This window comes from Kitasatospora sp. MBT66 (genome assembly GCF_000710405.2).
GTDB classification, from domain to species: Bacteria; Actinomycetota; Actinomycetes; order Streptomycetales; family Streptomycetaceae; genus Kitasatospora; species Kitasatospora purpeofusca.
Map to the genome: position 1 here is coordinate 136507 of NZ_JAIY01000016.1, position 41200 is coordinate 177706.

Annotated in this window: 34 protein-coding genes; 14 read left to right on the plus strand and 20 right to left on the minus strand. The window is 74.0% G+C overall.

Going from position 1 to position 41200, the window contains the following annotated elements:
* A partial coding sequence (locus tag BI06_RS52655; RefSeq protein ID WP_043475567.1) for an AAA family ATPase occupies nucleotides 1–945 on the minus strand: 945 nt, incomplete at its 3' end.
* A 142-nt stretch (nucleotides 946–1087) separates the two neighbouring features.
* Here BI06_RS52655 and BI06_RS36570 point away from each other — a divergent pair.
* Together BI06_RS36570 and BI06_RS36575 are read left to right on the plus strand one after the other, a co-directional pair.
* Nucleotides 1088–1570, plus strand: a complete 483-nt coding sequence (locus BI06_RS36570; protein ID WP_030394649.1) for a GNAT family N-acetyltransferase — start codon at nucleotides 1088–1090, stop codon at nucleotides 1568–1570.
* A 4-nt stretch (nucleotides 1571–1574) separates the two neighbouring features.
* Nucleotides 1575–2171, plus strand: coding sequence for a dihydrofolate reductase family protein (locus BI06_RS36575; RefSeq protein WP_043475570.1), 597 nt, complete (start codon nucleotides 1575–1577; stop codon nucleotides 2169–2171).
* Nucleotides 2172–2303: 132 nt separating this feature from the next.
* Here BI06_RS36575 and BI06_RS36580 read toward each other — a convergent pair whose 3' ends face one another.
* Together BI06_RS36580 and BI06_RS36585 are read right to left on the minus strand one after the other, a co-directional pair.
* Nucleotides 2304–3539: a hypothetical protein gene (locus BI06_RS36580; RefSeq protein WP_043475571.1), complete on the minus strand. Its 1236-nt coding sequence runs from the start codon at nucleotides 3537–3539 to the stop codon at nucleotides 2304–2306.
* 35 nt (nucleotides 3540–3574) lie between these two features.
* The gene (locus BI06_RS36585; protein WP_051742688.1) at nucleotides 3575–4831 is read right to left on the minus strand and encodes a hypothetical protein; all 1257 of its coding nucleotides are present in this window, start codon (nucleotides 4829–4831) and stop codon (nucleotides 3575–3577) included.
* A 363-nt stretch (nucleotides 4832–5194) separates the two neighbouring features.
* On the opposite strand from BI06_RS36585, the gene BI06_RS36590 reads away from it, so the two are divergent.
* A complete protein-coding gene (locus BI06_RS36590; protein ID WP_043475574.1) occupies nucleotides 5195–6076 on the plus strand; it encodes a hypothetical protein in 882 nt (293 codons plus the stop codon).
* Nucleotides 6076–7431, plus strand: coding sequence for a hypothetical protein (locus tag BI06_RS36595; protein ID WP_043476232.1), 1356 nt, complete (start codon nucleotides 6076–6078; stop codon nucleotides 7429–7431). Before BI06_RS36590 ends, BI06_RS36595 begins: the two co-directional genes overlap by 1 nt.
* A gap of 66 nt (nucleotides 7432–7497) precedes the next feature.
* Here the strand turns inward: BI06_RS36595 and BI06_RS36600 are convergent, their stop codons facing one another.
* Nucleotides 7498–8466 (minus strand): hypothetical protein, encoded by a 969-nt coding sequence (locus BI06_RS36600; protein ID WP_051742691.1) that lies wholly within the window; start codon nucleotides 8464–8466, stop codon nucleotides 7498–7500.
* Nucleotides 8463–9458 (minus strand): hypothetical protein, encoded by a 996-nt coding sequence (locus BI06_RS36605; protein WP_149030598.1) that lies wholly within the window; start codon nucleotides 9456–9458, stop codon nucleotides 8463–8465. The genes BI06_RS36600 and BI06_RS36605 overlap by 4 nt, the downstream gene beginning before the upstream one ends.
* Before the next feature lie 221 nt (nucleotides 9459–9679).
* Between BI06_RS36605 and BI06_RS36610 the strand changes: the two genes are divergently transcribed.
* Nucleotides 9680–10621 (plus strand): LysR family transcriptional regulator, encoded by a 942-nt coding sequence (locus BI06_RS36610; protein ID WP_051742693.1) that lies wholly within the window; start codon nucleotides 9680–9682, stop codon nucleotides 10619–10621.
* 46 nt (nucleotides 10622–10667) lie between these two features.
* On the opposite strand, the gene BI06_RS36615 is transcribed toward BI06_RS36610, so the two are convergent.
* The 4 genes from BI06_RS36615 to BI06_RS36630 all read right to left on the minus strand — a co-directional run bounded on the left by BI06_RS36615 (nucleotide 10668) and on the right by BI06_RS36630 (nucleotide 18293).
* On the minus strand, nucleotides 10668–13235 hold the full coding sequence (locus tag BI06_RS36615; protein ID WP_199523414.1) for an FtsX-like permease family protein: 2568 nt from the start codon (nucleotides 13233–13235) through the stop codon (nucleotides 10668–10670).
* Entirely contained in the window at nucleotides 13235–14041 is an 807-nt protein-coding gene (locus BI06_RS36620) for an ABC transporter ATP-binding protein (RefSeq protein WP_082558946.1), read from the minus strand. Before BI06_RS36620 ends, BI06_RS36615 begins: the two co-directional genes overlap by 1 nt.
* Nucleotides 14042–14114: 73 nt before the next feature.
* The gene (locus BI06_RS36625) at nucleotides 14115–17234 is read right to left on the minus strand and encodes a BTAD domain-containing putative transcriptional regulator (protein ID WP_063795103.1); all 3120 of its coding nucleotides are present in this window, start codon (nucleotides 17232–17234) and stop codon (nucleotides 14115–14117) included.
* A 96-nt stretch (nucleotides 17235–17330) separates the two neighbouring features.
* Nucleotides 17331–18293 (minus strand): alpha/beta fold hydrolase, encoded by a 963-nt coding sequence (locus BI06_RS36630; RefSeq protein ID WP_043475582.1) that lies wholly within the window; start codon nucleotides 18291–18293, stop codon nucleotides 17331–17333.
* Between the two features lie 158 nt (nucleotides 18294–18451).
* On the opposite strand from BI06_RS36630, the gene BI06_RS36635 reads away from it, so the two are divergent.
* Entirely contained in the window at nucleotides 18452–19399 is a 948-nt protein-coding gene (locus BI06_RS36635; protein WP_030394658.1) for a DUF5996 family protein, read from the plus strand.
* A 51-nt stretch (nucleotides 19400–19450) separates the two neighbouring features.
* On the opposite strand, the gene BI06_RS36640 is transcribed toward BI06_RS36635, so the two are convergent.
* Nucleotides 19451–19813, minus strand: a complete 363-nt coding sequence (locus BI06_RS36640; protein ID WP_030394659.1) for a UBP-type zinc finger domain-containing protein — start codon at nucleotides 19811–19813, stop codon at nucleotides 19451–19453.
* 174 nt (nucleotides 19814–19987) lie between these two features.
* On the opposite strand from BI06_RS36640, the gene BI06_RS36645 reads away from it, so the two are divergent.
* Together BI06_RS36645 and BI06_RS36650 are read left to right on the plus strand one after the other, a co-directional pair.
* Nucleotides 19988–20848: an NAD(+)/NADH kinase gene (locus BI06_RS36645; RefSeq protein WP_107113482.1), complete on the plus strand. Its 861-nt coding sequence runs from the start codon at nucleotides 19988–19990 to the stop codon at nucleotides 20846–20848.
* Between the two features lie 74 nt (nucleotides 20849–20922).
* Nucleotides 20923–21450, plus strand: coding sequence for an adenylate kinase (locus BI06_RS36650; protein WP_037780312.1), 528 nt, complete (start codon nucleotides 20923–20925; stop codon nucleotides 21448–21450).
* 38 nt (nucleotides 21451–21488) lie between these two features.
* Here BI06_RS36650 and BI06_RS36655 read toward each other — a convergent pair whose 3' ends face one another.
* The 4 genes from BI06_RS36655 to BI06_RS36670 form a co-directional block, all read right to left on the minus strand.
* Complete coding sequence (locus BI06_RS36655; protein WP_051742695.1) at nucleotides 21489–22070, minus strand: polysaccharide deacetylase family protein; 582 nt, start codon at nucleotides 22068–22070, stop codon at nucleotides 21489–21491.
* 519 nt (nucleotides 22071–22589) lie between these two features.
* Nucleotides 22590–24395, minus strand: coding sequence for a CocE/NonD family hydrolase (locus BI06_RS36665; protein ID WP_043475585.1), 1806 nt, complete (start codon nucleotides 24393–24395; stop codon nucleotides 22590–22592).
* Nucleotides 24396–24525: 130 nt separating this feature from the next.
* Nucleotides 24526–24690, minus strand: coding sequence for a hypothetical protein (locus tag BI06_RS51730; RefSeq protein ID WP_157855277.1), 165 nt, complete (start codon nucleotides 24688–24690; stop codon nucleotides 24526–24528).
* Nucleotides 24691–24702: 12 nt separating this feature from the next.
* Nucleotides 24703–25368 (minus strand): GntR family transcriptional regulator, encoded by a 666-nt coding sequence (locus tag BI06_RS36670; protein WP_157855278.1) that lies wholly within the window; start codon nucleotides 25366–25368, stop codon nucleotides 24703–24705.
* A 289-nt stretch (nucleotides 25369–25657) separates the two neighbouring features.
* Between BI06_RS36670 and BI06_RS51735 the strand changes: the two genes are divergently transcribed.
* Nucleotides 25658–25813, plus strand: a complete 156-nt coding sequence (locus tag BI06_RS51735; protein WP_158516506.1) for a hypothetical protein — start codon at nucleotides 25658–25660, stop codon at nucleotides 25811–25813.
* Nucleotides 25814–25933: 120 nt separating this feature from the next.
* Here the strand turns inward: BI06_RS51735 and BI06_RS36675 are convergent, their stop codons facing one another.
* From BI06_RS36675 to BI06_RS36695, 4 genes are all read right to left on the minus strand, one after another.
* Nucleotides 25934–26203 (minus strand): hypothetical protein, encoded by a 270-nt coding sequence (locus tag BI06_RS36675; RefSeq protein ID WP_051742701.1) that lies wholly within the window; start codon nucleotides 26201–26203, stop codon nucleotides 25934–25936.
* Nucleotides 26204–27034: 831 nt separating this feature from the next.
* Nucleotides 27035–29041 carry a carbohydrate binding domain-containing protein gene (locus tag BI06_RS36685; protein WP_158516507.1) on the minus strand — a complete coding sequence of 669 codons (2007 nt, stop codon included), beginning with the start codon at nucleotides 29039–29041 and terminating at the stop codon, nucleotides 27035–27037.
* Between the two features lie 212 nt (nucleotides 29042–29253).
* Entirely contained in the window at nucleotides 29254–30321 is a 1068-nt protein-coding gene (locus BI06_RS36690) for a substrate-binding domain-containing protein (protein WP_043475593.1), read from the minus strand.
* Nucleotides 30322–30487: 166 nt separating this feature from the next.
* On the minus strand, nucleotides 30488–32278 hold the full coding sequence (locus tag BI06_RS36695; RefSeq protein ID WP_043475595.1) for a beta-galactosidase family protein: 1791 nt from the start codon (nucleotides 32276–32278) through the stop codon (nucleotides 30488–30490).
* A 262-nt stretch (nucleotides 32279–32540) separates the two neighbouring features.
* On the opposite strand from BI06_RS36695, the gene BI06_RS36700 reads away from it, so the two are divergent.
* Nucleotides 32541–33620, plus strand: a complete 1080-nt coding sequence (locus tag BI06_RS36700) for a substrate-binding domain-containing protein (RefSeq protein ID WP_369826335.1) — start codon at nucleotides 32541–32543, stop codon at nucleotides 33618–33620.
* Nucleotides 33621–33756: 136 nt separating this feature from the next.
* On the opposite strand, the gene BI06_RS36705 is transcribed toward BI06_RS36700, so the two are convergent.
* Nucleotides 33757–34539 (minus strand): sugar phosphate isomerase/epimerase, encoded by a 783-nt coding sequence (locus BI06_RS36705; RefSeq protein WP_030394670.1) that lies wholly within the window; start codon nucleotides 34537–34539, stop codon nucleotides 33757–33759.
* A gap of 7 nt (nucleotides 34540–34546) precedes the next feature.
* On the minus strand, nucleotides 34547–36574 hold the full coding sequence (locus BI06_RS36710) for a DUF2264 domain-containing protein (protein ID WP_051742703.1): 2028 nt from the start codon (nucleotides 36572–36574) through the stop codon (nucleotides 34547–34549).
* Nucleotides 36575–36916: 342 nt separating this feature from the next.
* Between BI06_RS36710 and BI06_RS36715 the strand changes: the two genes are divergently transcribed.
* The 4 genes from BI06_RS36715 to BI06_RS36730 all read left to right on the plus strand — a co-directional run.
* On the plus strand, nucleotides 36917–38269 hold the full coding sequence (locus BI06_RS36715; RefSeq protein ID WP_030394672.1) for an ABC transporter substrate-binding protein: 1353 nt from the start codon (nucleotides 36917–36919) through the stop codon (nucleotides 38267–38269).
* Nucleotides 38270–38397: 128 nt separating this feature from the next.
* Entirely contained in the window at nucleotides 38398–39261 is an 864-nt protein-coding gene (locus BI06_RS36720) for a carbohydrate ABC transporter permease (protein WP_043476254.1), read from the plus strand.
* Nucleotides 39258–40106, plus strand: a complete 849-nt coding sequence (locus BI06_RS36725; RefSeq protein ID WP_030394674.1) for a carbohydrate ABC transporter permease — start codon at nucleotides 39258–39260, stop codon at nucleotides 40104–40106. The genes BI06_RS36720 and BI06_RS36725 overlap by 4 nt, the downstream gene beginning before the upstream one ends.
* A gap of 112 nt (nucleotides 40107–40218) precedes the next feature.
* A partial coding sequence (locus BI06_RS36730) for a hydroxyacid dehydrogenase (protein WP_082558951.1) occupies nucleotides 40219–41200 on the plus strand: 982 nt, incomplete at its 3' end.

Genomic DNA, 41200 nt, shown 5'->3' on the forward strand with positions numbered 1-41200 from the left:
TTCGAGCGCGTCCGCCGAGACCCCGGCGGCGGTCAGCAGCCCACCCAGGTCGCCCATGTCGTCGGCGGCGGCGACCAGCAGCGCCGCCCTGGTGGGCTCCGGCAGCTGGCCGAGGCGGGCGCCGAACGCGGCCGTCACCCGGCTGGCCGGCGTCGGGTCCGCCGGGGCGGTGGGCAGCGGGCCGAGCAGCCCGGCCCGCTGCTCCTCGCTGAGGGCCCGGGGCAGTTCGATCAGGGCCAGCGGGTTGCCGCGGGCCTCGGCCGCGACCCGTTCCCGTACGTGCGGGGGGAGGTCCGCGCCCGCGTGTTCGGCCAGCAGCGCGGCGACCGCCTCCCGGTCCAGGGCGTCGAGCCGCAGTTCCGGCAGGCCGAGCGGGACCGGCTCGCGCACCGCGAAGACCATCACCACCCCCTCGGAGTCCAGCCGCCGGGCCGCGAAGGCCAGGGCGTCCAGGGAGGCCCGGTCCACCCACTGGGCGTCGTCGACGAGGCAGAGCAGCGGGCTCTCGCCCGCGTACTCGGAGAGCAGCGTCAGCACGCCGAGGCCGGTCAGGAAGCGGTCCTGGCCGGTGGGCGCGGCCAGTCCGAACGCCGCCCGCAGCGCGTCGGCCTGGGGTTCCGGCAGCAGGCCGAGCCGGTCGAGGGCGGGGCGGAGCAGTTGGTGCAGGGCGGCGAAGGGGAGTTCGGTCTCGGCCTCGATGCCCGTCGTCCGCAGCACCCGGGCCGTGGCCGGACCGGGCGCGCCCGCCGGACCCGCCGCACCGCCGGCGGCGCCGCCCCCGGCCGCTGCGGCCGCTCCCGTCGCCTCGGCGGCGAGGTGCTCCAGCAGCGCCGTCTTGCCGATACCGGCCTCGCCGTGGACGACCAGGGCACCGCTGGCACCCTCCGCCGCCGCCCGGAGCAGACTTCTGAGCTGGCCTTCTTCCGCGGCCCGACCGTAGAGCATCCGGGGATTCTAACCGGACGGGTGTACGACCCAGGACCTCGCGTTGGGTCATGGTGACCGATTCACCGGTAGGGGCGGCGCGCCTACCGTCGTACCTGTTCGACCGGTCCCACGGGGGCAAGCACCGGAACACGGAGAAAAGATGACGTTCAGTATCGAGACGGCGCGGCTGCGGCTGCGCCCGTACACCGCCGAGGAAGCCGAGCGGGTGGCCGCCGGCGAACGGCCGGGGAGCGGCTGGAGCCCCGGCTTCCCCCGGGAGGACGACCGGGCGGTGGCGCGGATGTTCCTCGGGGCGCCGCGCACCGAGCCGCTGTTCGAGCCGCAGCTGATCGAGCTGCTGAGCAATGACCAGGTGATCGGCGGGATCGGCTTCTTCGGCCCGCCGGACGCGGACGGCACGGTCGGGCTGGGCTACGGCGTCGCTCCCGAGGTCGAGGGCCGGGGCTACGCCACCGAGGCGCTGCTGGCCCTGCTGCACCGGGGGTTCGCCGAGGGCGGCGTCCGGCGGGCGCTGGCCGACACCACCCATGAGAACACCGCCTCGCAGCGGGTGCTGGAGAAGGCCGGGCTGCGGCGGACCTCCTCCGACGACGAGCTCCACTACTACACTCTTGAGGGCTGATCACTTGCGCAAGCTGACGTATTTCGTGGCCACGACCCTGGACGGGTTCATCGCCGGTCCCGACGGGGGCGACCCGACCGGGCCCGACGGGTTCTTCACCGTCACTCCCGACTATCTGGAGCACCTGGTCACCCACTACCCGGAGACGCTGCCGGGTCCGGCCCGCGAGGCCCTGGGCATCACGGCGACGGGCACCCGCTTCGACACCGTGCTGGAGGGGCGCCGCTCCTACCAGGTGGGCCTGGACGCCGGAATCGCGGACGCCTATCCGCACCTGCGGCACCTGGTCTTCTCCCGCACCCTCACCGAGGCGCCGGCCCCGGCCGTCGAGCTGGTGTCCACCGACCCGGTGGCCCGGGTCCGGGAGCTCAAGGCGGAGGCGGGCGGCGGGATCTGGCTGGTGGGCGGCGCGGAGCTGGCCGGCGCCCTCTACCCGGAGATCGACGAGCTGGTCCTCAAGGTCAACCCGGTCACCGTCGGGGCGGGCATACCGGTGTTCGCGGGCAAGGACGGGGTGAGCCCGCGCGTCTTCACCCTCACCGAGCACACGGTGCTGGCCGGCGGCACCGTCTTCCTCACCTACGCGAGGGCGGCGGCCTGACCGGCCGGCCCGCGGGGCGGCGGACCTCTCGGAGGGTCCACCGCCCCGCGGGCCGGGGCTCCGTCGGCGAGGCCGGACTCGGCAGCGACGGACGATCTCAGCCGGTGAGGCCGAAGTCACGGCCGAAGAGCCTCAGTTGGCGAGACTGAAGTCGCCGCCGACGGGCGCGGCGATCTTGTCGACACCGGTCAGCGCGGTGAGCGAGGTGACCGGGGTGCTGCTGTCGGTGGTGGTGCCGTTGGCGAGCTGGCCGGAGCCGTTGTTGCCCCAGGAGCGCACGGTGTTGTCGCCGAGCAGGGCGACGGTGTGCTCGCGGCCGCCGCTCACCAGCTGCACACCCTTGATGTCCGGGACGGGCACGGGGGTGATCCGGTAGTCCGTGGTGCCGTCGCCGATCTGGCCGGAGGTGTTCTGGCCCCAGGCCTTGAGGCGGTTGTCGCTGTCGGTCACGGCGAGGCTGTGGTTGCAGCCGGCCGCGATCTGGGAGACGCCGCCGAGCCAGATGCCCTGGGTGTCGACCGGGGTGTAGCGGCTGATGGTGCTGTTGTCGCCGAGCTGGCCGGTGGCGTTGTAGCCCCAGGCCTTCACGGAGTTGCCGCTGGTGGGCTTGGTGCCGCCGCTCGGCGGGCCGACCAGGGCGATGTTGTGGTTGCAGCCGGCGGCGATCCGGGTGACACCGGTCAGATTGGTCACCTGGGAGGGCACGTTGCGGCTCGCCGACGTCCCGTCGCCCAGTTGCCCGTTGATGTTGTAGCCCCAGGCCCAGACGGTGCCGTCCTCGCGCAGGGCGATGCTGTGGTTGAGGCCGCCCGCGATCGCGATCACCTTGTTCAGGCCCTCGACCCGGACCGGGACGCTGCTGTCCGCGTTGGTGCCGTTACCCAGCTGGCCGTAGTTGTTCTTGCCCCAGGCCACCACGGTCTGGTCGGCGAGCAGGGCGAGGCTGTGGGCGCCGCCGGCGGCGATGTCGGTGGCGTTGGAGAGGTTGACCACCTGGCCGGGGGCGTTGTGGCTGAACACCGAGCCGTCGCCGAGCTGGCCGGAGCCGTTGGAGCCCCAGGACTGCACCGTCCGGTCCGTCAGCAGGGCCAGCCCGTGGCCGTTGGTGGGACCCGCCCCGCCGGCGGCGATCTTGACCACCTCGGCACTGGTCAGCCCGAGCACGGTGGTGGCGGTGGTGCGGAAGTCGGTCCAGGTGCCGTCACCGAGCTGGCCGGACCGGTTGTTGCCCCAGGACTTGAGGCGCTTCTCCTGGGCGTGGGCGCTGCCCACCGGCACTGCGGCCAGTCCGAGCGCGGTCAGCGCGGCCACCGACGCGGCGAGGGCCGGGCGCAGCCGTCCTCGCCGCGCGGTAAGGGAGTTCGTCATGTGCTGCCTTCCTGTTGACGGACGGTACGGACGGGTCAGCGCGCCAGACTGAAGCTGCCGTTGGACGGCGCCGCGACCATGGAGACGCTGCCGGACTTGGCCAGCACCTGCACCGGAGTGTTGCGCTGGGTGGTGGTGCCGTCGCCGAGCTGGCCCTTGTCGTTCAGGCCCCAGGCCTGGACGGTGCCGTCGGAGAGCACCGCGAGGTTGTGCGCGGCGCCGGCGGCGATGCCGACCACTCCGGTGACGCCGGGGATCGGCACGCTGGTGTTGCGCTGGGTGGTGGCGCCGTCGCCGACCTGGCCCTTGTCGTTCAGACCCCAGCCGCGCAGGGTGCGGTCCTGGAGCAGGGCGAGGCTGTGCGAGGCGCCGCCGACCAGCTCGGTGACGTTCTTGAGCTCCAGGACGGGGACCGGGTAGGGCTTGTCGACGATCGTGTCGTCGCCCAACTGCCCCTTGTCGTTGAGGCCCCAGGACATCACGGTGCCGTCCGCGAGCAGCGCGAGCGCGTGCGAGGCGCCGGCGGTGATGCCCTTGACGGTGGTCAGCTCGGGCACCACGACGGCCGTGGTGCGGGTCGCGGGCACGGGCTTGGGTACGGGGTCGGTCGCCTTGGCCGCCTTCGGGGTGATGCCGAGCTGGCCCTTGTCGTTGTTGCCCCAGGTCTTGACGGTGCCGTCCTTCAGCAGGGCCATGCTGAAGGTGTCGCCGGCCGCGATCGCCTTGACGTCCTCGAGTCCGGCCACCGTCACCGGGAGGTTGGCGTTGGTGGTGGTGCCGTCACCCAGCTGGCTCTTGTCGTTGAGGCCCCAGGCCTTGACGGTGCCGTCCTTCAGCAGGGCCAGGGCGTGCGCGCCGCCCGCGGCGACCGCCTGCACCCCGCCCAGTCCTGCCACCAGGCTCGGCACCGCCCACTCGTCGGTCGCGCTGGTGGCGCCGTTGCCGAGCTGGCCCTTGTCGTTCTTGCCCCAGGACTCCACGGTGCCGTTGGCGAGCAGGGCCAGACCGAAGCCGGAGCCGGCGGAGCCACCGGTGCCGCCGGCGGCCACGGAGGTCAGTTCGGCACCTGCCAGCCCGACGACGGAGGTCGGGGTGAGCCGCTGGGTCTTGGTGCCGTCACCCAGCTGGCCGCTGGTGTTCAGCCCCCAGGAGCGCAGCCGCAGATCGTACGCGGAGGCGGCGGAGGTGGGCAGGGCGACGGAGCCCAGCAGGGTCAGGCTCGCGACCACCGCGGGCACGGCGGTCACGGCGGTCACGGGCAGGCGGCGGGGCTTGCGGTGCAGCGGGTGCATCTCTTCCTCACGTTCGGGGCGGGGGTCGGGGCGCAACGGTCCCGGAGGCACGGACAGCACGAGTCGGGCCGCGCGGAATCCTGGCCGCGCGGCCGGAGGGTCGATGATCGGATCAGCAGAATGCCTGCCCAATGATCAGAACGGTCGTGCGGTTCCGAACCGCTTTCCACCTTGTTGGCCCAGCCCGATCGTTCGACCTCCCCCTAACGGATCGTCAGCGGTTGCGGTGCGTGATCGACTGCCGAAGCATGGGCGGCCGGGGCTCGATGATCAACAAGGATCGTCGATTGCAACTGCCCGATGATTCCGCCGATTTCAGTGGGAGAGACCGTGCCGCGGAGACAACGAGCCAGACTCCTGATCGTGACCCTCAGTGCCGCGATGGCGCTGGCGGCCCCGACGCCGGCGGGCGCGGAGGACACCGAGCCGGCGGTGGTGGTGAACGGGACCTTCTCCTCGCCCACGGTGCCCGCCGACAAGACCTTCAGCGGTGGCGTCGAGGGCTGGACCAGCGTCGGCGGTGTCGCCTCGACCACCCGCGCCGGACATCCGCAGGGCTTCCAGGCGGCCACGCTCGGCTGGAACGGCGGGGGGATCTCGATCAGCACCCGGCTCCGCGGCATCCGCAAGGGCGCCACCGTCACCCTCACCTGGGACGACAACCCGGACATCTGCGTGACTTCCGGCAACGCCCGACGGGCCTACACGACGACTGTCGCGGGCGACACCAACACCCCCGGCAGCTTCACCAGCAACACGCCCACCGGAAAGCCGAACTGGTTCCTCGGCCGGACGTACTCCTTCACCGCCGCCGAGGACGCTCCGCAGATCACCTTCACCTCCACCGACACCGACAAGCCGAGCTGCGGAGCACTGATCACCAACGTCGCCGCCAAGCAGACCGCCCCGCCACTCGCGCCGCCGCAGGGCGGGGCGTCCAGCGACCCCTGCTCCGGCGACGCCAAGGACAACGCGCAGTGCAAGGACCTCACCGCCGCCAAGGACAAGATCGAGAAGTGCCCGCCCACCGACCGGAGCTGCCTCGCGGGCGTGGCCGGTGACGGCAAGGCGGAGAAGGACGGCATCGCCAAGCAGAACCAGGCCGTCGAGGACTTCGGCAAGGTCCCCCGTGACCAGGACCCGAACAAGGCGGCCGGGGACCTCTGCGCCCTCCCCAACGCGCTGACCGCCGGCCTCCGGCCGGGCGACGCGGTCGTCCCGCCGAGCGACTGGTGGTACTGCTGATGGCGCGCCGGCACCGGGCCCTGGCCGCGACGGCGGCGGGCCTGGCCCTGGTCGCCGCCCCGGCCGCCGCGCCGTCCGCGCGCGCCGCCGACACCGTGGACGTCCAGGTGCCCAACGGCACCTTCGCCCAGCCCGTCGCCCCCGACAACGGAACCGCCGCCGGACACACCGACTGGTCCCCCGACAACACCGGCGTGGTCTTCGGCAAGACCCTCGCCCAGCACCCGCGCGGCTACCAGGCCGCCGCACTGAACTGGAACGGCGCCGCGCTGACGATGCGCACCCGGCTGTGGGGAGTGAGGGCCGGGTCGAGCGTCACCCTGACCTGGGACGACAGCCCGGGCGTCGACCGCCGCTGCACACCCGAGCAGGTCAAGGACGGCCAGACCTACAACGTCTCGCTGATCACCACCGGCCCCGCCCCCGACCCGGTGGTCACCACCAAGGGCAGCGACACCGTCGGCACCGCCAACTGGACCAGCGGCCGGGTCTTCGAGTTCACCGCCACCGAGGACAACCCGATGGTGTCCTTCGACTCCGCCGAGCAGCGGGACTCGCTCTCGTGCGGCCCGCTCATCACCAATGTCACCGCCAGGCAGACCCCCGCGCCGGTCGACCAGAAGGTCCGCAAGGAACAACTGCCCGGCCCCAAGGCCTACCGGGGCAACGACCCGCTGGAGCCGGGCGTCGCGGTGGACGACTGCGAGGGCTCGGCCACCAACTGCGTGTTCACCGTGGACAAACGGTCCTCCTACCAGTACTACGGGCAGACCAGGATCATCGGCGAGGTCTACATCAACTGCACCCGCAATGCCGTGGTGGACGACCGGCGGATGGAGAACACCGAGCCCTCGTACGACAGCCTCACCCAGTACTACGCGCTCAAAGGCGCCCCCCTCGTCCCCAGCCGCTCCGACATCTCGCAGAGCCGCCCCAACCTGGCCGCCCAGGCCGCCGCCGGGTTCAGCACCGCGGGCGGCAACTCCGCGGCGGTGAACACCAGCAACCCGCTCACCTGGTCGCGGACCACCACCAAGCAGCTCAACCCCACCATCCAGCCGGGCGAGATGAGCTGGATCGAGGTGCAGCCCGCCCGCGAACGCGTGGCCGGCAGCTTCATCAACGCCCGCAACAAGTACCGCCTGGACGCCGTCTTCGACGTGCCCTCGGCGTCCCTCCCCGACCGCTACTACCAGCGTTCCGGGCCGCTCACCGAGACCGAGCTGCAGCGTTGCGGCTCCGCCCGGCCGACCGCCGGCACCCCGGACAACGGGGCCGGGACGGACAAGCGCCTGCTCACCGTGGACGCCCCGCCTCCCGGGCCGCCCACCCGGTCGGCGCTGCTCTCTCCCTGACAGTGGCTCATACGTCGGCCGCCCTCCCCCGGGGACCGGGGAGGGCGGCCGACGTGGTGGCGGCGCTCAGTCCAGCGGGACCCAGGACCCCCCGGCCGTGAGCCGGTAACGCCCGGAGGGCGGCGCGCCGTCCGTACGCGGCGGCGCCTCCACCAGGCCGTCGCCGACCGGACCGTCCAACGAACGCCCCGGCGGCCGCAGCGACAGGCAGGTGTCCCTGGCGCTGAAGGTCTGCGCCACGACCGTGCTCACGTTCACCGAGGACGGGCTGTCGACGACGATGTTCTTGATCAGCTTGCCGATGCCGCCGACGGTCAGCTCGCCGACCGTGCGCGTCATCGCGTTCACCATGCCGAACTGGAGCTCGTCACCGGCCTTCACGGTGAACTTGACCTGGGTGGTCTCCGTGCTGGTCCGCTTCCACTCGTGCGAGTAGGTCGCCTTGAACGCCAGCTCGAACGACGCCTTGGCGCTGAGCTTCAGCTGCGCGGCGGCCGTCGCGGTGCCGGAGACCGCCACCGTGGGACCGTTGGAGATCTCCGCGTTGGGTCCCTTGTCGCTGGGTGCGGTGATGTCCGTGTGGGTGATCTGGGTCTTGTTGCTGCCGCTGACGCTGCCGGCGACACCGGTCGTGTTGTCGATCGTGCCCTCCAGCGCCGCCCGGCCGGAGATCTCGCCCGCGATGTTGTCCGTGGTGCTCGACTGCAGCACGACGGTCCGGTAGATGTCGATCGGCCGGTTGGTGCAGTTGATCGCGGTGTTGCCGACCGAGGCGATCGCGGAGGTGAACTCGCGGCCGAGCCCGGGAAGAATCCGGAACGAGCAGTCGTAGTCCTGCCCGCACCGGTGGGCGATCGCGGGCGCGTCCTCCTCGCCGTCCGGTGCCGGACCGCCCCCAGCCGGACCGCCCGCAGCCGGACCACCTGCTGACGTACCGTCCGCGACGACCGGGCCGGTGCCCAGCGCCAGCACGGCCAGCACGGCCGGCAGCACCGCGGTGGCCCGGGTCGCGGGTCCGCCCCGCCGGCGCGTCACCGCTGCCTCCAGGTGCCCTCGGTGGTCCGCTCGTACACCGCGTCCGGCACCCTTCGAGCACTCTCGGCCCGCTCCGGGGGCAGTTCGACCAGTCCCGCCGCCGAGGCCCGGCCGGGCGGCCGCAGCGACAGGCACTTGTCCGGCACCGAGAAGGTCTGGGCGACCACCGAGCTGACATTGACGCTGGACGGGCTGTCCACCGTGATGTCCTTGATCAGCTTCCCGGTGTTGTTCACCTTCAGCTCACCGGACGCCCGGGACATCGCGTTCACCACCCCGAACTGGATCTCGTCACCGTTGCCGACGGTGAACACCACCCTGGTCGTCTCGGTGGTCACCGCCTGCCACTGCCGCGAGAAAGCGGCCTGGAACGCCGACTCGAAGGTCGCCTTGGCCCCGAGGTGCAGCGCGTTCGAGCCGGACACCGTCCCGGTCACCTCGGTGGTGTTCTTCACGTCGTCCTTGGTGGTGGGGCCCTTGTCCTTGTTCGGGCCGTTCATGGTGGTGCCGGTGGCGAACCCCGGCGTGACCGTGCCCGACCCGGACACGGTGACGGTGGTGTCCACCCCGCCCTCCAGCGCGGCCGTCCCGGAGATCTGGCCGCCGATGTTGTCCGTGCTGCTGGTGACGAAGCTGACGGTGCGGTCGATCTGCATCACGTCGTCGGTGCAGTTGATCGCCGCGTTCCCCACCGACAGCACCCCGCTCACGAACTCGCGCGGCGCCCGGTCGTACATCCGGAAGCTGCACCCGGCTCCCCCGTCGCACAGCCCCGCGACCTCCTCGGCCGAGGGCAGCGGCACCTCTCCGTCCAGGGCCCGGGCCACCGGGAACGGCGGCGGACCGGCCGGTGCGGCGGCGGCCGGCGCACCCAAGGGCACCAGCACCGCTATCGCGGCCGCCCCGGGGAGCAGAACGGCGAACCGGCCGGCGGGCCACCGCGCGGCCGTGCGGGCGGGCGGATGTGCGGGCGGGCATGCGGAAGCAACCACGGGCACTCTCCTCATCCGTGAAACGTCATCCGTGAACGGGGGCCACCGGGGGCGCGCACCGGCCCGTCCGGTCCTCCCATCCTCGGCGAGGCTCACGTCGTGGGCGAACCGTCACCCCCCGCTCCTGCGCCGTTCGGCGGGTCCCGGGGTCGGCGGGACCCTGGGGCGAAGGTGGGGCATGATCATCTCCATCGGTACGACGATCCGGGGGGAGTCCGACGATGGAACGCGCCGAGATGGAGACCTTCCTGACACTCTGCGAGGAGCTGCACTTCGGCCGGACCGCCGAACGGCTGCACGTCACCACGGGGCTGGTCAGCAGGACGGTGAAGCGGATCGAGCGGCGGATCGGCGCCCCGCTGTTCGAACGCAGCTCCCGCCGGGTGGCGCTGACCACCGTCGGGGAGGGCCTGCGGGAGGATCTGCAGCCCCTGTGGGACGGCATCGGACGGGCGCTGCGGCGCGCCGAGCGGGCCGGCAGCGGCGTCACCGGCACCCTCACCGTGGGGTTCATGGGCGCGCAGAACGGACGGGTGGTGCACGCCGCCCGCGCGGTCTTCGAGCACCGCAACCCGCACGGCGCGGTCCGGGTGGTCGAGACCCAGCTGCAGCAGCACGCCGAGCAGTTGCGGGAGGGCAGCGCCGACCTGCTGCTGACCACACTGCCGGTGAACGAGCCGGACCTGACGGTCGGCGCGGTGGTCACCCGCGGCCCCCGCTTCCTGGTCCTGCCCGCCGCGCACCGGCTCGCCGACCGGGGCACGGTGACGCTGGAGGACCTCGGCGGCGAGACCTTCGTCGACCTGCCGGGCTGCGTCCCGGACTACTTCGTCGACTTCCACATGCCCCGGCGGACCCCCGGCGGGCGGGCCGTCGGCCGCCACCCCGAGCCCTGCGGCACCTACGCCGAGGCGCTGGCCCTGGTCGCGGCCGGGCGGGCGATGGTGCCCGGCGACGGGCAGCTGCCCCTGCTCTACCGGCGCCCGGACCTCCGGTTCGTCCGGGTCCGCGACGCTCCGCCGGTCGAGCAGGGGCTGGTGTGGCGCTGCCGGGACGACACCGACCCTCGGGTGCGGGCGTTCGCCGACGCCGTCCACGAGGTCGCGCCGGCCCTCGCCCCGCCCGGCGTGGCCCCGGTAACGCCCGTCGCCCCGGCCCGGTAGGCGTCGCCCCCCGCCACCCCGGTCACCGTCGTCCCGGCCGCGGCCGCTACTCGCGGGCGCCGATGACGTCGGCGGGCCGCCCGGCGAGTGCCCGCCGGCCCGGGATCAGCGTGGCCGCCAGGGCCAGGGCCGCCGCGACGCCCAGCACCCCGAGGAACGCCACCGGATCGACGCTGGGCGCGGCGGACCCGGTCGTCCCGATGCTGTAGGCGGTGAGGACCGCGAGCGCGATGCCACTGCCGAGCACCGCCGAGACCAGCACCACCAGCAGGGCCTCGATCCGGAGCACGGCCAGCACCTGACGCCGGGTGGTGCCCACCAGCCGCAGCAGCGCGAACTCCCGGCGCCGCTCGGAGACCGACATCGCCAGGGTGTTCACCACGGCGATCGCGGTGAAGGCGACGACCAGGCCCATCGCGACGTAGTTGACCTCGGCGCCGGACCGCTGCGCCTCGGCCCGCACGGCCTCGGCCCGCTCCCGGTCCAGCACGACGACCCCGGGCAGGTCCGCCACGGCCCGGCCCAGCGCGTCACGGCCGGGGCCGCCCGCGCCGGAGGTGCGGACGAGCAGGGTGGCGGGGAGCGGCTTGTCGAGGTGTCCCGCCACCACCTCCCCGCTCAGGGTGACGTCCCCGAAGCCCAGACCCCGCCGGTGCACGGCCACCACGTCCAGGACCACCGGCGTACCGTCGCCGAGGGTCAGCTCCAGCCGGTCGCCCGGCCGGCGGCCCAGGTCGGCCGCGGCGGTGTCGCTCAGTGCCACGCTGCGCGGTCCGAAGCCGTCGAGGGTGCCACCGGTGACGCCGGGGTCCCAGGTCCGGGTGAGGCCCTCGGTGGAGACGGCCTGGGCCGGGTACTTCGTCAGACCGACCCGGACCGAGGTCCGGACGACCCCGGTCACCGCGGTGACCCCCGGCAGCCGGCGCAGCCGCTCGGCCGCCACCTCGGGCACGCCCGGTGCGGTCGAGCCGACCACCCAGTCCGCGGTGGTCCCGGCCCTGGCCTGCGCGGTGGCGGCCGCGTCCGTCGTGGTCCCGACGAACAGCACGGTGCAGACCATGGCGATCAGCAGCGCGAGCGGGGTGACCGCGGCGGCCGTCCGCCGGCTGCCGGTCCTGGCGTTGGCGGCCGCCAGGTGACCGGCCACCCGGAAGGCCCGCAGCGGCAGCGACAGCGCGGCGACCCCGGCCCTGACCAGCGGCGGACCGAGCACTGAGACGGCCGTGGCGAGGACGACGACGGTCAGGAAGGTCACCGGCGTCGAGGCGGGTTCGGAGTGCAGCGTCGAGAGGACGGCGAGCAGGACGGCGCCGCCGAGCAGCAGCCCGACCCCGGCGAGGGAGCGGCCCCGGCCCAGACCGGACCGTTCCACGGCCGCCTCGGCGAGGGCCTCGGCCGGCCGGATGCGGGAGACCCGGCGCGCCGAGATCCTCGCCGCCGCCCAGGCCCCCGCGGCCGTCGCGGCGAACCCGGCGAGGAACGGCAGGAAGCCCGGGGTGAGCCGCAGCGTCTCGGGCACCGCCCCCAGCGCGACGAACCTGCCGTACAGCCAGAGGGCGACGGGCAGGCCGGCGCAGACCCCGGGCAGCCCCGCGAGCAGCCCGACCAGCACCGCCTCACGGCCGATCAGCCGGCGGACCTGCCGGGGTGTCGCGGCGACGGCCCGCAGCAGCGCGAGCTCCCGGTGGCGCTGCTGCACGGCCAGCGCGAAGGTGCCCGTCACCACCAGGACGGCGACCAGCAGCGAGGTGCCGCCGATGGCGCCGCCCAGGGACACCAGCTTGGTCCGGGCCTTCGCGGCGTCGAGGAACTCGACCGGGCCCCGGTCGTCCCCGGTGGCCACCCGGGCCGTGCTGCCCGCACCGGTCAGGGCGGCCCGGACCCGGGCGGCGAGCTCCGCGCCGGGCACACCGGGTTCGGGCAGCACACCGACGGCGGCGACCAGCCCGGGGCGGCCGGCGAGCCGGGCGGCCTCGTCGTCGGCGAAGAACAGCGAGGTCTGCTGCCGCAGGTCGCCGTCGGCCGGGGCGGCCACCCCGCTCACCCGGTACTCGCGCGGAGCGCCGGTCGACCGGACCGTCAGCCGGGCGCCCGGGGCGAGGCCGGTCCGCCCGGCGAGTTCCCGGTCGACGACGACCTCGTCCGCACCGGCCGGGGCGGCGCCCGCGACCAGCGTGAACGGGGTCAACGGGGCCGAGGTCCAGGCGTGCCCGAGGGACGGCCCGCCGTCGACGCCCGCCAGCACCTGCCCGGCCGCGCCGACCGCGTGGGCGGGGAAGGTGAGCTCGGGCAGCACGGCCCGCACCCCGGGCAACGCCCGGAGCCCGTCCACGGTGCCGGCGGGCAGCCAGGCCCGCTCGCCGAGCGGCTTCTCCTTGTTCTTGGTCTTCGTCTTCCCTCCACCGCCCGACACGGTGACCTGGTGGACGTTCTGGTCGGCGGCGACGAGCACCGGGGTACCGGCGTAGCGCTCGGTGCCGATCGTGCCGCCCAGGCCGGTCTCCAGCAGGATGCCGCAGGCCGTGACGAGCGCGGCGGCGCAGAACAGCGCGAGGAAGGCACCCGTGAACGCGCCCCGCCGGGCGCGCAGGGTCTGCAGGGCGTAGCGGAGCATCAGGCCCACGCTCCGAGGTGCGTCATCCGGTCGGCGACGCGGTCGGCGGTGGGTGCCGGCATCCGGTCGACGATCCGGCCGTCGGCGAGGAAGAGCACGGTGTCGGCGTAGGAGGCTGCGACCGGGTCGTGGGTCACCATGACCACCGTCCGGCCGTCCTCGTCGACGCAGGAGCGCAGCAGGGCGAGGACCTCCTTCGCCGTCACCGTGTCCAGGGCGCCGGTGGGTTCGTCGCCGAAGACGACGTCGGGGCGGGTGATCAGGGCGCGGGCGATCGCCACCCGCTGCTGCTGGCCGCCGGAGAGTTCGGCGGGCCGGTGGCCGGCCCTGCCCTCCAGTCCGACCCGGCGGAGGATCTCCTCGCACCAGGCGGGGTCCGTCCGCTCGCCGGCCAGTCGCAGCGGCAGCTCGATGTTCTGCCGCACCGACAGGGCCCCGATCAGGTTGAACGCCTGGAAGACGAAGCCGACCCGGCGCCGGCGCAGCTCCGTCAGCGCGTTCTCGTCCAGGTCCGCCAGCGGGGTGCCGCCGATGGCGGCGTGGCCGCCGGTCGGCTTGTCCAGGCCGGCGGCGCAGTGCAGGAAGGTCGACTTGCCGGAGCCGGAGGGGCCCATGACGGCCGTGAACGTGCCGTGGGCGATGTCGACGGAGACGCCGTCCAGCGCGCGGACCGTTCGCGCGCCCCGGCCGTACTCCTTCACCACGCCCTCCAGGCGCAGCGCGGGGGCGGGGGCGGGGCCGCCGTCCGGGGGCCGGGGGTCGGCGGACGGGCGGGTGCCGTGACGGGCGCCGTGACTGGTGGGCATCGCAGACTCCAGAACTCGGTGGTCGATCTGCGACGACGCTAGGGAGCGGCGTTATCGGGGGCTTATCGGCCGGTTAAACCGCGGCGGTGCCCGGTTGAGCTGCGGCGGGACCGGGGCGGCCGGTGGTGGTACCCGGTCGGGCGATGGCGGTGTCCGGGCACACCTCGCCCGCGCGGGCCAGGGCGGCCCTGGTCCGCTCCACCCAGGGCGGCGCGTCGATGCCGCGGAAGAGGTCAAGCGCGGCGCCCAGCTGGGCCCGGGCCGGTACCGATCGGCCCGCCTGGTGGTGGAGTTCGCCGAGGTAGAGCCTGACCTTCGCCTCCACGATCGGGCTCCAGGTCCGCCCGGCCACCTCCAGCGCCTCCTCCAACGTCCGCTCGGCCTCGTCCACCGCGCCCGCCCGGTGCCGGGCCTCGGCGAGCCCCAGTAGCGTGTACGCCAGCCCGAGCAGGTCCGAACGCTCCCGGACGATCGCGAGCGCGCGGGTGAACTCCACGGCCGCCGTCTCCGGCCGGCCGACCGCCAGGTAGGCACAGGCCAGCCGGTACCGGGCCTGCGCGACGCCGCGCAGCGTCCCGCCGATGCTCTCGCAGATCCGCACGGCCTCCTGCCCGAGCGCGACCGCTTCCTCCGGCCGGCCGAGGTCCAGGGCGCACTGGGCGAGGCTCTGCAGGGCGAACCCCTCGCAGGAGAGGTCGCCGACCGTCCGGAAGACCGTCAGGGCGTCCCGAAGCCGGTGTTCGGCCAGCTCGTAGCCGCCCCGGTGCCGGTCCACGAGCGCGAGGCCGTTGAGCACCATCGCCCGGCCGAAGTCGTCGCCGTCGGCCTCGAACAGTTCCAGGGCGCGCCTGTAGTGGCGGGCCGAGGCGTCGAGCCGGCTCAGCCGCAGCTCGACCCCGCCGAGTTCCCGCTCCATGGCCGCCTCGCCGCGCCGGTCGCCCGCGGCCCGGGCCGCCTCCCGGGCGGTCTCGCTGCACCGGCGCCAGTCCTCCACGTAGTTGCGCGCGGTGAACAGCGTCCCGGTGGCGGCCGCCAGTTCCCAGGACAGCCCGGCCAGGCCCGTCCTGGCGCTCTGGTCCACGGCGGCGACCAGCGACAGCCGCTCGGCCTCGTACCAGTCCAGCGGGACGGCCAGCAGTTCGTCCAGCAGGGCCGGGTCGAGGTCCGGGCCCGGGCTGCTCCCGCGGATCACCGCGAACGGGCCGCCGTACTCGCGGCGCCGGGCCTCGTCGGCGATGCCCAGGAAGGTGAGGAAGAAGCGTTCGCGGGCCGCGTCCCGCGCGGCCGCCGGCTCCTCGGCCCGGGCCAGCTCGCCCGCGTACAGCCGCATCAGGTCGTGGAAGCGGTAGCGCAGCTGCCCCGCGGCGTCGACCCCGACGGCCTCCAGGAACTGGGTGTCCACCAGGTGCTCCACGAGGCGTTCGGCCTCCGCCACCCCGGTGTCCAGCAGTGCGGCACCGGCCCAGGCCGCGAAGTCGGGCACGGCGAGCAGCCCGATCAGCCGGCAGAGCCGGGCCGCGTCGGGCGGCAGGTAGCGGTAGCTCAGCGCGAAGCTCGCCCGCACCTGGGACTCGCCCCGGCTCAGTTCGTCCAGCCGGCGTCGTTCGTCGGCCAGCCGGGTGACCAGGTGGCGGACCGTCCAGTGCGGCTTCGACGCCAGCCGGGCACCGGCGATCCGCAGCGCGAGCGGCAGCCGGTCGCAGAGCTCGGCCAGCCGGGCGACGTCCTCGGGCGCGTCCTGGAGCCGGGCCCGCCCGACGATGCGTTCGAGGAGTTCGACGGACTCCGGCCGGGGCAGCAGACCGAGCCGGACCCTGGCCGCCTGCGGCCAGGTCACCAGCTCCTCCAACTGGTCCCGGCTGGTGGCCAGGACGGTGCAGCCGGCGCTGCCGGGCAGCAGCGGCCGCAGCTGCGCGAACGTCCGGACGTTGTCGAGGACGATCAGCATCCGGCGGTCGGCGAGCAGGCTGCGGTAGAGCGCGACACGGTCCTCGGACCCGCTCGGGACGGCGTCGCTCTCCACCCCGAGCGCGCGGAGGAACCGCCCCAGGACGTCGTCGGCGGTGGTCAGCGCGTGCTCGTCGGAGTAGCCGCGCAGGTCGGCGAAGAGCGTGCCGTCCGGGAAGCGGTCCCGGACCCGGTGCGCCCAGCGGACCGCGAGACCGGTCTTGCCCACCCCGGCCACCCCGGTGACCAGGCCGACGGCCGGGACGGGCCCGGCGTCGTCCGGGTGCGGCTCCAGCAGGGAGTCCAGCGCGGCGAGTTCCTCCGTCCGGCCGGCGAAGCCCGCCGCCTCCGGCGGGAGTTCGGACGGCACCGGGACGCCGCTCGGCAGCCACCGGCGGTCCGGCGGCCCGGCCGCCGCGGGCGCCGTCTCCGGCTCCCTCGCTGCGGAAAGCCCGGGCAGCAGCACCGGGTCGTCCCGCAGCATCGCCTCGTTCAGCTCCCGCAGGGCCGGCCCCGGCTGGACACCGAGCTCGTCGATGAGCCGGCGCCGGGCCTCCCGGAAGCCCGCCATCGCCTCGGCCCGGCGGCCGGACCGGTACTGCGCGAGGATCAGCTGCTGGCGGGCGCGTTCGCGCAGCGGGTGCTCCCTGACCCGGGCGGCCAGTTCGGGCAGCAGCTCCCGGTGCCGGCCGAGCGCGAGCCGGACCTCGGTCGCCGCCTCCTGCACGCTCAGCCGCACCTCGTCCCAGCGCGCGGCCTCCGCCTCCACCGGTCGTCCGCGCACCCCGGCCAGGGCCCGGCCGCGCCACAGTGCCAGCGCCTCGGTGTAGGCGTGCTCCGCCTCCTCCGGCCGGCCCGCGCGGACCGCGGCCTCCGCGTCGGCGACGAGCGCGGTGAAGACGGCGCTGTCCACGGTGTGCCCGTCGGTGCGCAGCCGGTAGCCGGGGTGGGCGGTGACGATGACCGCCTGGTCCCCGCTCTCGCGGCCCTCGCCGCCCCCGGTGCCCGGGCGGCCGAGCGACTTGCGCAGCCCGGCCACCACGATGGCCACCTGGGTCCGTGCGCTGGCCGGCGGCGCGCCGTCCCAGAGCACGTCCACCAGGGTGTCGGTGGCGACGATGCGGCCCGGGTCCAGCAGCAACAGGGCCAGGACGGTGCGCTGCCTGGCTCCGGCGATCGTCACCGGTCCGTGGCCGGCCGTGACCGCGAGCGGCCCGAGTATCCCGAAGCCGAGCGGATCGCCCATCCGTTCCTTCTCCCCCGTTCCTTCTCCCCCGTGTCCGACCTGCGGTTCGGCCGTGCGCCACCCCTGGCACCGGACCGGTCGGAACGATCACCTTACTCAGGCCGGGCGGGGCGGGGCGTCCCGGTTCGCGGTGTGGGCGAGGAGGGCCGGGACGACGGTGTCCCAGGTGTGCTCGGGGAAGACCTCGTGGCCGGTGCCCGGCAGGGCGAGGAAGCGGGCGCCGGGGATCTCGGCGGCCAGGGCGCGCCCGTGCTCCGGCGGGAACAGCGGGTCCTCCTCGCCGTGCAGCACCAGGGTCGGCGCGGTGATCGTGCCGAGCCGCGCCCGCCACGGGGTACCGGCGTCGAGCAGGTAGGGGTTGGTGGACTGGGCCGCGAGGTCACGCGCGTGGTCGACGATCCGGGCGGCCAGCCGCCGCACCCCGTCCTCGTCGAACGGGCGTGAGACGGCGGCGAACGGGCGCTCGCCCTCGACGATCGACTCGACGGCGGCCTCCCGGGCGGCCGCGGCGTCCCGCTCCGCCTTCGCGCCCTGAGCGTCCTGCTCGACCCGCTCGACCCGCTCGACCTGAGCGTCCTGTTCGACCTGGGCGAAGAAGGCGGCGAGCCGGTCCGACACGGGCGGCAGGTCCGGCTGCTCCTGCCCGGGGATGCCGGGCGTACCGGAGGCGAGGGTGAGGGTGGCCACCCGGTCGGGGTGACCGAGTGCCAGGAGCTGGCCGACCGCGGCGCCCTGGGACATGCCGAGCACATGGGCGCGCCCCAGGCCGAGCGCGCCGATCACGGCCGCGGCGTCCTCGGCCAGGTCGGGCAGCGCGTACGGCGGCGCACCGACCGGGAAGGTCGTCGAGGCACCCGCGTCCCGGGCGTCGTAGCGCACGACGCACCGGCCGCCCGCGACCAGCCGGCGGACGAAGCCGTCGGGCCAGTTGAGCCGGCAGTGTCCCGCGCCGTGGATCAGCAGGATCGCGGGATCCGCAGGATCGCCGTGCACTTCGGCCGCCAGCTCCGCACCGTCGACCTCGACCTCGACCTCGGCCGTACGCCGGTTGTCCACCATCGGAATCCGCTCCCGCCGGGCTGTCGTCACGTGTGAGCACGACTGTACGGAGGCCCTACGACAAACCCGGTCCGGCGGGCCCGACCGGGCCGCCCGTCTGCGTATCCGGGCCGGCGTGGTCATCATGGAAGGGCGGTCGACGGGCAGGAGGACACCCGATGGAGCTCTTTCCACCGATGCCGCTCGACGAGTGGCGGGAGACGAAGGAGACGCTGCACCGCTTCGCCCAGGTGGTCGGCAAGATCCGGCTCGCGGCGAGCGTGCGGCGCAACCACTGGTGGAACGTACCCTTCCACCTCACCGGGCGCGGGCTCACCACCCGGCCGATGGGACTGGTGGACGGCAACCCGGTCTTCACCGTCGACCTCGACCTGGTCGACCACCGGCTGGTCGTCACCGTGGCGGACGGCAGGACGGCGTCCTTCCCGCTGCCCGGCCACTCCGTCGCCTCGTTCCACCGGCAGACCCTGGAGACGCTGGCCGCACTGGGCATCCGGGTGGACATGCCGTTCCCCCGGCCCTACCGGCTGCCCGACGCCGACCGGCCGTTCGCCGAGGACACCGAGCACGCGACGTACGACCCGGTCCTGGCGAACCGCGCCTGGCAGGTGCTCGGCCAGGTCGCGCTGGTGCTGGAGGAGTTCTCGGCGCGCTTCTCGGGCAAGGCCAGCCCGGTCCACTTCTTCTGGCACTCCTTCGATCTGGCGCACACCCGCTTCTCCGGACGCCCCCTCGACCGGCCGACCGCGGCGGACCCGGTGACCCGCGAGGCGTACTCCCGGGAACTGATCAGCTTCGGCTTCTGGTTCGGCGACGCCGACCTGGGCGAACCGGCCTTCTACTCCTACACGGCCCCCGAACCGGAGCAACTGGCCGGGGACCCGCTGGTACCCGCCGCCGCCCGGTGGGTGGAGGCCAACGGCAGCCACCTGGCCGTCCTGGGCTACGCCGAGGCCCGGGCGGAGGCCGACCCGAGGGCGGCCGTCCTCGCCTTCTACGAGGCCGCGTACCGGGCCGGTGCCGTCCGGGCCGGCTGGGACGTCGACCGGCTGGCCTGCCCGGGCGGGATCACGGACCCCGGACTTTCCGCTCCGCCGCCGCCCTGAGCCGGGCGGGGCGGGCCGGGGCAGGTGCCGGTCAGTGCAGGTCAGTGCAGGTCAGTGCAGGTGCGACTGCCAGTCGGCCGGGACCTTGCCCGCCGGGCCGGGGGTCGGCTGCGCGAGCGGGTGCGCCGCCGGGGCCGCCAGTTCCGGCCCCTCGTAGTACTGCTCGGTCTCGATGTTCCAGAACCACTGCTCCCCCGGCTCGAAGCTGGCCAGGAACGGGTGGCCCGCCTGCCGGGCGTGCCGGGTGCCGTGCTGCGAGGGCGAGGAGTCGCAGCAGCCGATGTGCCCGCACGCGGCGCAGCGCCGCAGGTGGAACCACCACCCCGGCCCGTCGCCCGCCAGGCACTCCACGCAGCCGTCCCCGCTCGGCGGCACGGACGGGTCGATCCCCTGGTCCTGCTGGTCGTCGTCCATCGGACATACCTCCCGGTCGGGTCCGGAGCCGTCGGACGTCTTCGTCCGACAACCACGATCCGACTCCGACAGAGGTTCCGCGACCGGCGGCGCCCGGGCTTGAAGCACCCGCGCGGCTGTGCGTGACTGGAGGGGAGCAGCAGCACTCCCCCGGCCGACATCGAGGTGACCCGGATGGGATTCATCGGCACGGTGGGCCTGGTCCTCCATCCCGAGCGCACCAGCGCACCCACCGTGGACACCGTGGTCCGCTGGAGCCGGGCCCGGGGCACCAAGGTCCTCGGGCTGGCGGCGGAGGTGTCCCGGATCGGCTGCGAGGCCATCCCGGTGGGCGCCGAGGAGATGACCACGAGCGCCGATCTGCTGATCAGCCTGGGCGGGGACGGCACCATGCTGCGCACCATGCGGCTCGCGGCCGGCGGCCACGCGCCGGTCCTCGGTGTCAACGTCGGGCGGCTGGGCTTCCTCGCCGAGGTCGACATCCCGGAACTCCCCGCCGCGCTGGACGCCATCGACGCCCACCGGTTCACCGTCGAGGTGCGCTCCGGGGTGCACGCGCGCTTCGGGGCCGACGAGGAGACGGCGCTCAACGACATCGTGCTGCTGCGCAGCCCGGGGCACCGGTCCGCGGCGGTCGCGGTGCGGGTCCAGGGCCAGCCCTTCGTGGCCTACACCGCCGACGCGGTCGTCACCGCCACGCCGACCGGCTCCACCGCGTACAGCTTCTCGGCGGGCGGCCCGATCGTGTCCCCCAACGCGGAGGGGCTGCTGATCACCCCGGTGGCACCGCACGCCGCGTTCAACCGCTCGGTCTTCCTCTCCAGCGGTGAGCGGCTCGACCTGGAGGTGCTGTCGCACAGCGGGGACCTCGCCGTCGAGGCGGACGGCCGCCTGGTCGGCCATGTCTCGCCGGGCGACGTGGTCGAGGTGACCATGCTGCCCGCCGCCGCCCGCGTCGTCCGGCTCGGCCGCACCACCTTCTACCAGCGGGCGCAGCGCAAGCTCCGTCTCACCGGCTCGGCGGAACCCGGCTGACCCGGCTGACCCGGGCCGCGACCCCGACCGACCCCGGCGACGCCCCGACGCCCCGGCGCCCTAAGGTGGTGACCGTGGAACGTGTGCTGGTCGCCGGGATCTCGGGGGCGGGGAAGACGACGACGGCGGCCCGGCTGGCCGTGCTGCTGGACCTGCCCCGCTACGAGCTGGACGCGCTGCACCACGGGCCGGGCTGGGTCCCGCGCGCCGAGTTCCGGTCGGACGTCGAGGCCTTCGCGGCGACCGGGCGCTGGGTCGTCGAGGACCAGTACACCGGCAAGCTGGGGGACCTGCTGCCGGCCCGCGCCGACACCTATGTCTGGCTCGACCTGCCCCGACGCACCGTCATGCAGCGGGTCCTGCGCCGCTCGGTGGCTCGCGCGCTCACCCGCCGCGAGCTGTGGAACGGCAACCGCGAGAGCTTCCGCAACTGGCTGGACCCGGAGCACCCGATCCGCTGGGCCTGGGCCCGTCACTCCGCGTACCGTCGGCGGACGCTGGACCGGCTCGCCGCCCACCCCGGCCTGACCGTGGTCCACCTGACCTCCGCGCGGGCCGCCCGCGCGTGGCTCCGGACGGCAGGCCGCCCGGACGCGGCCTGACGCCGGCCCGACACGGGCCCGACGCACGGTTCCGGCCGTCAGCCGGGGGGCGCCGTGAAGCGGTACCCGGAGTCGATCAGCATCGGCAGGAAGGTCTTGAGCGCCGCGACCGTCTGCGAGCGGTCCCCGCCGCCGTCGTGGGTGAGGACGATCGCGCCCGGCCGCAGTTCCTTCTCCAGCCGCTTGGTGATCACGTCCGTGCCCGGCGTCGCCCAGTCCTGGGGGTCCACGGACCAGGCCATCGGCCGCATCCCCAGCTCGGCGCCGACCTTCAGCACCGTCGGCGACCAGCCGCCGCCCGGGGCGCGGAACCAGGTCGGTGCCCTGCCGGTGAGCCGCCCGAGCAGGTCGGAGGTGCGTCCGAGCTCGTCGCGCACCTTCGCTGCGGAGAGGCCGCTCAGGTCGGGGTGGCTCCAGGAGTGGTTGGCAATGTGGTGGCCGCGCGCGGCGACCTCCCGGACCAGGTCGGGGTGGACGTCCGCGTTCTCGCCGATGAGGAAGAAGGAGGCCCGGATCCCGTACTGGTCGAGCAGCGCCAGGACGGACGGCGTGTACCGCGGATCGGGTCCGTCGTCGACGGTGATGGCGACGACCTTCCGTGCGGCGTCGAGCTCGTACACCGGCCGGCTCTCGGCCGCGGTGACCACCCGCGGCGAGGGCGCGGCCGCTGACGCAGGCGCCGACGCCGACGCGGGCGGGCTGCTGGGCGCCGGAGTGCCCGCGGCGGGTACGGCGCTGCTGGGCGCGGGCGCCGGGGCCGGTGACTCGGTCGGGGAGGAGGACGGGGTTGGGGTTGGGGAGGGGGCTGGGGACGGGGCTTCGGCAAGGGAGGCGTCCAGCGCACCGGCGGCCGCTTCCTCGCCGCGGAGCGGTCCCCGGAAGTTCCCGTGGCACCCGGCCACCCCGAGGAGCGACAACCCGGCCCCGAGCATGAGCATGCGTCGCGAGACAATCTGACGATCAGATGGCATGACGGATGCCTCCCCGCTCCCCCGGGGCCCTGCTCCGACGACCACCACTACGGGTGCACGAGACCGCTCCGGCAGCCCAATCCCCGTAGTGACCGGGGGTGTCGCGGCCGACTGCATCCGGCCGCGACACCAAGCCCGCCGCCACCCGCAGCGCACGGGCAGCGCGGCTCAGCCGAGCGGAAGCTCCAGGACGGCCTCGCCCTGGGCCGGGGTGGTGATGGTGGTGGTGCTGTCCGGCACGCCCGTGAAGGCGTAGAGCTTGTCGCGGCTGTTCACAACCAGGGCGAGACGGTGGCCGTCGGGCAGGTCGTAGGCGGCCGGCTGGAGCTTCCAGTCGAGGGTCCGCTCGGTACCGGCACTCAGGTCCGTGGCGGTGAAGGGCTCGTGGGTGATGATCCGGGCGGTGCCGTCCGGGGCCACGTCGAAGAGGTAGGCGACCAGGGTCACGGCGTCGGCCGCCTCCGCCCGGACCGCGAGCCTGACCCCGGCGGAGCCGCGGATCCGGCGGCCTCCCGCCAGTGCCTCGGTGGACCACAGCAGCAGCCGGTCCCGCTCGAAGGCCGCCGGCCGGTACTCCTTCGGGTTGCCGAACCACTCCTTCTGGCCGGTGGCCATGATCGCGTCCATCGCGGTGGCGCTGGTCTCGTGGCCCGCGGTGAAGGACCGGCTCCAGCCCGTCGAGGGCTTGTCGGACAGGGTGCCGTCGCCGTTGCCGCCGTTGCCGCCGAGGTACCAGGCCTCGCTGCTGACCTTGGCGTCCTCCCAGGAATCGAGCGGCTCGCGCCGGGCCGGGGCGGTGATCAGCCGGCCGCCGCCGACGACCGGCGCGGTCTTGTAGGTGAACATGACCTGGCTGTTGACCACGGGCCAGTCCGGCACCTCGTTGGCCGCGCCGAGCAGGTGGTGGTCCAGCCAGGCGTACGCCTCCCGGATCGGCGTCAGCAGGCCGGGGAAGGGCAGTCCGCTCGGCACGCCGCTGATGCCGGTGCCCTCCGGGGCCCCGTGGTCGCCGATCCACAGGTTCAGGTGCTTCGGGACGGTGAGCTTCTCGAAGGTGTCGATCGCCTCTCCGACCGGGAACAGGCCCTCGTGCCAGGTGTTCGAGTAGTAGGTCGGGATCTCACGCTGGTTGGTGATGCCGACGTACTTCTCCGGGGACCGCTCGGTGCCCCACTCCACCACGCGGTCCATGTGCTCCCCGTCCCGGAAGTACTGGAGGATCTGCCGCGTCGGCTCGTCGAACTTGTCCGCCTCCTCGCCGCCGGTGAACCCGACCAGCAGCCGCACGGCCTCCTCGTGCCGGGTGCCGTGGTCGTAGAGGCTGGTGGCGAGGTTCCCCCAGGTGCTCAGCGCGGCCACGGCGGCGACCCGGTCGTCCTCGTCGTGCGCGGCGACCAACTGGCTGATCCCGGAGCCGTAGGACAGGCCCAGGAAGCCGACCTTGTTCGGGTCGAAGTGCTCCTGCGCGTAGTCGATCACGAGCGAGCCGTCCGCCCAGTCCTTCGGACCGGCGACGTCGACGAACCCCTCGGAGGTGGACACCAGGCCCGGTGTGCCGATGCCCCGCGGGGTGTAGGCCAGCACGTGGTAGCCGCGCGCCGCCAGCGAGAGGTACCCGTAGACGAAGGGCAGCCAGCCGTAGGGGTTCCAGCCGGCGGGCACGATCACCACCGGACGCTGCTCGGAACCGCTCTGCTTGATCGAGAACGCCGAGAGCGCGAAACCGTCCGCCGTGGTGATGCGGGGAAGGGCGACCTGGGCACGCTGCCGCACTCCCGCCGCCAGCTCCCGCAGTTCCTCAGGGAGTGCGGCGTCCGTCCCGGGACCCTGGACGGCTGCGAGCAGCGCCCTGGCGACGGCGAGCACCGAGGGGTTGATGTCCAGGCTCGCACCGCGCCAGATGCCCTGGGTGGCGATGTCGGTGAGTGTCGCGTCGGTGATCGACGGGGTCGGCTCTCCACCAGCGGTAGTCATACGAAGCGCCCTTCTCTGATCGACAGGGTGCCCGCGGCGGGCACCGTTCGGCCGAATCATGTTCCGGCGGGGCGCGCACAAACGGACGACCGGCCAGCTCCACCCGAAGGAGTGAATACGCGGGCCTCCGTCAACGGCGGCGGCCGGGCCGGGCGCAGAGACCGGTCATCGGCAGGATCGAGATCGAGACCCCGGCGAACAGGGCGCCGTGGTCCGCGCCCGTGGACTGCTGTTGGAAGTGGTTCAGCGGGCGGGCGGCAGCGATCCGCCAGAACGTCACCGCCGCCGACGACATTTCGGCTACCGCTCAGTCCTTGTCGGCGACCTCGTGGCCCGCCTGGGCGCTGATGTGGGCCTTGGCCGCCTGCGCCGCCGCGTCCGGGTCGCGGCGGCGCAGGGCGGCCACGATCCCGTCGTGCTCGGCGATGACCTGCGCCCAGTTCTCCGGGTCGACCGGTGCCGAGATCCGGTGGCGACGGACGGTCAGCAGCAGCCGGTCCGTCAGTTCGGCCAGGACGCGGTAGCCGGCGGCCTCGGCGAGGATCCGGTGGAATTCGGAGTTGAGTTCCGGCAGGCGTTGGACCGAGCCGGTCCCCAGGCGCCCGCGCATCTGCTGCTGGACCGATTCCAGCCCGGCCAGCTGGGCGTCCGTGATGCGCTCGGCGGCCAGCCCGGCGACCAGGCCCTCGATCGCCTCGCGGGCCAGGTGGACGCCGCGCATCTCGGCGGCGTCCACCTCGGCGACGGTCACCCCGGAGTGCACCCGGGACACCACCAGCCCGTCCGCCTCCAGCCGCTTGACGGCCTCGCGGACGGGGATCTTGCTCACGCCGAGGCTCCGGGCGAGCTCATCCATGTTGATACGCTCGCCCGGCTTGAGGTCCCCCTCGGCGATGGCAGCCCGGAGGCTGTCGTAGACGAGGTCGGCCTTGCTCTTCACCACGGGCAGCCGTGCCCAGTTCGCTCGTGCCACCTTCTCATCGTATGCGATATGCGCCCGGTACCGAATGGCGGGTCGGGAGGCGCGGACCCGGAACTCGAACCGGGTGACCTTCGCGAAGGCGGCAGCCCCGACGTCGATGCCACAGGTCCGGAGACGGCCGACGGTAGGCAGCACCCCGGATTACAGACCTGCAACAGACCCGGACCCGCCGAGGGAACCCGTGGTGCCCGCGGCATCCTGCGCGGGTACGAGGGCGACACGGCTGCGGGCGGGAGCACCCTGCTGCCCAACTCCTGGGCGGTGCTTGGCACCTGTCGCAGTGCTGACGTCCGTGTGGACCTGGGACGCGTTCGCCTGGCCCTCCCTGGTCACCAACAACGAGCCGCCGCACACCCTGCCGGTCGAACTCGCCCAGTTCCAGAACCAGTTCGCCCCGCGCTGGGACCTCCTGACCGGCGGCGCGGTGAAGGAGTAGCTCCACCGACCCGTTGAGGGCCGACCGGTGGACAGCCCGGGCCGGGTCGATGCCTCCCAGGTACCCGCCCAGGCCCGTTGCGTTGCCGTACCGGCGCGCGGCGTCCCGGCGCGTCTGGCCTCAGGCCCGGACCGCGCGGTCGCAGTAGGGGCACACCCGAGTGCTCCACTCCGGCGGATACCACGGCGCGTCGGCCCCGGGCGCCCGGTACGGGTCCCTTCGCATCCGGCCGGTTCCCATGCCGCACAAGGTCGCGTCACCGGGATCCCCCGGCGACTCCGGGGTCGGCCGCGCCGCGTGCACGGCGCGCACGCCCTCGACGTAGTCGGTGGTCGCGCCGACCGCCGACGTGCGGACGAGTTCGGTCTCGAGCAGGACGTGGAAGCTCACCGGTTCACTCTGGCCGATGCACCCCGGTGTCCGCACCTCCACCGCCGATACGGGCCCACCATCCGGCGGGACCGCGGAATCGCTCGCAAAGCGTTGTCCAGTGTCACGGCCGGCTCCGTCGCCGGGTCCCTCACCGACACCCGCCCCGGCGGCGCCCGCACAAACGGACCCGGGCCGCGGACCGGCTGACGGTGCCGTTCCGCAGCACGGGGGTCCGAGGGTGTGCAGAGAAGGCGTGGGAGGTGGTTCCCCGCCGGCCGGTGGGGCGGCCGGGAACCGGTGCGGTGGCGACCCACTCCGCGGCGCCCGTACACCGGGGCGACGGCGCCGAGCGGCCCCTCCAACCGGGCCTCGGGTCTCGGCTCCGCCGGGGCGCCACCGGGGCCGAGCCGTACAGGGCACTCTGCAACAGGTCGACGAAGTAGAGCCGGTCCTCGCGCCAGTGGGTCCCCTCACCCAGCTGGAACCGGTCGGGGCGGCGGTCCTGCCCGCCGTGGGAGTCCACGGTCACCGCCTCCTCCCGTCCGGCAACCGTCACCGCGGCGTGGTACCGAGCGCGGCGTCCAGCAGGGTCAGCTCCTCGCGGAACGGCAGGCCACCACGATGTCCAGCCGCGGGACCAGCAGACGCCCCGCGGCCGCGGCCTCCTCGCGCGACCGGAGCTCGGCCCGGTGGTTGACGTCCAGGCAGACGGCACCGCCCGGCGCGCGGGCGGCGAGTTCCACGGCGGCCCGGGCCCGGGGCTGCAGGCGGCGGCGGTGCCGGTGAGGTGGACGATCCGGGCGGGGTCCGGCGCCGGGCGCCCGGGGCGGGGTGCCCCGGGCGGGTGCGTCAGTTCTCCTGGAGGGTGATGTCGTCGCACCAGCCGTAGCCGGTGCCGCTGCGGGCGTAGCAGTAGATCTTGGCGGTGGTGGCGGTCGGGCCGGTGGTGAAGGTGGTGGAACGCTGGGTGAAGGTCGTGGTGGTGAAGACGGTGCTGGTGGAGGCGGTGCCGTTGTACTGCTTGGCGCCGAGGGAGAGTTCGGTGCCGCTCGCGGAGACCTTGCCCCAGCCCGCGAGGGTGTAGCTGGTGCCGGGCTTGACCTGGACGATCTGTTCGGCGGCGGCCTGGGCGGGGCCGACCTTCACCGCGCGGCTGCCGCTGTGCTGGGTGGCGGTGTCGAGGGTGACGCCGCCGTAGCTGGTCCAGGGGTTGAGGTCGGTGTTCTCGAAGCCGGCGTTGCGGACCGCGTTGACCGGGCCGCAGGCGCTGTCGTCGAACGCGGACGCCTGGTGGAAGCCGCGGTCGGGTCGGCAGACGTGCGGGAGCGGGTTGCCGAAGTAGTCCTTGTCGCCGAGGGTCGGGATCGTGGTGCCGGTGCCGCGGACCGGCGAGCCCTCCGCCAGCTTGTAGTCCGCCGGGGTGCTGCCGCCCGCGTTGACGAACTGCGGGTCGTAGGTCTTCTTCTCCGGATCGGCGGGCTCGTTGGCGGGGTGGTTGCCGAAGAAGGTGTTGGCCGCCCAGGTGAACTCGGCCGGGTGGTAGGTGCCCTGGTTGTTCAGGCCGTCGAAGCCGCCGCTGCCCAGGTTGACGAGGACGTTGTTGGTGAAGCGGGCGTGGGTGGTGCCGAAGCCGTCCTGGACGATGTCCGCGGTGGAGCCGGCCGGGAAGTACACGGTGTTCTGGTAGAGGTCGGCGCTGTCCTCGCCGGAGCTGGCCAGCCAGCGGTCCTTGTCGTGGTGGCTGAGGTTGTAGCGCACGACGGTGCCGGTGCTGCTGGAGCCCGCGCCGCAGGCCCCGCAGAACAGCATGAAGCCACCCTCGTTGTCGTGGCTGTGGTTGAACTGGAAGACCGCCCGGTTGTTGCCGTAGTCGGAGTCGAAGGCCATGCCGTCGCCGTTGTCCGGGAGCCGGCGCACGTGGTGGACCTCGTTGTACTGGATCAGGCTGTCGTCCGAGTTGATCGTCCAGATGCCCGCGTTGGAGCCCATCGGCCGCATCGCGAGGTCGTAGGCGAGGTTGTGCTCCACCAGGCCGTGGTCGGCGGCGCGCAGCACGATGCCGTCGCCGCCGGTGTTGCTGATGGTGTTGCCGCGGAAGACCAGGCGGGTGCTGGCGCGCCAGTTGTTCTTGGTCCCGCAGTCGTCGCCGGTGCCGTACTGGGGGCGGCACATCCAGGTGGAGCGGTTGGTCAGGCCCTCGCGGTCGACCTTGTCGATCCGGGAGTCCTGGACCAGGACGTCGTCGAAGTTGGTGGGGGTGGTGGTGCCGGAGACGCGGAACTGGATGCCGTTGGACCACTTGGTGGCGTCGCCGTTGACGTCGTGCACGTAGATGTCGTCGACCAGGTAGTGGGTGCCGACGCCGTCGGGCAGGTCCGCGACCTCGACCAGCAGGCCGTTGCGTTCGCGCTTGGTGGCGGAGGTGTCCTTGAAGGTGATCTCCAGGTCCCGGATCTCCCACTGCTCGACGTTGTAGAGGTGGACGGCGGCCTTCTCGGTGGAGGTGGCGCTGCCGGCGACGACCGGGCGGGACGTCCCGGTCCCGTACGCGGCGAGGGTGACGGGTGCGGCGGCGCTGCCGGAGCCCTGCGGCTTCAGGGTGCCGGTGCAGGTGGAACCGCGCTTGAGCAGCAGCTGGTCGCCCGGTCCGAAGACGTAGGCGTTGGCGGTGGCGAGGCTGTTCCACGGAGCGGCCTGGCTGCCGTCCCCGTTCGACGTGGCCGAGCAGTCCAGGTAACGGATGGTGCCGCCCGCGGCGGCCGCGGCAGCCGGTGCCGGTCCGGACAGCGGGAGGAGGAACAGCGAGGCGGCCGCGGCGAGCACGGCCGCATGCCTCGATGTGGGGTTCAGGTGCATGGGGGGACTCCCGAGGTGGGGGAGGGAGGAGGGAGGGTGGGCGCCCGCCCGCACCATAGGACGACCATCTGACCGGGTCAAGGCATCGCGATCCATTTGATCAATGTTCGGTCGAAGAACCAGTCAATTGACCATGTGATCGCTGCTCGGGCGAGACTCCACCGACTCCCGCCGGCTCCCGCCGGTTCCGGCCGGTTCCGACCTGGGCCCCGTCAGTTCGACCGGGCGGCGGCGCCGCAGGACTCGCGGACCGTCAGCCTCGGCAGCAGCAGCAGGTGGTGGACGGGCAGCGCGTCGTCCCCGCCGAGCCGGCGCAGGAGCAGCGCCACGGCCTCGGCCCCGACCGCCCGCTTCGGCGGCGCGACCGCCGTCAGCGGCGGGGCGCCGAGCTCCGCGAGCACGTCGTCGTAGCTGACCACCGCCAGGTCGCCGGGCACCTGGAGGCCGCGGGCGCGCAGCAGTGGCAGCAGTTGGATCGCGTCCTGGTCGTTGTGGACCAGGACCGCCCGGACGCCGCGCGCGTGGGCCTCGGCCAGGGAGTCCGCCACGTCCTCCGCGTCCGCCACCGGGCGCACGATGTCGATGACGGGCTCCGCGGGCAGGCCGAGCAGCGCGCAGCTCTCGGCGTAGCCGGCCCGGATCTCGTGCGCCGTCCAGGTGTCCCGGCGGGCGACCAGCGCGACGGAGCCGTGGCCGAGGGCGGCGAGGTGCCGCACCGCGAGGAGCACGCCGTGGCGGTGGTCGGAGGCCACCCAGTCGAGGTCCTCGGCCGCGCTGCCCGGGGCCGGCCGGCGTTCCACCAGGACGGCCGGGACGGGGAGGTCCTCGACCCACTCCCGGCCCTCGGGGCCGTCGGTGGGGGTCCAGTTGGGCGCGAGCAGCAGCCCCTTCGCGCCCGAGGTGAGCAGCTGCTCGACCTGGACGCGGTCGGCGCTCGCCTCGTAGGAGGAGATGCCGAGCACCAGACTCGCGCCGGCCCGGGCGGCGGCGGCCCTGGCCCCGGCGATGACCTCGTCGAAGTACTGGCCCACCGCCGGGACGAGCAGCCCGATCGAGGGCCCGTCGCCGCGCGTGGGGGCGTCGGCGCCGGGGGCGGCGGCCGAGGAGACCGAGCCGTGCGAGCGGCGGAGCAGGCCGGCCTCGGCGAGCGCCGCGACGTCGCGGCGGACGGTGACCGCGGGGATCTCCAGCCGCTCGGCGAGTTCGGTGATCCGGACCGATCCGAGGTCCCGCACCGCGTCGAGGATGCGGGTACGGCGTTCGTCGGCCGAGATCGACATGTCACTCCCTGCGGTTCGCCCTGCGGTTCGCTCCGGTCGGTGCGAGGTGATCTGCCCAACGCGGACAGGAATCTACCATTCGATCGGGATCCGATCCGTGGACCGGCCGTCGACCGCCCCGCGCTCCCCCGGGCCGTCCGCGACGGCCGCGACGGCCGCCGCCCCGTCAGCCCGCGGACGCCTCCACCGCGGCCGTCGGCCCGAGGTCCGGGCGGTCCCGGAGCTCGATCCGGGTGCCCGGCCGGTGGAGTTCGAGCACGATCACCTCGTTGACGCCCGCCCGCCACAGCGGCGCGGGGGCGTAGAGGGTGCGCTGCGGGCCGCGCTCCCAGTGGCGTCCGAGGGCGAAGCCGTTGAGCCAGACCATGCCCTTGGTGAAGCCCGGGAGCGCGAGGAACCCGTCGGCAGGCGCGTCGACGGTGAACAGGGCGCGGTGGAAGCCGGGCCCGTCCTGCGTGCTCGCCGGGCCGAAGCGCAGGACGGTCAGGTCGTCGAGGGGCAGCGGGCGGACCTCCCAGCCGAACTGGAACTGCCGGTCGACCCGGACCCCGCCGGTGATCCCCTTGCGGTCGTGGAGCAGCGGCCCGTAGTTGATCCGTCCCATGTTCTCCACCAGCAGGTCGAGCACCGCCCCGCCGGCCGGGACCGTGACCTTCAGCGCCTCGTCCGGGCGGTCGCGTTCGAGCACGCCGATCGGGACGCCGTCGAGGAACACCTGGGCGCGGTCGGCGAGTCCGTCGATCCGCAGTTCCCCGTGGCCGAGCGGGCCGCGCAGTCGGGTGCGGTAGTGGATCAGGCCGAGGTTCTGGCCGAAGGTCTCCATCGGCGCGGGCTCGGGGCTGTGGTGGACGGTGGCGAGGGCGTCCAGGGAGTTCGCGAGAGCGGCGCTCGCGGTGACCGGGACGCTCTGCGGGGCGAGCCGGGCGGGCAGCGGCGGCGGCTGGTGCGGGTCGGTGCCCAGGTGGCGCCCGATGACCTCGCGGAACAGGTGGAACTTGGGGGTGAGTTCGCCCGCCTCGCCCACCGGGGCGTCGTAGTCGTAGCTGGTGGTGTCCGGCCGGTAGGCGGTCCCGTCGTGGTTGGCGCCGTTCCACCAGCCGAAGTTGGTGCCGCCGTGGCCCATGTAGATGTTGACGGAGGCGCCGGCGGCGAGCAGCCGGTCGAGGACGTCGGCGGACTCCTCGGGGTCGCGGAGGTGGTGCGGGGTCCCCCAGTGGTCGAACCAGCCGGTCCAGTACTCCATGCAGACGAGCGGGCCGACCGGCTGATGGCGGCGCAGGCAGTCCAGGGACTCCTCGGGGCGGGAGCCGAAGGTGCCGGTGGTGAGCAGGCCGGGCAGTCGGCCGCCGAGCTGGAAGCCGTCCTCGGCTCCGTCGGCGGTGAAGAGCAGGCAGTCGACGCCGCGGCGGACCAGGCCGTCCCGGAGGTGTTCCAGGTAGGCGGTGTCGTTGCCGTAGCTCCCGTACTCGTTCTCCACCGCCACCGCGACGACGGGTCCGCCGGCGGAGGCGAGCAGCGGGAGCAGGACGGGCACGAGTACGTCGAACCAGGCGTTGACGGCGGCGAGGTAGGGGCCGTCGACGCGGCGGAGCCGCAGCGCGGGGTCGGCCAGCAGCCAGGCCGGGAGGCCGCCGAACTCCCATTCGGCGCAGATGTACGGGCCGGGCCGGACGATCACGTCGAGCCCGAGGCCGCCGGCGGTGCGGACGAAGGCGGCCAGGTCGCGGTCCCCGGTGAAGTCGCTGGTGCCCGGTGCGGGCTGGTGGAAGTTCCAGGCGACGTAGGTCTCGACGGTGTTGACGCCCATGGCGCGCAGGCGCAGCAGGCGGTCGGACCAGAGTTCGGGGCGGATCCGGAAGTAGTGGATCGCGGCGGAGACGATCCGGTGGGGGCGTCCGGCCCGCAGGAAGGTGTCTCCGTCGAGGGTGAGCGCGGGGTGGGTGGCCCGGTCGGCCATGGGTGCCTCCGTGATGCGGGCATGGGCGAGATCGACGATCGATCGCCGGTCCGTACCCTACGAGCAGGATGATCGGGCGGTCAATCAATCGATATGAACCCCGTCTATTGATCGAATTTCGATCGAACGATAGCCTTTGATCCGCTTCGCAGACAGAGCGAGCAGCACGTCGGCACCGCACGTCGACACCGCACGGCAGCGCCTGCGGCAGCGGCACGTCAGCACCACGACAGCACAGACCGAACAGAGGGAGTGGATGGCCATGTCCAGGGAGGAGCGGCGCCGGCTGATCGTCACGGCGGTCGGTGATCTCGGCGGCCAGGTACGGCTCAAGGACCTCGCCGACCGCCTGGGCATCCCCGCCGTCACCGTACGGCGCGACATCGCCGCACTGGCCGAGGCCGGCCGGCTGGTCCGCTCGCACGGGTTCGTCTCGCTCGACCACCCCGGCCCCGACCGGGCCCCGGACCACGACGGCGGCCCGGGCGCCGGACGCACCGTCGGCCTGCTGGTCCCCTCGGTCGGCTCGTACTTCGACGAGGTGATCGCCGGTGCCCGCGCCGCCGCCACCGAGGCCGGCGCCCGGCTGGTCCTCGGCATCGCGCCCTACCGGGCCGGCGACGACCCGGTCCAGGTCGAACGACTGCTGGAGTCCGGGGCCCAGGGCCTGCTGCTCGCCCCGAACCTGCTCCCCGGGCGGCGCTCCCCCGCCTGCGACTGGCTCGACGACCTGCCGGTCCCGACGGTCCTGGTGGAGCGCCGCTCCTCCACCCCGGACGGTCCCGGGTTCCGGCTGGACACCGTCGGCTCGGACCACCGCCACGGCGTGCTGCGCGCGCTGCGCCACTTCGCCGACCTCGGCCACGACAGCGTCCTGCTGGCCGCCCGCGGCGACTCCTGGACGTCGGAGGAGGTCCGGGCCGGCTACCGCGACGGCACCCGGCTGCTCGGCCTGCCGGAGCTCCCGGTGCTGGACACCTCCACCGCCGACGGGACGCAGACCGATGCCGCCCCGCTCGCCGACCGGATCGCCGGGGCCGTCGCGGCGGGCACCCGGGCGGCCCTCGTCCACAACGACCAGGACGCGATCCGGCTGCCGCCGCTGCTGCGCGCCCGCGGGCTGCGGGTGCCCGAGGACGTGGCGCTGATCGCCTACGACGACGTGTTCGCAGCCCTCGCCGCTCCCGCTCTGACCGCCGTGGCCCCGCCCAAGCGGGCGGTGGGCGGGGCGGCGTTCGACCTGCTGCTGCGCCGCCTCACGGGCAGCACCGACCTCCCGGTCCACCGCACCGCCCTGCTCCCCGTCCTGCGCGTCCGCACCTCGTGCGGGGGCCGGCCGTGACCTCCCGCACGGGCTGACCGGGGCCGGGCCGGCGGCCGCCGCGGGCCCGGCTGCGCCCTGAGCCGCAGGGGTGCGCGGGGCCTCGTTACGTACGGTCCGACCCGCACTCGGCGCCCGCGGCCCCGGCACCGTCCGCTCACCGGCGGGCCAGCGCCGCCAGATACCCGGCCCCCGCACCGAGCTGCGGCGCCAGCGGGGCAGCGCGCGGGTGCCAGGGAGCCTCGTACTCCCAGGCGATCCAGCCGTCCCGCGGCAGCAGCCGCAGGCAGTCCGCGATCGGCAGCACGCCGCTGCCGAGGGCGACCGGTGTGAGGTCGTCCGGCGAGGCGACGTCCTTGACCTGCGCGTAGCCGAGGTGGCGGCCGAGGATCCGATGGGTCTCGGCCGGGTTCTCCCCCGCCAGCCAGGTGTGCAGGAGGTCCCAGAGCGCGCCGACGGCGGGGTGGCCGACCTGGTCGAGCAGCGCCGCGAGCGCGCCGGCCGACCGGTGCGAGTCGTGCGTCTCGACCAGGATCCGCACGCCCAGCGACCGGGCGTGGTCGGCCACCTCCAGCAGTCGGCGGACCGCCCTGGCGTCGGCGGCGGCGCCCGCGCCGGGCCCGCCGTGCGGGAACACCCGCAGCCGGTGGCAGCCCAGGTCGGCGGCGAGCCGCAGATGTGCCAGCAGGTCAGCGACCAGCGGTTCGTCCGGTCCCGGCGCGGCCACGCCGATGTAGGAGGCGAGGGCGACCGGGACCAGCCCGGCCCGGCCGAGGGTGCGGGCCGCGGCCTTGCGCTGGAGCGCGCTCAGCTTGAGCCGGACCGGCTGGTCGGAGGCGCAGCGCAGTTCGAGGCCGTGCCAGCCGTGGTCGGCGGCCAGCCCGGCGACCCGGTCGAGGGGGGTGCCGGGCAGGCCGAGCGTGGAGAGGGCGAGGGGCATGGCGGGCCTAACCGCTGTGGCTGACGGAGACGGAGCCCGCGACGGAGACGGTGCCGGGCCCGATGCCGATCCGGTGGGTGGTGCCGTCCGGCCAGGTCAGCCGCAGCTGCCGGGTGCCGTCGGCACCGACCCCGGCGCCGGCCCCGGTCGCCTCCAGCCGCACTTCGAGCGGGGGCAGGAGGGCCGTGCCGGTGAGGCGCGCCGCGCAGGCGAACAGGGCGGCACCGTCGTCGAGCACGTCGTCGCCGAGCACTCCGTCGAGGACCCCGCCGACGACCCCGCCGACGACCCCGCCGAGCACCGGCACGGCCGCCTCGGGCCCGAAGGCGGTGCCGCCCGGGACGGTGAGGAGCGCGGCCCCGGTGAAGCCGTGCAGCCCGGTGAGTTCGCTGAGGAGGCGTCCGCCGTCGGCCGAGGCACCGGCCGAGGCCCTGGCGCCCGGCCGCGGTGCGGTCGCGGGGCCCGCCCCGGCGGTCCGGCCGGCGACGGCCCAGCCGGTCTGGCGGACGCCGGTGCCGGGCGCCGCGCCGGCGACCAGGTGGACCCGGGCCTCGTCGGCGCCGTGCACCAGGGTGACGGTGGTGACCGTCACTCCGGCGAGTTCCTCCCCGCGGACGCGGGGGCGGCTGAGCGAGGCCGCCCAGTCCGGGCCGCAGCCGACGGGCTCGATCCGGCCGCGCTCGCTCGCCGCCCCGTCGGTCAGCAGGGCGAGGTGGTTGTCCGCCGGGCCGTCGTGGGTGGGGCCGGTGGCAGTGGAGTGGGCGAGTCGGGCGTAGTGCGGGTCGTCGGGCCGGACCTGGTCGGCCGGCTGGTCGTCGCTGCCGTGGTTGTGCAGCCGGACCAATCCGTCGGCCGCCGTCGACTGGACCAGCCAGTTCGGCCGCGCCAGGATCCGTACGGTGTCGCGCTCCTCCGCCGGGGCGGGCAGCTCGGGATCGGTCCAGACCGGGTGGTCGGGCGGGAGCAGCAGGCCGAGGAAGCCGCTGCCGGCCCAGTACGGCGAGGCCGGGCCGGAGTAGGGCTGGACGAGTCGCGGTTCCGGGCCGTACCAGCCGAGGGTGAGCAGGCCGCGCTCGTCGATCGCGCCGCGGTCGACGAAGTGGCGCAGCGCGCCGGAGGCGATCCGGCGGGTGGCGCCGGGGGCGAGCGGGGTGTGGCCGGTGAGGGCGCCGGCCCAGAGCGGCGCGGTGGCGGCGAAGCGGTAGGTGAGGGAGCGGCCCTGGTGGACGGGGGCGCCGTCGCCGCCGAACAGGTGGGCCTGGTCGGCGAGGTGGGCCGCGAGCCGGGAGCCGTACTCGTCGAGCAGGGCGCGGTCGGCGGCGAGGTGGGCGTGCAGGACCGGGTAGAGGTGCAGGGCCCAGCCGTTGTAGTGGTCGAAGGCGCGGGGGCGGCCGTCGGTGTACCAGCCGTCGCCGAGGTGGAAGCGCTCGATCCGCTCCAGGCCGCGCCGCACGGCGGCGCCGGCGGCGTGCTCCTCGATGCCTGCCTCGGCGAGGAAGCCGCCGACCGAGAGCGGGAACAGCCACCAGTTGTTGTCGTTGGGGGTGCGGTGCAGGGCGTCGGCCAGCCAGCGGCCGACGCGGTCGCGGACGGGGGCGTCGAGGCGGTCCCAGAGCCAGGGCCGGGTGAGCCGGAGGGCGAAGGCGATCGAGGCGGCCTCGACCATGGCCTGGCCCCGGTCGGTGATCAGTGGCCAGGACTCGGGGTCGCCGTCGGTGAGTCCGCGTTCGGCGGTGGGGGTGCGGGTGCCGGTGTCGAGTCCGCGCGCGTAGGCGTCCAGCAGGCCGTGCGGGTCGTCGCCGTCGGCGCCGGCGATCCGCAGGGCGGCGGGCAGGAAGGTGCGGGCGTAGCCCTCCAGGCCGTCGGAGCGGCGTCCGGACCAGCTGGGGCCGGTCCCGGGGAGGTCGATCAGGGCCTGGCCGGGGCTGGCGTAGGGGCGGACGGCGGTGAGGAGTTCGTCGGCCACGGCCTCCCAGTGCGCCCTGGTCCAGCCGGTGCGGGGGCTGAGGTGTCGGTCCTCGGGGGGCAGTGGCATCAGCTGGTGTCCTTCGTCGGCGGCCGGGAGCGGGTGGGTCCCTGGCCCGGAATCTAGGAATCGACCGATCATTCGTCAAGACTCATGGATCAAATGAACTGGTTGATCGGATTGTGACCTTGCCGCCCCGGGCCCGTCACGCTCCTTATTTGGGCAGGCCGGAGGCGCAGGAGTGACCGATCCGACCGGTTCGTCCATTCGATCGGATTAGATCATTCGATCTGCGTCTCTTGACTCCGATCGGCAAGCTGCTCAGGATGGCTGCCAGCCGCCCCCACCCTCCACGAGTCCGTGACTGGCCGACCCACCGGACCGTGGCTTCCCCCTCCGAGGAGCCGTGCCATGCGCTCATCCGCGTTCTCCCGCCGCAGAGCCCTCCGTGCCACCGCCGCCGCCACCGCCGTCGCGCTCTCCGTGACCCTCCTCGCCGCCTGCGGCAGCAGCGGCGGGTCGACCTCCACCGCCACCGCCGAGGACGGCAAGCCCGTCGACCTCCTCTTCTGGGGCTGGGCAAAGGGCACCAAGGAGGTCGTCGAGGCCTTCAACGCGAGCCACCCGAACATCCGGATCACCTTCGAGGAGATCCCGGCCGGCAACGCCGGCGGCTACGCGAAGCTCTCCAACGCCGTCAAGGCCGGCAACGCCCCCGACGTGTTCAACGTCGAGTACCCGCAGCTGCCGGACTTCGTCAGCCAGGGCGCCGTCCAGGACATCTCCAAGCTCGTCGGCCAGGACCTCAAGGCCAAGTACCTGCCGCAGGCCGCCGAGCTGACCTCGCTCGGCGGCCGGACCTGGGCGCTGCCGCTGGACGCCGCACCGCAGGCCTTCTACTACCGCAAGGACCTCTTCGAGAAGGCCGGCATCACCGTCCCCAAGACCTGGGACGAGTTCCGCACCGCCGCCCAGAAGCTCAAGGCCGCCCAGCCGGAGACCCGGATCGCCACCTTCTTCCCCGACGACCCCACCACCTTCGAGGCGATGGCCTGGCAGAACGGCGCCCGCTGGTTCAGCACCTCCGGCGAGGCCTGGAAGACCGACCTGACCGGGCCCGAGACCAAGAAGGTCTCCGCCTACTGGCAGCAGCTGGTCGACGAGGACCTGGTCCGCGTCCAGCCCTCGTTCAGCCAGCAGTGGACCGCCTCGCTGCAGAAGGGCGAGACCGCCGGCTACCTCGGCGCCTCCTGGGGCGGCGGGGTGCTGAAGTCCAACCTCGCCACCACCCCCGACGCCGCCGGCAAGTGGGCCGTCGCCGCCATGCCCAGCTGGGACGGCACCCCCGCCAGCGGCATGCTCGGCGGCACCACCTTCGCCGTCTCCAAGGACAGCAAGAAGGCCAAGGCCGCCGTGGAGTTCGCCGCCTGGGCGACCACCACCCCCGAGGGCATCAAGGCCCGGATCGCCTCCGGCACCTCCTCCACCTACCCCGCCGCCACCGAACTCGTGCCCACCGCCGCGAAGGCCTTCAACAGCGACTTCTACGGCGGCCAGGACCTCTACGGCCTCTACGCGCACGCCGCCGACTCGATCAAGTCCGGCTGGACCTGGGGCCCCGTGATGGGCCTCACCAACGGCACCGTCAAGGACGCCTTCGGCAAGGTCGCGGGCAAGACCGGCACCATCGACGACGCGCTCGCCGCCGCCCAGCAGGCCACTCTCGCCGAGCTCAAGAACCGCGGGCTGAAGGTCGCCCAGTGACGACCCGCGCCACCCGCACCAAGGGCACCGCCCGCCCCGGGAGCGGCGCCCGCCCCGGGGCCACCGCGCGCACGAGCGCCCGCGCCGCCGCCCCCCGGCGGCGCGGGCGGTACGGGGCGCCGGCCGTCCTGCTCGCCCCGTTCCTGGTCCTGTTCACCGCCTGCACGCTCGTCCCGATCGGCTACGCGGTCAAGCTCAGCCTGTTCACCGAGCACCGCTCCGGCCTCGGCTTCGGCGGCACCGAGACGGTCTTCACCGGCCTCGGCAACTACACCCGGGCCCTGCAGGACGAGGCCTTCCGCGACGGCTTCCTCACCATCGCCCAGTACTGCCTGCTCTACATCCCGCTGATGACCGCCCTGGCGCTCGTCCTCGCCCTGCTCCTGGACTCCGCGCTGGTCCGCGCCAAGCGGTTCTTCCAGCTCGCCCTGTTCATCCCGCACGCCGTGCCCGGCATCATCGCCGCGCTGGTCTGGATGTACCTCTACACCCCCGGCATCAGCCCCGTGCTGGACGTCCTGGAAACGCTCGGCGCCCAGCCCGATCCGCTCGGCCACCCGCTGCCGGCCGTGGTCAACATGGCCCTGTGGCAGTGGAGCGGCTACAACATGGTCATCTTCTACGCCGCGCTCCAGGCCATCCCCCGCGAGGTGCTGGAGGCCGCCGTCATCGACGGCGCCGGCCCGCTGCGGACGGCGATCGGCATCAAGATCCCGCTGATCCGGCCCTCCCTGGCCATGGTCGGACTGTTCACCGTCATCGGCTCCCTCCAGCTCTTCACCGAGCCGATGATCCTGCACAACACCGCACCCGGTGTGACCTCCACCTGGACCCCCAACATGTACGCCTACACCGCCGCCTTCGAGCGCGGCGACTACGGACTGGCGGCCGCCTCCTCGGTGCTGCTCGCCGTCGTCGCCGCCGGGCTCTCCTTCGCCGTCACCCGGGCCACCCGGTCCCGGTCCGAGCGCGCACGGGAGGCCCGCGCATGAGCACCCGTCGTCCCTGGACGCTGTCGAAGGGCGCCGTCAACGGCGTGCTCGTCCTCGCCACCGCCTACACCCTGCTGCCGCTCGGCTGGCTGGTCACCGCCGCCGCCAAGAGCACGGCCGACCTGCTCGGCGGCCGCTCCCTGACCGCCGCCAACTTCGACCTCGGGCAGAACCTGAGCGACCTCGCGAGCGCCGGCGACGGCATCTACTTCCGCTGGTACCTCAACTCCCTGCTCTACGCCGGGATCGGCTCCGTACTCTGCGCCCTGGTCTGCGTGGGGGCCGGCTACGCGTTCCACGTCTTCTCCTTCCCCGGCAAGGAGACGCTGTTCGGCCTGGTCCTGCTCGGCGTGCTGGTGCCCACCACCGCGCTCGCCCTGCCGATGTACCTGCTGGCCTCCGAACTCGGGATCGTCAACACCTTCTGGGCCGTGTTCCTGCCCTCCCTGGTGAACCCCTTCGGCGTCTACCTCGCCCGGGTCTTCTGCGCCGGCTACATCCCCGGCGAGGTGCTGGAGGCCGCCCGCACCGACGGCGCGGGCGAACTGCGCACCTTCTGGTCGATCGGCCTGCGGATGGTGATGCCCGGCTTCGTCACCGTCCTGCTGTTCCAGTTCACCGCCATCTGGAACAACTTCTTCCTGCCGCTGGTGATGCTCTCCGACAACCGGCTCTTCCCGGTCAGCCTCGGCCTGTTCACCTGGAACGCGCAGACCAGGGCCTTCCCCGAGTACTACCCGCTGGTCGTCACCGGCGCGCTGCTGGCCGTCGTCCCGCTCGTCCTCGCCTTCGTCCTGCTCCAGCGGCACTGGAAGGCCGGTCTCACCGCGGGGGCCGTCAAGTGACCCGCCCCCGATCCGCCCCCACCCCGCCGCCGTCGTCCCGGAGAAGCCCATGACCGACCCCCGACCGGCCGACCCGGCACCCCCGGGCCGCCGCCCCCGCGCCGTACTCGCCATGCACCGCGACCTCACCGGACGGCTCTTCGACACCGACACCCTGGCCCGCCTCACCGAGCTCGCCGAACTCGACCCCGCCCTGGTGCTCGACGACTTCGGCACCGAGGAGGCCCGGGCCGCCCTCGCCGGGGCCGAGGTCATCGTCTCCAGCTGGGGCTGCCCCGCGATCGACGGGGACGTCCTCGCCGCCGCCCCGCAGCTTCGCGCCGTCATCCACGCGGCGGGGTCCGTCAAGCACCACATCACCGACGCCTGCTGGGAGCGCGGCCTGCGGGTCACCTCCGCCGCCTGGGCCAACGCCCTGCCCGTCGCCGAGTACACCGTCGCCGCCGTCCTGCTCGCCAACAAGCAGTTCCTGCGGATCCGCGAGGACTACCGCGGCCGCCGCGGCACCCCGCACGACTGGCAGCGCGGCTACCCCGACGCGGGCAACTACCGGCGCACCGTCGGCATCGTCGGCGCCTCCCGGATCGGGCGCCGCGTGCTCGAACTGCTGCGCCCCCACGACCTCGACCTGCTGCTCCACGACCCGTACGTGGACGAGGCCGAGGCCGCCGGGCTCGGCGCGCGCCTGGTCGGGCTGGACGAGCTCTGCGCCGCCTCCGACACGGTCAGCGTGCACGCGCCCGAACTCCCGGCGACCCACCATCTGATCGACGGCCGCCGGCTCGCCCTGATGCGCGACGGCGCCACCCTGATCAACACCTCCCGCGGCTCCCTCCTCGACCAGGACGCGCTGGTCCGCGAGCTGGTCACCGGGCGCCTCGACGCCGTGCTCGACGTCACCGTGCCCGAGGTGCTGCCCGCCGACTCCCCGCTCTACGACCTGCCCAATGTGGTGCTCACCCCCCACATCGCCGGGTCCCTGGGCCGCGAGCTGCACCGGATGGCCGCCGCGGCCGCCGACGAACTGGCCCGCTACGCGGCCGGGGAGCCGTTCGCCCACCCCGTCCTCGCCGAGGACGCCGACCGCACCGCGT

Bases quoted from the DNA above. Each gene is read 5' to 3' on its own strand.
- BI06_RS36570 (WP_030394649.1), top strand. From the start codon at position 1,088: ATGACGTTCAGTATCGAGACGGCGCGGCTGCGGCTGCGCCCGTACACC.
- BI06_RS36580 (WP_043475571.1), bottom strand. From the start codon at position 3,539: ATGACGAACTCCCTTACCGCGCGGCGAGGACGGCTGCGCCCGGCCCTC.
- BI06_RS36585 (WP_051742688.1), bottom strand. From the start codon at position 4,831: ATGCACCCGCTGCACCGCAAGCCCCGCCGCCTGCCCGTGACCGCCGTG.
- BI06_RS36595 (WP_043476232.1), top strand. From the start codon at position 6,076: ATGGCGCGCCGGCACCGGGCCCTGGCCGCGACGGCGGCGGGCCTGGCC.
- BI06_RS36610 (WP_051742693.1), top strand. From the start codon at position 9,680: ATGGAACGCGCCGAGATGGAGACCTTCCTGACACTCTGCGAGGAGCTG.
- BI06_RS36615 (WP_199523414.1), bottom strand. From the start codon at position 13,235: ATGCTCCGCTACGCCCTGCAGACCCTGCGCGCCCGGCGGGGCGCGTTC.
- BI06_RS36620 (WP_082558946.1), bottom strand. From the start codon at position 14,041: ATGCCCACCAGTCACGGCGCCCGTCACGGCACCCGCCCGTCCGCCGAC.
- BI06_RS36625 (WP_063795103.1), bottom strand. From the start codon at position 17,234: ATGGGCGATCCGCTCGGCTTCGGGATACTCGGGCCGCTCGCGGTCACG.
- BI06_RS36630 (WP_043475582.1), bottom strand. From the start codon at position 18,293: ATGGTGGACAACCGGCGTACGGCCGAGGTCGAGGTCGAGGTCGACGGT.
- BI06_RS36635 (WP_030394658.1), top strand. From the start codon at position 18,452: ATGGAGCTCTTTCCACCGATGCCGCTCGACGAGTGGCGGGAGACGAAG.
- BI06_RS36640 (WP_030394659.1), bottom strand. From the start codon at position 19,813: ATGGACGACGACCAGCAGGACCAGGGGATCGACCCGTCCGTGCCGCCG.
- BI06_RS36645 (WP_107113482.1), top strand. From the start codon at position 19,988: ATGGGATTCATCGGCACGGTGGGCCTGGTCCTCCATCCCGAGCGCACC.
- BI06_RS36665 (WP_043475585.1), bottom strand. From the start codon at position 24,395: ATGACTACCGCTGGTGGAGAGCCGACCCCGTCGATCACCGACGCGACA.
- BI06_RS51730 (WP_157855277.1), bottom strand. From the start codon at position 24,690: ATGTCGTCGGCGGCGGTGACGTTCTGGCGGATCGCTGCCGCCCGCCCG.
- BI06_RS36685 (WP_158516507.1), bottom strand. From the start codon at position 29,041: ATGCACCTGAACCCCACATCGAGGCATGCGGCCGTGCTCGCCGCGGCC.
- BI06_RS36690 (WP_043475593.1), bottom strand. From the start codon at position 30,321: ATGTCGATCTCGGCCGACGAACGCCGTACCCGCATCCTCGACGCGGTG.
- BI06_RS36695 (WP_043475595.1), bottom strand. From the start codon at position 32,278: ATGGCCGACCGGGCCACCCACCCCGCGCTCACCCTCGACGGAGACACC.
- BI06_RS36700 (WP_369826335.1), top strand. From the start codon at position 32,541: ATGTCCAGGGAGGAGCGGCGCCGGCTGATCGTCACGGCGGTCGGTGAT.
- BI06_RS36705 (WP_030394670.1), bottom strand. From the start codon at position 34,539: ATGCCCCTCGCCCTCTCCACGCTCGGCCTGCCCGGCACCCCCCTCGAC.
- BI06_RS36710 (WP_051742703.1), bottom strand. From the start codon at position 36,574: ATGCCACTGCCCCCCGAGGACCGACACCTCAGCCCCCGCACCGGCTGG.
- BI06_RS36715 (WP_030394672.1), top strand. From the start codon at position 36,917: ATGCGCTCATCCGCGTTCTCCCGCCGCAGAGCCCTCCGTGCCACCGCC.
- BI06_RS36725 (WP_030394674.1), top strand. From the start codon at position 39,258: ATGAGCACCCGTCGTCCCTGGACGCTGTCGAAGGGCGCCGTCAACGGC.